Source organism: Desulfogranum marinum (assembly GCF_016918565.1).
Lineage (GTDB): Bacteria > Desulfobacterota > Desulfobulbia > Desulfobulbales > Desulfobulbaceae > Desulfogranum > Desulfogranum marinum.
The window spans coordinates 57672-115342 of sequence record NZ_JAFFQD010000011.1 but is presented as its reverse complement, the minus strand read 5'-3'; the positions used below and the strand labels follow the sequence as shown (position 1 = coordinate 115342).

The window sequence follows — 57671 nt, the reverse complement described above, 5'->3', positions numbered from 1 at the left end:
TAGAACCCGGTCGGCGGGAGCTGCCCTGGTCCCGGTTATTATGCTCGGGATGCTCTTTTTCGACCAAAATCCGTACCGGTTTATCACAACCGACCGGGACGATGTCCTCGTTTCCTACCAAGAAGGAATTACGGCAACCGTTTCGGTAATTCAGGATTCCGATAAAAACGTTCACCTGAAGGTGAATAACCAATTCCAAATGGGTGGCACATCATCGGTATACTCCGACCTCCGTCAGGCCCAGTTACCCCTGCTGTTGCACGAAAGACCGGAGTCCGCACTCTTTCTGGGGCTGGGGACCGGGGTAACCTTCTCCGGCGCCGCAGATTATCCGGGCCTGCAGGCCGAAGCAGTCGAGTTGATCCCCGAAGTTATCAAGGCGACGAAACATTTTCAAAAAGCCTCCGGTGACCTTGATCAGTCGAAGAACCTGAGAATAGTGAGTGGGGACGCCAGGCACTATGTAACGGCAACCGAGAAAAAATATGACGTCGTTATCGCCGATCTTTTCCATCCGGCTCGGGACGGCGCAGGAGCACTTTATAGCCTAGAGCATTTCCGCTCGATCAGAAATGTCCTTACTGAAGACGGCCTGTTTTGCCAATGGCTGCCACTCTACCAGATGAATCTCGCGACCCTGAAAGTGATTATTCGAACCTTTATGGAAGTATTCCCGGAAGGGCAGGCATACCTTGCTCATTACAGTATTACCAACCCGATTATCGGGCTTGTGGGAAGCACTTCCGCACTAAGATACCCTGAGAAGTGGTTCAGGGAGAAGATGCGGGATCCGGCTATAAGAAAAAAGGTGCTTCCACTTAAGTATGATAGCTTCTACAGTTTGTTCGGAACCTTTCTTGCCGGAAATGCATCGCTAAAAGAATACAGTGGTGGTGCATCGATAAACAGCGACGACCATCCTGTGGTTATCTACCAGGCCCCCAGATTTCTCTACTCCGAACAGGAGCCTCCCTATACACGGCTCATCAGCCTGGTCAATGAGCTGGGGCCGGCCTCTCCTGAAGATATTTTGGCCGATTATATTACCGAGGAAGATTACCTGGCAAAGGAGCGATTACAGGCCTACTGGAAAGCAAGAAATTCCTTCCTTTTGGCGGGAACGAAAATTGAGAAAACGAGGGATGTACAAAAGCTTTATGAATCGGCAAGGGAACCGCTTCTGGCAGTAATACGACAAAGCCTCGATTTTTCTGCTGCATATTATCCACTGCTTTCAATTGCCTACGAAATTTACCCATATAACAGGGACGCTTCATACCAGCTGTTAAATGACTTGATTCGGGTAAACCCCATGAAGCGTGAAGCTGCATTACTCCAACAAAAGATATTTGCTGAATAGCCAAACAGACCCATCTTTTATGTGCAGGATTTGAAGGGTAGCCTGATGAATTAAGAAAACTTTCTGAAACACGGAGAGAACAGTTCTGTAAGATAATTGATTACAACAATAAAAAACTTAGGAATGAGGACATTCCTGCTTACCATAAGATGCTTGAAATCATACAAAATAATATGTGGCTGGCTGAAAAGAGCACGTTAAAACATTTTCCAAAGCTAATTGAATTCGTTGACTTATGGGATCGGTTTTTAAAAGATACTCTGCCGGGTGAAGTTGTGCAGGCACTAGGCCATTCAGAAAAGTCGCTTCATCCATTGTATGAGGACTTGCAGCAGCGGCATGACGAACTTAGAGCAAAACTATCTGAAGGAAAGATATAATAGTATAAGTATTAACCCGTTGCTGGTAAGGACGCGCAAAACGACCGCGCGCCTCACAGCAATACGCTAACATTGCCACATCGAAGGTCTCATTATCCTAACAGTATCTCTACTAGACTTTCTTCCTGTAAGGTCCTGGCCTGTCAGACTGGAGAGTTGCTCCATTTTCAGCATGTGCCTCCACGGTGCCAACACTACAAAATTAAATCGCCGGCTTTTTACGGCGAAAAATGCCGTAAATTGATATCTGCTTAAACCAGAGTGGAAGGGGTGATTCCACTACCCAAAGTTTTTCACCCAGAAGTGGCAGATATAGTTTGGAAAAATAGACGGACCGGGGATTTTTTGCTTACTGAAACTATTTGGAGTCGATAAGCTTGTAACGTATTCGCAAGACGCCATCGTTAAAATCATGGGAGGATAGCAGGAAGGTACCGATTTCTGATGTCCGCTTAACATGTTCGCCAATACAGGGGCAAGCGTCAAAATCGCCTACATGAACAATCCGAATTTCCTTTGCACCATCCGGAAGACGCGTGAGATTGTAGAGTTTTGCGGCCTCGGCCAAAGATATCATTTCTGCACCCACCACCAGATCGGCTAAGATAGCCTCATTTACCGCCGCCTCAATTTGCTGGGCCTCGACATCTGTCAATTCACGACCAAAATGGTAATCACATTTGGACTTTTTCTTGTTCACATGAGCACTGAAGCAGCGCCCGCACTCAAATTTTCTGACCATGACCTGATTGAGAATGTGTTCTGCCGAGTGCATGCGTGGAACGTACAATTTTGACATATTGATAATGTATATTTTTTTAAGGTGGGAAAAGAAAGTCGTGATCACATGGGCAGTGCGAATCACGGCTTCCTGAAAGATCATTACGGCGAGATGTATAGGGGATCAAGCATCCTTCGTAAAAGGAAACACCAATCAACACCGAAAGCAAATAAATTCGTTTATCCCATTTTATAAATCAAACCTTTCCGGCTGCAAAAAAAGAAATGTAAACATTCACCCAATTCCAGCTGAAGCAAAACACTAGCATATGGTTTGAGTCAATTGCTGGAGACCTCTGCTCAGATTACGTTAAAGGCTCTGTGGAGACGTGCGCTTTGCTGCAACAGATACGGCAATAGTGGCAGGGAGCGCCTATTTTGTGTCCTCCGTTAATTTTGTTTGCATCACTTGATATGTAGAGACTTCGACAAGAGTCTCTAACCGGACAACTCGTTTATCACCCTCAACGACATGAGATTGCAACTTGTCTATATCCTTATTTAAACCTCTTGTTTCGTCGGTGAGTTTCATGACGTCAATTAGCAACTCTTTCCATCCCGCCATTAGCGCATACACAATACTATACATAACAGGTTGTTTCTGTTTTTCTGACTTTATTTTGTCTTCATTTTGTTTTAAAAGCCATCTTCGCAAGCTTTATATCATTATTTGCTATGGTGCAGGCAGGATTGAATTTTTTTGTATACCTGCTCCTTGAGGGATTCGTAAGTGTGTTTTTCCGGGTAAATCGGCTGTTGAAAGTTGACGGAAATCTTGCTGAACGGTTTGGGCATAATAGAGCCACTTGGCAGGGCCGCAAAGGCACCGTTAATGGTCACCGGTACCACTGGTACATTGAGTTCTTTGCTTAAAATGGCAAAGGTTTTTTTAAAATCGCCAAGCCCGCCGTCCTTCGTCCTGGTACCTTCCGGAAAGATCATGATGTTTTTACCGCTTTTTAAAAGTGCTGCAGTCTTTTGAATAGAAGCTTTGACATCAGATTGAATATCCATAACAATTACATTGTGCCGGTCGGCAAATTTTCGAACCCAATTATTACGCAGGTGCTTTTCCTTGGCATAAAAGTATGTCTTTTTCATCAGGGTGTTGGAAAGTGATGAAGCAACAAAGAGACCGTCAAAAAAGCTTTGATGGTTAGGCGCTATGATGCAAGGGGTGTCGGGAAGGTGCTCACGCCCCTCTGTGCGTATGGAAAAGTAGAGTGAGAGGAGTGCCTTGGACAGATTTTTCAGCAGTACGGTTGTTGCCCAGGTACGAGGCAGAGGGAGGTCGACTTTTTCTTTGATGATTTGTTCCCAGTTGAACACTTCCACGCTGATTCTTTCCTTGTTTTCCTTCACATAGGCACTGAGTCCTGCAGGCGTCTGGTGCTGCATCAGTTCGGATTCGGCAATCTCCAGACCAAAGGTGTTTTTGATGAACACCAGCAGACTGATTTTATCCAGTGAGTCCAGGGCAAGATCAATTTCCAGATGGTCATCCGGGTGAATGGGATGTGCGGTCAGTGATTCGATGTATTGCTTGAGAATGGTGTATTCTTTGTCTTTGGGCTGCTTGGTAGATTTTTTCTTTTGGCTCTTTTGCTGTGCCATTTGAGGCAGAAGAAAGCGCTTGAGCTTGGAGAGCCGTGTTCTTGGCAACTCGTCATCAACCAGCGTAAACTGCATAATTTTATACGCAGGTGAGACGCTTTGGTTAAATTGGTCAAGCACTTGGTTGCGGAAGTAACCTTCTATGTCGGTAATCCCCTTTTCTCTTATCATCGCCAGGTTGGGGCGAATGATGGCTTGAAGAATATCGTTTTTAAGAAAAATTCCCACCTCTGTAATTGCCTGGCTCATGGTCTCAAGTTTATCTTCGAGAAGGACGGGATTGATGTTTTTGCCGCTGGATAGCACCAGGATTTCTTTTTTTCTGCCGGTGATGAACAGGCGTCCCTGGTCGTCGAGGTGACCTACATCTCCAGTGTGAAGCCAACCGTCTTCGAGTACTTCGGCCGTTGCCTCCGGGTTTTTCCAGTACCCCTGCATGATATTTTTACCCTTGGCAAGAATCTCTCCGTCACGGATAGCAATTTCTGTTCCTGGGAGATTTGTCCCTGCTGAGCCTATCTTCAGCTTGCCGGGACGGGTAAAGGTTATCATCGGAGCCGCTTCTGTCATGCCATACCCCTCCAAGACTTCAAAACCTAGAGTGGTAAACTGCTGACCGATTGCTGGGTCCAACGCCGCTCCACCGCAGACCAGGAACTTGAGATGGCCGCCGAATTTTTTATGCACAGACCCAAAGAGCAGCTTAGACAGCGATTGGCTCTGTACCTTATCAGCAAGCTTGTACATCAGGGCGGCGATTTTGTTACTCTGTATTCGACCCATTATAGCGGTGCTGATCAACTTGTAGAGCCGAGGCACGCCGATCAAGACCGTGATCCTGTTTTTTTGCAGGGTCTGGACAATGTCTTCGGACTGGAGGGTGGGGCAGAGGGCAATGGTAGCGCCAATATACAGCGGCGCTACCATTGTGCCGAGAAGCGGAAAGATGTGATGCAGGGGGAGGAGCATTAAAACCCGTTCTTCCCTGTTGTAAATGGGAATGCCTTTGGTCACCGCATCTATATTGACCAGAATGTTGGTAAACGAGAGCATTACTCCCTTGGGCGCTCCAGTGGTGCCGGAGGTGTATATAAGCAAAGCTGTGTGGTCAGGGTCAGGGACTTCTATGGTCTCCGGTGGGGCTGGGAGGTGTTGGTCCAATTCTTCGAAAATGAGCAACTGAGGAGAGTCATCAAGTTGCGCAAGGACTTGATTTACAGTGTCCTTGCATTTTGCAGAACAAAAAATAACTTCAGGTTGACAGTCGCGGGCAATATATTCCAATTCATCCTGGGTGGATAGATAGTCAACCGGGACAACAGTACAACGTTTCATCCATGCAGCATAAAATGCGGCAATCCACTCCAAGCGGTTCTCTGAAAAGATCAGTACCCTTCCAGGGTTGCCGGTAATGGCATCAGCAAGGCCGGCAATAGCGGTCAGAAGCTGGGCGTAGCTTATCGTTTGGTCAGGGAGAATGACAGCAGCTTTATGATGGTCTGTGAGCAGCATGGCGTAATCGATTGTCAAGGGTTATGAGGCTCTATGAGGGAGAAGAATAGATAGTAATAGACTATTATACTACCCTAACTGGATCTTGTGGGCAATAATGGGATTGCCCTACTGTGTCGGTAATCAACATAAAATAGAGAAACAAAATAGTCCCAAGGGAAGCCGCTGATTCGCGAGTGTGTAGTTCTTGCCAAAGATAGAATTGGTACTTTTCTGTCTTGTTGTCTTATACATGGTATTGTACGTTGAAAAGCACGACCCCGGATAGTTCATGAACATTGCGTCACTTTGTTTCATCGCACACAATTTTTTTATGCTGAATAACATCGCATGGAGTGACAAATTTGGGCAATGCCCATCAATGGTCAATTTATTGGCATTGTTTGTACATGCTTTTCTAATGATTACTATTTATCATAGGAAGATCGCTTACCCGGAGTCTATGCTTGTCTATGCATAAGCAAAAACTTTGCATCTGATACTGCCGAAGCTGGTGAAAAAAGCAGAGCGGAGTACTCTTAGAAAAGAGGTGACTGTGTGGAGAATGGTATGATACGGAACAAATCTTTTCAGAGCGAACTGGACCGTCTTCAGGAAGCTGTACAGAGCTGTGAGGCATTTCCTGCTGACTGGATTGTTGCCGGGGATGGCTATAGTGTCAATCCTTCTCTTGAGTTACTGGAACTGCAGGGAATCGGTCTGGCAGATATTGCCCTGGGCAAAGAACGCGAGCCTGAGCCGGGTGAGGAGATGGTGCTGGTCTGGAAGCACCCACGCTCCCATGCTGTTTACTGTCGGCCTGCTTTAGCCAATGATCTGTTGGTACTCAAGCTTGTCCATGAAACAATCGATTTGACGCAAGCTGCCCGTGAGGGAGACGTCACAGTGGGTGCTCTTGAAGCAGTTCTTTTTCAGGCAGTGGAAGATGGTCTTATCATCAGAGCCCCTTCACTTCTTTGCCGTGATCAGGATACGTACCCCACAACATTTTCGGATGAGGAATATCGCTCAACACCGGTTTTTACCCTTCAGTGGCATGTCACCCAGGCTTGTGATCTGCACTGTAAGCACTGCTACGACAGGAGCGACCGGGTGTCGCTCCCTTTTGACAAGGCGTTGGCTGTGCTTGATGACATGCACCGCTTTTGCCACCAGAACAATATACTCGGCCAAATCACCTTTACCGGCGGCAATCCGCTGATGTACCCACGATTCAAAGACCTCTATCAGGCCGCTGCAGACCGGGGGTTTATGTTGGCAATTTTGGGCAATCCAACGTCTGCATCCATTATGGATGAAATTATTGCTGTCCAGCATCCAGAATTTTATCAGGTAAGCCTGGAAGGGCTGGAAGCGCATAATGATGCTATCCGAGGGGAGGGGCATTATCAACGGATTATGGCTTTCTTGGACATATTGCGGCAACGGCAGATCTATTCCATGGTTATGCTGACCCTGACCCAGGCCAACTACGAGCAGGTTATTCCCCTGGCCGAGCAATTGCGGGACAAGACGGATCTGTTTGTCTTTAACAGGTTGACCTTGTTTGGTGAAGGCGCGGCGCTTAAGCCGATTGAACCTGCAGTGTATGAGGATTTTCTCAAGCGCTACCAGGAGGCAGCAAAAGATAACCCGGTTATGGCCTTTAAGGATAACCTGTTTAATCGCATGAATCATTGTGCACAGAATTCGCTGTTTGGCGGTTGCGCAGGTTTTGGCTGTGGAGCTGCTTTCAATTTTGTTTCGCTGCTTCCTGATGGAGAGGTACACGCCTGTCGAAAATTTCCTTCTCTTATGGGCAATATTTTCAAGACATCGTTGCAGGAAATTTATCAGTCGGAAAAGGCGAAACAATATCGCGGGGGCAGTGCAGCCTGTGCTGATTGCACCATAAAGATTGCCTGCCGAGGGTGCATGGCAGTAGTTGCCGGGCACGGCCTCGATCCCTTTGTTGATCTTGATCCCTATTGCCCGGGCATTGTGTCGTCGGATAAGGACAACTGATTGGTAGTTATTTTTGAAATTTTGTTCATTTTTCAGGCGCCACGATTCGTCATTGTTTTGTCGGTGGATCAAATATTTGTGTTCCCCTGTGCTGAGAGGCTTCAAAAATTCTATATTTTTCTGGCTGGAATATAGTTCTACCTAAATCCTGCAATTGCCAAGTTTGCCGAAAGTGTGAGGCTGCGTACACGCAGACGTACTGTAGTACTTCAAGTGTTCGCAAACAAAGCAGATTCGGCGAAATCGACATGCAAGATTTAGGTTCTAAGTTTTCGTCTCTCTTAGCAACTCAGGGCCGTGAAGAGTCTGCGGCCTGAACCAGCAAGTTTTTTCATCCGTTCCTCGTTCATCCTATTTTTAATAGATTCTGGAAAAGTGATTGTTTTCTAGTCCGAATAAAGCTCCTGTTGTGTTTCCCTTGCGAGGTGGGTATAAACACTCCAAAGAAAAATAGAGAGGTGGGAGTACCACCCAAAAGAGATGTCGCGTTGAACATAAATACGCCGGAAACCATTGAAAGGATACCTGTAAGATGAGCACAAATGAGCCAAACAAGATCATCTATTCGATGATCAAAGTCAGTAAAAAATATAAAGAAAAACAAATATTAAAAAATATATCTCTTTCCTATTTCTACGGAGCTAAGATAGGTGTACTTGGCCTGAACGGTTCCGGGAAAAGTACCCTGTTGCGGATTTTAGCAGGTATTGACCAGGAATTTGACGGCAAAACGGTGATGTCGGATGGCTTTACCATCGATTACCTGCCCCAGGAACCTGTTTTTGATGCGGATAAGACTGTGCGCGAGGTGGTGGAAGAGGGAGCTCAGACAACACTGGATTTGATGGCCGAGTTTAACGCTATCAACGAGCAATTTGCCGAACCCATGGATGATGATGCCATGCAGGCGCTGTTGGATCGGCAGGCCGAGGTGCAGGATAAACTGGATGTTCTTGATGCCTGGAACCTGGACAGTAAACTTGATATGGCCATGGATGCCTTACGGTGTCCGCCCGGTGATATGAAAATGGATGTCTTGTCCGGCGGTGAGCAGCGTCGGGTTGCGCTTTGCCGGATTTTACTCAAGCAGCCGGATATTTTGCTTCTTGATGAACCGACCAACCATCTGGATGCAGAGTCTGTCTCGTGGTTGGAACAGCACCTGCAGAAGTATGCGGGAACCGTTATTGCGGTGACCCATGATCGTTATTTTCTCGATAATGTAGCCGGATGGATTTTGGAGCTTGACCGTGGTCAGGGGATCCCCTGGAAAGGCAATTATTCTTCGTGGTTGGAACAGAAGGAAAAAAGGTTGTCCCAGGAAGAAAAGAAAGAGAGTAAGCGGCAGCAAACTCTGCAGCGCGAGCTTGAGTGGATTCGGATGAGCCCCAAGGGCAAAAGGTCCAAATCCAAGGCGCGTATTACTGCTTACGAGAAGTTACTGAATCAGGAAACCGACAAGCTCGATAGCGATTTGGAACTGTATCTCCCACCCGGTCCTCGTTTAGGGAAAGTCGTTATTGAAGCAGAAGGACTGTCCAAGGCTTTTAACGACCGGGTGCTTATTGATAACTTAAACTTTTCGCTGCCACCCGGTGGTATTGTCGGCATTGTGGGGCCCAATGGTGCGGGAAAATCGACCCTCTTTAAGATGATTACCGGTCAGGAGCAGCCGGATAAAGGGACGATCCGCATAGGAGAGACGGTAAAACTGGCCTATGTGGATCAGAGTCGTGACAGTTTAGATCCGAATCAGAATATCTGGGAAGCCATATCAGAAGGACAAGATACCATCTGGCTCGGTACCCACGAATATAATTCGCGCGCTTATGTGGCTAAGTTTAATTTTACCGGCAGCGAGCAGCAGAACAAGGTCAGTGAAATCTCCGGTGGTCAGCGTAATCGTGTGCATCTAGCCTGTACCCTCAAAGAGGGTGGCAATGTACTGCTTTTGGATGAACCGACCAATGACCTGGATGTCAATACCATGCGGGCGTTGGAAGAAGCGTTGGAAAACTTTGCCGGTTGCGCGGTGGTTATCAGCCATGATCGTTGGTTTCTAGATAGGATTGCCACCCATATTATGGCTTTTGAAGGAAATTCCGAGGTAGTTTGGTTTGAAGGAAACTATTCCGACTATGAGCAGGACTATAAGCGGCGGAAAGGTGCTGATGCCGATCAACCCCATCGTATACGGTATCGGCAGTTGACCCGCTAAGATGTAAAAGATGTTTTTCACGTATGAACCTATAATCCATAATAGAGCTTGAAACAAAAGGAGGGACGTGATGAATAAAATGTTTGCAGTAGGTGCAGCCTTACTTGTGTCCGGTATGTTTACACCTGATGTCAGTACGGCTACTGAGCCAGGTGTGACCATAACCGGAGACGGCAGGGCGCGGGTTATCTACAAGGATAAATATGATTTCGGCAACTCAGACAAGGATGCTGCCAGCTATGCAGATAGTCGCGCTCGTTTTGTTGTGACCGGTACAGCCGCAGGCGGTGCTTATGCAAAAGGCCGATTGCGTTTGGGCGATACCAAAATGGACGGGGCGGCAGATCCGGCTAATGATAATAATATATGGGTTGATTATGCCTATATAGGCGTTCCCATCGGCCCTACTGTGGTTGAGGCCGGTAAGATAAAGTCTAATATCACCAAGTTTCTTCAGTGGGATCAAAGTGTTGCTCGAGTGAGTGTTGATTGGGGAATTGACAAATATCACTTCATCGGCTTGGTCGATACCTTGAGTGAAGGGCAGGTGTCTGATGTTGAGATTGATCAAATAGAAGACAACGACTGGATGATGTACGGTTTGGTTGCCAAGGGAGAATTCAGCGAGAACTGTTTTGCACAGCTGAATGTGGCCTATTTTGATGATCAGCGAGATGAATTTGCTACGGGGAAGTATGTAGAGGATAGAAGCGGAGTGGTAGCCTCTGTGTATATGCGCGGTCTGTTAATGGACTTTAATTTGGAAACCGAGCTTGCCTTTAAGGAGGCCGGCTTTATTAATTCAAGCATGGAGGCGGACGGAGATTCTGCTGCTGATCCAGTTAACACCGATCCTGACGATGGCTGGGGATGGTATGGTCAGGTAGAGTATCCCATGGGTAACTTTACTCCAGCATTGAACATCGGCCTGTCCACAAATGATTTTGCCGTCGATAATGATTTTGGTTGGATTATGACCGGTAACGGTAATAATGAACCTATTGCTGTGTTTGATCAATTGGGCGCTGAAGGGGACTGGTTCTGGATTGCGCCATCTGTTACCTATGACGTCAGCGAACAGCTGCGCCTGGTTGGTAATTTTGTGTGGGTGAATATTGATGGTAATGATAATGTGGCCGTGGACGATAAAAGATTGGCTAAGTTGATGGAAATATCAGGTTCTTTAACCTATGTGATTTCTAAAGGCGCTGATTTTACCTGGAAGGCAGGGTATCTCCTACCTGATTTTGACGGTCGGCTTGATGGGGCTGGGGTGGAAGATGATGGTGCCTTTGGCACCTATGCCAGGCTGGAAATAAAGTTTTAACATCAATATTTATCAGTTGGTGTGAAAGCGGGTCCTTTATGGACCCGCTTTTTTTTAGTAGCAACCGGCTGGACTTGTGGTTACTCGTAGCTACTGTTTAACTACGCTGAACGAATTTTTTCGGATGCATTTGTGTCACTTTGTGGTATGAAGCATGCCGGTGCTGAGCACCGCTCTATGGTAGAGGTGGTGTCTATTTGTTGTTGCTTGAATTTTGTGTTTTTCGAAACGTAACTTCAGCGAAGGTCAAAAACTCTCAATCTACCCTGAACTGGAACTTGTATTGTTTGACTAAATAAGGCCATGGTCACGTCAACGGATAATAATAAAAGAAAGACACTGGTGGAACGGCAATACTACACTTTTGCCCATCCGCCCGACGAGATGGTATTGGACTGTGGCGAAAAATTGGGACCGATTACCCTTGCCTATGAGACCTGGGGAACCCTTAATGCACAAAAAAATAATGCCATTCTTATCCACCATGCTTTTTCCGGGGATTCGCACGTTGCAGGCTATTTGAAAGAGGAAGATGAGCGACCGGGATGGTGGGACAATATGGTCGGGCCTGACAAACCCATTGACACCAATAAATATTTTGTCATCTGTTCCAATATTTTAGGCAGTTGTGTCGGCTCAACAGGGCCCTCCTCTCCTCATCCCGTCACAGGAAAACCCTATGGGCTCAGTTTTCCCATGGTGACTATAAAGGATATGGTGCGGGCACAAAAGGAGCTTATTGATCATCTGGGTATAAAAAAATTGCTCTCGGTTATCGGCGGCTCCGTAGGAGGAATGCAGGTACTGCGATGGTGTGTGGAGTATCCGGAGATGGTTCATTCGGCGATTCCTTTGGCGACAACTCTTCGTCACTCCGCCCAGGCCATTGCCTTTAATGAAGTGGCCAGGCAGGCAATCATGGCAGATCCGGATTGGAATCAGGGTGACTATTATAACGGATCGGGACCAACCCACGGGCTTGCAGTTGCAAGGATGATTGGCCATGTGACCTATCTTTCTGATGATGCCATGCGTGAAAAGTTTGGGCGTAGGCTCTACCGGGATACACTTTCTTTTGGTTTTGATAGCGATTTTCAGGTTGAGAGTTACCTGCATCATCAGGGGAAAAAATTTGTCGATCGTTTTGATGCCAATTCTCTATTGTATATAACCAAGGCAGCAGATTATTTCGACCTTGCCCGGGGTGACGGGAGTATGCTGGTAAACGAGGGGCTTGCCAATGTGACGTTTCTTGTCGTTTCCTTTAGTTCTGATTGGCTCTATCCAACCTATCAGTCAAAAGCGTTGGTCTCGGTGCTCAAGAAAAACGGGAGCGATGTCAGCTTTTGTGAAGTTGAGGCTCAGGGGGGGCACGATGCCTTTTTGCTGCCGAATGAACGGCTCAATGGGTTAATCAATGGTTTTTTAGATAGAGTGTATGATGAACAATGCTGATACGTCGTGTGCGACTATGCGCTTTGATCTCCAGGTTATTGCTTCATGGATTGCTCCAGGTTCACGGGTGCTTGATTTGGGTTGTGCCAATGGTGATCTGCTGGCCTATCTTAAAGAGCATCGCAAGGTGAAAGGAACAGGGATCGATTTTTCCGAGGAAAAAGTTGCCCATTGCATTGAGCGCGGCTTGACGGTATTACAAGGCGATTTTCGGGAGGAGGTGGGAGACTACCCTAAGAACAGATTTGATGTGGTTGTCCTGAGCCAGACCCTGCAACAAATAAGAGATCCCAGGGAATTATTGCTCGATTTGCTTCGCATCGGCAAACGGGTAATAGTCAGTTTTCCTAATTTTGCCCATTGGTCCTGCAGGTTGCAGGTTCTTTTTTTTGGGACGGCACCGGTAACGGATCAGCTACCGTATGATTGGTACAATACACCCAATATCCGAGTTATTTCCATAAGAGATTTCCATCGGTTTTTGCACATGATTGGGGTAAGGGTGGTTAAAGAGGTGGCAATAAACACCCATCACCATGATTGTAAAGGCAATACAGTCCGTTATTTTAAAAATTTTAGGGCTACCTACGGTATAATGATGTTGGAGCGAGTATAATGGTGACTACTATTAAGGGTGATCTTCCCTGCGGGCAGCAGGAGATAGTCACCAGTACCTGCAGTACTGACTGCAGCACTGATGCTGCTGGAGCAGCGGAGATTGTTAATCCGATTCCGGCAGTTGTGGAGGAACTGGCTGAAGAGTTTAAAAGCGGCCGTTTTACCAGCCATATTGAACCGGTTCCCATTCCTTCTAAAGAAGAGGTGATCAAACTGGTCGAACAGGTGCAGCGGATTCTGTTTCCCGGATATTTTACCTCTATGATCCTGCGGCCTGAAAATCTTGAATACTATTTGGGGCAGCAACTCAGCTTGTTGTATGAAAATCTGGCAAGGCAGATCAGTTCGGCAATTCGCCACGATTGTTTCCGTCATAACCAGGAGTGTACCCGCTGTGGTGAACGCAGTTATGAACTCGCAGCAGGGCTGGTGAAGTCGTTGCCGGAAATACGTAAACTGCTCGAATCCGACATCGAAGCAACTCTTGAAGGTGATCCGGCAGCCGCCAACCGGGACCAGGTTATTTTTAGCTACCCGGGACTGTTTGCTACCATGGTCTATCGTTTAGCCCATAAATTGCATCGATTGAAGGTGCCGCTCCTGCCGCGGATAATGAGCGAGCATGCCTTTCACCGGACAGCCATCGATATTAATCCGGCCGCAAGTATCGGTGGTAAATTTTTTATTGATCATGGTGCAGGCGTTGTCATTGGAGCCACTACTAAAATTGGCTGCCAGGTTCGCATATATCAGGGGGTAACGCTAGGTGCGTTGTCACTGCCAAGAGATGCCGGTGAAAAACTGCGCAATGTCAAGCGTCATCCAACCATTGAGGATAATGTGATTATCTATGCCAATGCGACCATACTAGGCGGAGAAACAGTGGTCGGCGCTCGCTCGGTGATTGGAGGTAACGTGTGGGTGACAGAGTCTATAAGCCCTGATACCAAGGTTCTGTTAAAACAGCCGCAGCTTGTATATCTGGGGCAGGGAGAGGAAATATGAGCACTCATTTTTGCAAAAATATAGCTGATGCTGTTGGTGCAACACCGTTGGTGAAGTTGAAAAATACCTCGGAGAGGTTGGGCATTGAGCTGTTTGCCAAGCTGGAGTCCATGAATCCTCTCGGCAGCGTTAAGGATCGGGTAGCGCTGGCCATGATCATTGATGCCGAGGAGTCCGGGCTACTCACCTCCGATTCCGTTATTATTGAGCCGACCAGCGGCAACACTGGTATTGGTTTAGCTTTTTTGAGCGCCAGTCGTGGCTATAGGTTGATTTTGACCATGCCGGAGAGCATGAGCATTGAACGGCGAAAGCTTTTGAAGCACCTTGGCGCTGAGTTGATCCTGACTCCGGCTACACAAGGTATGAAAGGAGCCGTCGGCAAAGCTGAGGAACTACAGCGCAACACCCCAAACGCCTGGATGCCCAACCAGTTTGCAAACCCTGCCAATCCGGCTATGCATAGAAAAACAACCGGTCCGGAAATATGGGAACAGACCGAGGGGCAACTTGATATTTTTGTTGCCGGTGTGGGTACGGGCGGCACCATCACCGGTGTCGGCAGTTACCTGAAGGAAAAGGATCGGCAGATCAAGGTAGTTGCAGTGGAGCCTGCAGCCTCGCCTGTTCTTTCCGGTGGTAAGCCGGGTCCCCATAAGATTCAGGGTATAGGAGCCGGTTTTGTCCCGGATATCCTGGATCGTACGGTTATCGATGAAATTATCCAGGTCGAAAATGAAGAAGCCGTGCTCCAAGCGCAAGAGATTGCCCGCTGTGAAGGAATATTGGCGGGGATTTCTTGTGGTGCCGCAATGGCAGGTGTTTGTAAGATTGCGGCAAAACCGGAGTCTGCCGGAAAACGTGTTGTCGTTGTGCTGCCTGATACTGGGGAACGTTACTTAAGCACCGATCTGATGAAAGAAGCAGGAGAGTAGTATTGTGGGAAAAATAATTTCGTTGAATGTGAGCAAGGAAAAAGGTGTCAACAAAGAGCCGGTTGAAAGCATTACATTGAAGGTCGATCACGGGATTGAGGGAGATGCCCATGCCGGTAACTGGCATAGACAGGTAAGTCTTCTGGCTGAAGAATCCATAGACGTTATGCGCAACAAAGGACTGGAACTTGATCCTGGGGCTTTTGCCGAAAACATAACCACCAGTGGCATTGAACTGGCTACTCTCCCCGTCGGGAGCCTGCTGGAAAGCAATGGTGTCGTACTGGAAATCACCCAGATAGGGAAAAAGTGTCACCATGGATGTGCAATTTTTCAGCAGGTTGGTGACTGTATCATGCCACGGGAAGGTATTTTTGCCAAAGTGATTACACCCGGAGTGCTTCGACGTGGGGATGAACTCCAGGTAAAGGGTAAAGAGGAAGGGGCGAAATAGGCATGGTCAAAAAAACAAGCTGTGATCGTTGTGGAGCCTGCTGCCTGCAAGGGGGGGCTGCGCTGCATACTCAGGATCTGCATTTGATCCAGGAAAAGAAATTGAAGTATGAAGACCTGGTGACCGTTCGCCAGGGTGAGCTGGCCTTTCAGCCCATGGCTTCCGAAGCAGGACCGGTAGCTCATGAATTTTTAAAGCTGCAAGGGAAACCAGGGAGCTGGAGCTGCAAGTTTTACGATGAGGATTTCTTGCGGTGCAGTATTTACCAAGATCGTCCGCTTGCGTGCAGAGTATTGGAGTGTACAGCTCCTGAAGCACTTTTGACCATTACCGGAAAAAATCTGATTACCCGGTTTGATTGTATTGACGATGCCGACCCATTGTTGCCTCTGATCAGGGAACACGACACGAGTTGCCCATGTCCTGATTTAAGTGCTGTCAGTAGTCAGCTCGACGAGAATGGTGCAGATAAGGCGCTGCTGCAATCGTTGGAGGCCACGGTCAACTTAGACCTGCGGTATCGAACCCTTGCCAACAGAAAATTTCAATTGCCTGTGGCCAGTGAACTTTTTTATTTTGGCAGACCACTGTTTCAGTTACTTGCCCCTTTAGGAATTGCAGCTACCCAACAGGAAGAGGAGCTGGTTCTCTCTTTCAAACATAGAGGCAGCCGGTAGCGTAAGCGGCCCCTTTTGCTGTGATGGTGCAATTGAAGTGAAGTGGCTGGTGAATACTATTATGGATACTGTTTGTCAAATATTGCCAATGCACCTTTGGGGCTTTCTGCCGTAATAATCTCTTTTTCCTCGTAGCCTTGAGAGTAGAGTGTTGCCTCCCACCAGTCATTGCCCTTGAGACCAAAGATAATACTGACGGCGATAGAAAGAATGTTGATGACCCCGTCTCCTCTCGGGCCCATTTCGGCTTGGCCGATTACGGCACCAAGGAGCAGCGAAGCCAAGAACAGCGCCGTTCCTGTAAGCCACATTTTTTTGGCGATGGCCCAAAAACAGCTGAAGAAAAAGGCGGGCCAGGACCAGCCCTGCTTTACAGCTTCGGTGGCTCCGTCGTCCGGGTGTCTAAAAATTTTATAGCGCTGCATACAATGTAACTTGTGCCTACTCGTTAAGTATTATTAATGATGGGCCTGGTGCACGAGATCGTTGATGAAAATGTCATAACCATGGCTGCCAATCCCCTTGGTCCGGCTTAAAGTAATAAGGATTGGCGAAAAAGCAATCCCAGGTAGACAAAGGGATATAAAATATATTCATCATGCTGGTTGGGAAAGAATCTAACCCAAATTTTTCATGAACTTTTTGATTTCAAACTCAATTTTTTGATATTATTAACTAAAACACAATCTGTACTATTAACAGCGTGTTTTTTTTTAAAAATCAAAAAGTTCCCCCTTTGGGGCAATAGATTTTTCCGCAGGATCTACGTTACAAGCCACTTGCGGTAGTTTACTATCGGATTCTACGCTTACCTGCTGCGCGGCTTGTGCCTTGCCCTGCAAAAAACTTTATTGATGAGAAATCCGGGCTAAAGAGAGTAGGCTGTTCGCAGTGATCCTATTATTCCTTGAGAACTATCTTTAGATTACCTTCGATTACCTCAAGGGATTCAACGCCTTCTGCAAATCCTTGCCAAAAACCTGCTTCTGTGCCGAATTCTTCGATGAGATCAATGTTCTTCATGCCGCCAAGCCACGCTTTTGGGAGGGGCACACCCATCAGTGAAATACCGCGCAAGATAATGACCGGCCGATTTTGGCGATAGGCAAGCTCGGCGCCGGCTCGTATTTTCAAGGTTTTTCCCCCTAGTATGGGAAAGTCAGGATTCACAGGGATCAGCATCTTGATGCTCACCAGGTCTTGGGCCAAATCTATGGCAACCTGTCTGGCCAAATCGGTATTGTTTGCCAGCAGGCTGTTGAGCTCTTTTTCGTTGAAGATCACAGTCCGACTGGCAGGGTCCTCGGTGTACGCTTCTGGTGTGATTTCAGGTCGCTCATTTTTTCCCACTGGCATATTGTTTCTGTTATCTTTTGGCCTTTCTGTTACAGGGCCATCCAGTTGCTGGAGCTTTTCTTGCAGCTTTTCCTGTTCTTGAGGGGTGAGGGTGACCGGGGTAAAGGGCTGTGGATAGAGAAAACTCTGGATGATGAACAACGTGATAATGATGGTGGCTGCTATTGCTGCAAAGACGATAAAAGCTACTTGTTTGCCTGAAAATTTTTTGCTTTGTTGTTGCTGCTCCATGTATTTCCTCCATAATGTGTACCTGCTTGAGAATAATTTTTATACCATTGAGCATAGGCCGGGGAAATAGAGAATATGGCCAATTACGACTGTTTTTTCTTTTTCTGCGCCCAAGGGCACCTTGAAGAGTAGGAATTTTCGTTCAAGGTGGAAGGAAAAGGCAAGTATGCAAGATGGTCTTCATTATTTTATTGCGCTGGTTACCTATCACCGGTACATCAGCTTGTTACCTGTTATTGAATATTTTCCCTATGAGCTTGAGCGTTATGAATGGTTATTTGATATTTATCGTCGGTGTTATTGTAGTGCATTACCTGTTGGATGTGACCGTATCGGCGCTGAACCTGCGATCTCTGGACCCTGATCTTCCCGAAGAGTTTGCAGGCGTCTATGATGATACCAAGTATAGAAAGTCGCAAGAATACATACGGGTCACCACCAGATTCTCCTTGGTGCAGACAACTATCATTACTTTTTTTACTGTTGTGTTTATTGTTTGCGGCGGTTTTAACCTTCTTGATACGCTGGCAAGGTTTTTTGCCTTTTCTCCGCTTTTCACCGGTTTGTTGTTTATCGGCATTTTAGCGCTGCTTTCTTCGGCGGTGAACCTGCCCTTTTCTCTTTATTCAACCTTTGTCATTGAGCAGCGTTTCGGTTTCAATACAACCACTCCAATGACCTATCTGCTTGATATGATCAAAGCACTTTTGCTTTCTGTATTGCTGGGAGCACCGCTTTTGGGTTTTATCCTTTGGTTTTTTGAGACAAGCGGCCAGTGGGCATGGCTCTATTGTTGGGTGGCTGTTGTGGCTTTTATTGTTATTGTGCAGTTTTTAGCACCAGTGGTCATTATGCCGCTATTTAACAAGTTCATTCCTCTTGAAGAGGGGGAACTGAAAGAGGCGGTTACCGATTATGCAAGGAGGCAGAAGTTTGCACTGCAGGGGATCTATACCATGGACGGTTCAAAACGTTCCACACGGTTGAATGCCTTTTTTACCGGGTTTGGTAAGTATCGTCGTATTGTTTTTTTTGATACGTTGCTTGAGAAGGTCACCACCAGTGAACTGGTAGCTATTTTAGCCCATGAAATGGGGCATTTTAAGAAAAAACATATCATGATAATGATGGCAGCTTCCATCCTGCAGACCGGTATTATGTTTTATATCCTGTCTTTTTTTATTGAAAATGAGCACCTTTTTGCCGCCTTTCAGATGGAACATCTGTCCATCTATGCAAGCCTGGTCTTTTTTGGTTTTCTCTATTCACCTCTATCAACAATTCTTTCCATCTTTTTCCATGTCGCATCCAGGCGTCATGAATATGAGGCTGACGCCTTTGCCGTGACCACGACCAGTGACAAGGAAAGTTTGATCAGCGGGTTAAAGAAGCTCAGCGTCAGTAATTTGTCCAACCTGACCCCCCATCCGCTCCATGTGTTTTTGCACTACAGCCATCCACCTATTTTGCGTCGAATCCAAGCCTTGCGAGAACTTCAGGTTCCCAATGTGCAAAGGAAAGTGAGTTATGCCGGAGAGTGATTATGCATACGCAGAGTAAGCTGGAAAAAGAGAAAATGAAAAATATTGCTATGCAGATGGAGAGTGCGTGGTTGTCTCAGCTCGCAGCCGAATTTGACAACATCTGCTATCAATACACGGTGCAATTACGGCCTCCTATTCTGCAGATTTCACACTCAACAAGGGTGTTAGGGAGTTGGACAGCTCATTCGCGGACGTTGAGTATCAGCAGCTATCTCATCTTGCAGCATCCGTGGCGAATAACACTGCAGGTACTCAAACATGAAATAGCCCATCAAATATGCAGCGAGATCTATGGTGACCAAAAAAACGGTCATGGGGAAGGGTTTAAAAAAGCCTGTAGCCTGATTGGCGTGGATCACTCCTTTCAGCGGGCTGCGGCAGACACAGTAGAGGCACTTTCAACCTGGCAAAAGGAGGATGGCAAAGCACCGCAACAGCATATTCTGGACAAGGTGAAAAAATTATTTGCCCTGGGCCAGTCTGGAAACGAGCATGAAGCAGCTTTGGCCTTGCAAAAAGCAGGCAATTTACTTCGGCAGCATAACCTGTCTATGGCCCATCTTGTGCAAAGCAATGATCTTGCACACACAACCATTGACACCAAAAAACAGAGAATAGCTGTGCATTTGAAGGTGATCTCTTCCATTTTGGATGGCTACTTCGGTGTGCGTGTGATTCATGCCAGCCAGTATGATCCGTATCGGAATAAAATCCATAAGACCATAGAACTGATGGGTACTAGGGAAAATGTGGCCATCGCCGAGCATTGCTATTATTTTCTTGAAGAGCGGTTGCATACACTTTGGAAATCTCATCAGGGAAAGATTCTAGGCGACCGCAGGATAGCGAAAAAGAGCTATAGCCTCGGGCTTCTGGCTGGATTTAAGGAAAAATTAGCCAGTGAAAAAAAAGTTTCTGCAACACAGTCCGAGTCTGGAGACGCCTCCACAGAAAAGGCTTTGTTGAAAACAGAGGGGATGCTGGATGTTTTTGTGGCTCAGCGCTTCCCACGGTTGCGGACAACCAAAACCAAAAAGATGCATATCAACCATGATGTTTATCGTAAAGGCTGCGCGAGAGGGAAAAAACTCCATCTCCGACAGCCGATGGATAGTGGTCAGGAGCAACTTTTGCTCCCACAACGGGATTAATACTCATCCGTTTTTGTTTCTCTGCTTATTATGGGTTCTCAGAAACCTGATGCAATCGGGCAACGGCATGGGCGGTGAGAAAAAATACCCCTGAATTTCAAAGCACCCCAGATTCTGCAGGCACTGTAATTGTTGGCTATGTTCAACTCCCTCAGCGACTAGGCCTAATTTTAATTTCTTTGCCATGAGGATAATGGTTTCAACAATGGTGAAGTTCTCTCTGTCGGTAAGGATGTCGTCTATAAAGGATTTGTCTATCTTCAGCACGGAGATTGGTAGTTTTTTTAAATAGGCCATGGAAGAGTAGCCGGTTCCAAAGTCATCGATTGCCAGCATGATTTTCTGCTGTTCAAACCAATTGAGTAGTTTACGATTTGTGTCATCTGACTCCATGAGCAGTGATTCCGTAATTTCCAACTCCAAAACTGCAGGAGAATACCCGGTCTGCTTGAGTGCTGTTTCTACCATTTCCTGGAAACCTGGATCAGCAAATTGTTTGGCCGAAACATTGACCGATAATCGCAGACTGCATCCTGTTGCCTTACTCATTTCCTGTATGCCTTCAATGGCTTTGTAAAGAATCTGCCTGCCGAGAGTGATGATCAACCCGGATTCTTCCGCCAAAGGGATAAACATATTGGGCGGAACAACCGTACCGTTTGGCTTAATCCATCTGGTCAGAGCCTCAAAGCAGACAGTTGTATTCGTGCGACTGTCGATGCGTGGCTGAAAGTAAACCTGAAACTCATCATTATTTACTGCCTCACGCAGTTCATGTTCCAGTTGCACCTTTCGGTGGAGCTGTTTTTCTATTTCCGGATCAAAAAGGTGGTACATGTTCTTGCCATGATGTTTGGCTTGATACATAGCCAGGTCGGCATTTTTCAACAGGTCGTCCGGAGTTGCGCCATCGTCGGGGTAGATTGTCAGCCCGATGCTGCACGTAATATGAAAATGGTGTTCCGCCAGGTTAAAAGGTTTGGCAAAAGCAGTTTGCACCCGTCGGAGTACATGATCAATTTCTTGTTGGTTTGTAATGTCTGGGATCATGATGATAAATTCGTCACCGCCCAGCCTGGCAACGGTGTCACCTGTCCGCACCGAGCTCAGCAACCGTTGGCCGGCCTGTTTGAGTAAAATGTCGCCAACGGCGTGACCAACGGTGTCATTAACTTTTTTAAAGTTGTCCAGGTCAATGAACAGCAAGAGGATACGCTGATTTTTTCTTGCGGCCGTAGCAATCGCCTGGTTTAGCCTGTCTGCAAGCAAGACGCGGTTGGGAAGATCGGTGAGGGCGTCGTGATAGGCAAGGTGAGTAATCTGTTTTTCTTTTTCTTTAAGTTCCGAGATGTCGTGGGATACAACCACGTAATAGATGGTGCCGGTTGTTTCATTGTGGATATTATTGACGGTCAGCAACTCTGGAAATATGTCACCATTTTGACGCTCGTTCCATATCTCACCGGACCATGTCCCCTCCAGGGCAAGACTTTCCCACATTATATCGTAAAAATTTTCGTTATATTGATCGGTTTTATAGTCGCGTAGTTGTTTTCCCTGAGTCTCTGCAACAGGATAACCGCTTATTATCTCAAATGCAGGGTTGGTGACCTGGATGATGCCTTGATTGTCAATAATGCAGATACCTTCTACAATGTTATTGAAAACTTCTTCATATAAAAAGAGCTGTTTCTCTTTTTCCTGACGATAGATGATTTCCTCCTGAAGCTGCTTGTTTGCAGCCTTCAGTCTGTCCATGAACAAATTGAAGCTGGTTGCCAGGCGACCTATTTCGTCTTGCCGCCCGCTGTCCATTCTCACCGTCCAGTCTTCTTTACCTTGTTCAAGGCGATGGATGAATTGGACCAGCGGTTTAAGAATGGTGGAACTGACAAGTAATGTGATAATGGCGGTGATGCACAGGGTCGTCAACAGGATAAGGGCAAAAAGCTTTTTGATATGGGCAAGAGGCTGCAGTACCTCCTCGGCATAAACCGAGGATGCGACGATCCAGTTAAAGGAGGGCAGAAAATTATAGGCAACAATTTTTTTACGGGCAATTTGATCAGAAGGGTTTTTCCAGGAATAGTATAAACTTCCTGTGCGGGTATTGATCATATTTTTGATAAACGGCTGCCCATTGTTGTCAACAACGTCATAATGGTTGCCGCTTATTTCTGGGTGGACAATGATATCCCCCTTGGTATTGATCACAAACGGGTAACCACTTTTGCCAAAAGAAACTTCGAGAATTTTATCGCGAAAATCGTCGATATTGATGAGGTCGAAAAATTCGTTTTTGTAGGAAGTGACAGAGATTATCCAGTCCCAAGGTTCGAAGTAGGCCATATAGAGAGCTTTTGGCCGTTCCTGTGGTTCGTCAGGGTTTTTCCAGAAATATTCGAGATAACCATTTTTACGTTGAATCTGCTGCTGAATGAATTTCCGATGGGAAAAATCTTTCCCTTGCACGCCTACTCTTGGGTGTACCTGCGCTATTCCCCTACTATCAATACAAAAAACGTATCCGGTTTTGCCGACACTCTGATTGTATAAGATGTTCATGGCCCACTGCCTGGCCTCTAGCTCAGAAAGCATTCCCTGGAGGTATTTGTCGTATATACTCTCTATAACTGCAAGGTTACTTTCGGCGATGGCCCGGAGATGGTTTTTTATGGACACGCTGGTGGTTGTTTCCACCATGTCACGTATAATTTTATTGGTTTTATGGAGTTCTTGTTCAATATTATCGGTGATGCTGGTTTTAAATTGGTGATAAAGGAGGGAAAAACTCACTAAGAAAATGAGGACAAAGATGAGTCCATAGGCCCAGAAAAGCCGACTTCGAATAGAGATGTTATTTAGAAAATGCATATAGCCCAAAGAGGTGAAGTTGCCGATGTGGCATTTTTGCTTATTGGAAAAAGAGGTATCCCTTCTTAGATTAATTATGCATTAGTTCCTTGCCGGAGGCAAGGAACTGATCAACTTTTAGAAAAAAAGAGTTGTCTTTGTAAGAGATTGGGAGAAATGTTTATTTGGTGGCTGTTTGTGCCAATGCCATTTGGGTGTAGAGTCGGTGTAGCTTCCGGGTAAGTTTTCCAGGCGTTCCTGTACTAATGGGATGGTTGTTGATTTCAACAATGGGGACAACAAATGCTGCAGATCCTGTCATAAAAGCCTCTTTGGCATGCTGTGCCTCGTCAACACTAAAGGGCCGTTCTTCAAAAATGATATCGTTTTCCCGAGCCAGGGCAAGTATGGATCGTCTGGTAATGCCGGAGAGAATCGCTTTGCTGAGGTGGCGGGTGATCAGTTTATTGTCATTTGTTATTATATAGGCATTGCTGGCTGTAGCTTCTGTTATGAGGCCGTTTGGGTCAACAAGCCATGCATCATCCTTTCCCGCATGGATGGCTTCCATTTTAGCCATGCTGGATGCCAGTAGACCAACGGTTTTAATATCAGGTCGTCCCCAGCGAATATCAGGGGTAGTGATGATGCGGATACCTTTTTCAGTCGCAGGGGCGTTCAGTAGTGATTTTATCTGCGTGAAGGCCACCAGGCTTGGTACAACCTGTTCTGGAAAGGCAAAATCTCGGTCTGCGGCACCTCGTGTAATCTGGAGGTAGACAATCCCTTCTTCAAGACAGTTACGCCTGATGAGTTCTTGCTGCACCTCAATAATTTTTGAATCGTCAATCGGTGCTGGAATGCTAAGCGCAGAGAGCGATCTATGCAGTCTTTTCAGGTGCTGGTTGTTGTCTATCATTTTTCCCTGCAGCACCCCGGTTACTTCGTATACACCATCGGCAAAGAGGAAACCACGATCAAAGATGGAGATTTTGGCATCATTTTCCGGTGAAAAAGTACCATTAACATAGACAATACGTTGCATTTTTACTGGCCTTTATACGTGTTGTATATCTGCAGATAACATTTAAGGGGAAGGTGTTTATCCGGTTCAAGGTTAAATATGGGAAATAACCATGCCGAGAAATTCTTTGAGACGTTCATTCTTTGGGTTGGTAAAGAACTGGTCAGGCGGACCCTGTTCCTGGATTTTCCCTTGGTCAATAAAAATAACCCGGTCTGCCACCTCTCGAGCAAAACCCATTTCATGGGTTACCACCACCATGGTCATGCCCTCATGGGCCAGTTGCTTCATGACCTCCAACACTTCACCGACAAGTTCCGGGTCAAGTGCTGATGTCGGCTCGTCAAAGAGAATGACTTTTGGCTGCAGGGCAAGGGAGCGGGCAATAGCCACTCGTTGTTTTTGACCACCGGATAACTGTTCCGGGAAAGCATCTGCCTTTTCAATAAGCCCAACTTTATCCAGCAGAGAAAGGCCAAAGGTTTGTGACTCTTTTTTAGCCATGGAGCGGACTTTGATAGGGCCCAGAGTAACATTTTCCAGCACAGTCATGTGTGGGAAAAGGTTAAACTGTTGAAAAACCATCCCTGCCTCAGCCCGCACCGTATTAATGTTAGTGGCTTTGGCCATGATATCGTGTCCGTCGACGATAATTCGACCGGAAGTCGGTTTTTCAAGGCGGTTTATGCATCGTAGCACTGTTGATTTGCCGGAACCTGAAGGCCCGATGATGCACACTACCTCGCCTGTTTTTACATGGAGATCCACTCCTTTGATAACTTCCAGAGAGCCAAAACTCTTATGAAGATTCTCGATCTGTATCATGTTTTATCCCTTATTGGTGCTGAGCCGTTTTTCAACATATAACATGGCCCTGGAAATCGAGATGGTCAATACCAGATAGACTAGCGCGACGGCCATGTACACTTCAAAAGCACGAAAATTCACTGCTGTTATTTCCTGGCCGGTTCGCATCAGTTCTCCTACTCCGATAACCATCAACAAAGAAGTGTCCTTGAGGCTGATAATAAACTGGTTGCCCAAGGGCGGAATCATTCTTTTTAATGCCTGGGGCCAGATGATGTGCAGCATGGTCTGCGTGTGGGTAAGGCCGATGGAGCGACCCGCCTCCATCTGGCCAGGATTGATGGATTGCACTGCCCCGCGAACAATTTCCGCAATATAGGCTCCTGAATTAACGGCAATAATGATGATCCCTGCCGTTATTGGTGGAATACGGATGCCAACGGCCATGGGAACGCCATAATAAAGAAACATAGCCTGAACGAGCATAGGCGTTCCACGAATGGATTCTATGTAGATACCTGCAATCTTGCGGATAAAAAAGTTGCGCGAGATTTTTAACAGACCTGCTCCCGAACCAAGAAGAAAGCCGAAGAAGATGCCGCCAACAGTTATCTGTAAGGTAAGTTTGAGCCCACGCATGAGCATGGGAATGGTTTCAATAACAACAGTAGGTTCAAATTGAAAAGCCATAAATGTCCGGAAGATGAATTTTAATAAACAGGGTTTCTGGCAGAGGAACGAAAAAGGCCGTTAGGTACACATAGCAGGTGGAGGCTATGCGGTAACGGCCGGTTTTGTGGTATTACGTTATAGGTTGAGAAGTGTATTATTTAGGCTCTGTTCCAAACCATTTCACATACAGTTCTTTGTAGGCACCACTGGCACGTAATGCTTCCAAAGCTTTGTTGACCTTGGCAACTAATTCGCTACCCTTGGGAAATCCAATGCCATAGGACTGTCCTTGATAGATAGGGCCGACAATTTTCACCTTCCCATGGCCGGCTTTGCGTACGAAATCACTTACAACCGGCGAGTCAAAAATTACTGCATCCGCACCACCGCTCATTAATTCCATAAACATGGCATCGTTGTTTGGGAAAAGCTTAACTTCTTTTGCTTTGGCATTGGCTTTGACAAAGTCCACAGAGGTGGTTCCAAGTTTAGTGGAGACGACCTTACCATCCAGTCCCGTAATATCATGTATCTGCTGGTTATCTTTGTTCACCAGGATAATCAGGCCTGCATTGTAATAACCATCTGAAAAGTCAACGACTTTTGCTCGTTCGGGTTTGATGGTGATGCCTGCGATACCAACGTCGAGTTGCCCGGATTGGAGACCTGGGATGATACCGTTGAAATCCATTGGTTGGAGTTCGTATTCCACACCGATGTGCTTGGCAATCGCATCCCAGAGTTCAACGTCGAATCCGGTATGTTTACCGGTTTTAGGATCCTTGAATTCAAACGGGGGGAAGTTGGTGTCGCAGGCAACGGTCAGTTTCTTGGCCATTGCAGTTGCATTGGCACCAATAACGATGGCAATTGCTGCCATAAGGGTAATGACTTTTTTCATACATCCTCCTTAAGTTTTTTGCAGATTTACTTCAGTGGAACTGCGGCGCTTGTTTTTAATACAATTTTCGCTATGGCGAGGGTGATTATCACAAACACAACCATCCGTGAGCATGACAGATTACGGGTGAGAGTTCAACTGTTAAATCGTTCTCTTGACGCTCCGTCTCTTTGTTTGATATGGGGGGAAAGACTGTGGTTTTTAGAGACATATCTGCTTGGATGGATAAAATCTATATTCATGGAGAGGTGGCCTGCATGGTCATTTTTTGTAAGCCTATGAAGGCGTCTTTGGCCATCGACGAGAAACAGTGATTATAACTTGTCATGGGGGGCGTAAGTCGTGCTTTTGTTGATAACATCTGCCATGCTTATCACTGCATAGTATTTTCAACCTGACCTTTTCCGATGCAGTGCTGGGTAAAACATAATGGCTCACCGAATTAGATCGTGATATGATTTGTATCATACTCTAACTGAGGTGCTGCTAGAAATAATGAATAACAACGGGAAGGGGTACGATCCGCAAATACTCAAGGTGCTGTCGAGTGCGAGCAAAAGTTGGATGAAATTTGGCTGGATTGTGCAAGAAGACAGGGGGAAGGGGGATCGTAATTTAGGTTCTTGGTTTATAAGAAATACTGATGAGTATGTTTAGAGAAATTTCACATATTTCCCTTGCTGTTCACGGCTAAATACACTAAAAAACGCACAGACATTTTGTAAATTTAATGCCATTGTTTTGTCTGGAGAGACTGTATGCTCACAGTCAAGACTGACATTCTGAAACGGAGGAGTAATTAATGAAACAAAACATCATGCGCGGCCCACTGCTTAAAGCCGGGGTTGTACTGCTTATCTTTACCCTGCTTGTATACTTTACCAGCACCTCTGCAGAGGGGAGTGTGTGGAGTAGTATTGCAATGATTTTTATTGGTGCCATTAATCTGATCAAATGGGCTTTTGGCATGATTATCGGGTTGTCATTGTGCCTGGCTGTACTTATCGGTATTTTTCTTGGTGCCGTTGCCATGGTCAACAAGGAAAGTGCTGCTGGTATGTATGCGAGTTTAAAGTTGACCTTAGGCTCTTGGCTTGCAGATGGCCTGGCTGTTGTCGCCAATGTGAAGGCATCGGCGCAGCAGGAATCAGCATCTCCAAAAGTGGAAAAGGCTTTGCTAAATGATACCACCAAGGTTGATGAAATTCACAGTATGCTTGAAAGTAAGCTCAACGAGTTAACCAATAAAATCCATGCTCTTGAGTCAAAGATGGATGCTTTTGCCTCCACTGACAAGCTGGATCAGGTTGCCGGCGAGGTCAATGCGTCTGGGGATGCCTTGCAAAAACTCAGTGAAGTCCTCACCGGATTAGAGACAAAAGTTGAGGCCGCTCACGGTAAATTGCAGGATATTTCTTCGGAAAAGCTGCTTGGTGATTTACCAGGTCGGGTTAAGACTATTGAGGCAAAGGATATTGCCAGTAAGGATGACATCAAACCCATTGTGGATTTGGTGGAGAGATTGCAAACAGAGATTCAGGAAGGTATTGCCGCTACTGCACAGAGCACCGAAGAAGAAGCAGCCGCCAGTGGTGATGGAAGCGAGCAGGATATGCACCGCTTGTTTAGTTATTTTGAAGATGTTGCAGACCAGGAAAGGATTCAGTCACTGGTTGAGGAAACATTGAAAAAGGACATGACCTATGCTCAGGTGATGAATCACCTTGTCAAGGAAATGGGTGATGAAAAAGGACAGATTATTTCAGACCACCCGTCGTTGGCTAAAGATTATATTCGCCAAATCAGACGCGCTTAAACTACATAGCTGTTTGTAGGAACATTAAACCCTGTCTTCTGCTTTGCAGAGGACAGGGTTTTTTTTTATGTCATTTTTTTGAAGCGTAGGTAGGGGCGAGCAGCATATTTTAACGGGGCAGAAGCTCTTTGAAGTATTCAATGGAGGGGAAACTGCATGAATACTGCACTCGCTGCCTACTGCTGGGTCTGGCTACAAAAAGTAAATGGCCCATGCCGTATTGCTGTGCTGAAGACAGAACTTTTTCCGTATCGTCAATGAGCAGCGTCCGTTGCTTATCATAGTTAAGAAGTTTTTCCAGCTTATTCCAGAAGAGCGGCTCTTCTTTGGCTAAGCCGATTTCTTCGGCACAGATAATTTGGTCAAACCACGGGTCAAGAGCTGTTTTTTCAAGTTTTATGGAGAGTGTGCTCGAATGAGCGTTGGTCACAAGATAGAGCTTTTTGCGCATCTTGATGCAGTGTTCAAGGAATTCTATCACATAAGGATGCACGCCGATGAGATGGTTGATACGCAACTTAAGCTCCGGGATATCCAGTCCCAGTTCACGGGACCAGAAACTGGTGTCAGCCCAGTTGAGGGTATCCTCAACTGCAGCATACCTGGCAAGCAATTCTTTTTTAGCTGCCTCCACCGAAATATCATAGGCAAGGCTATAGTGCTCGGGTAGGTATTGCTCCCAAAAATAGTCATCAAAATGTTTGTCCAGCAGCGTGCCGTCCATATCCAGCAAGATAGTATCAATGGCGTCCCATGAAAACTCGTGTATTGTTTTGTCACAGTAATTTTGCATAATTGTTAATTATCCTCAAGGGTGTTGAGCACCGTGTTAATTTGTTGATGAAGGCTTTTGTCTCCGACAAAAGGTACCAGCAATCGATGATCAGGTGTCAACCGCGGAGTGTTTTTGGATTTACCTTTGTGGTTTTGGATCAGAACAATGAGCCGTTGCGGATCAAGAGGGCTGTTTTCCACGAAGTGAAAGACAAGGGTTGTTGGCGATTGTTCCAGCTTGTTGATATAAAGCGGGCGCAGTCTCTGTTTGAGTTCTATGATTTTTATCAAGTTTTGTGCTTCTTCCGGCAAGGGCCCGTAGCGGTCGGTGAGTTCTTCACAGAGATCCTGCAGTTCCTCATATGTTGCATTGCCCATGGCAGAGATGCGCCGATACGCCTGATAACGCTGGGGCGTGTCTGTGATGTAGTCGTCAGGGAGAAAGGCGGTTAATTGAAGTTTGACTTCTGGGTCAATATCAATAACGGTCGACTGACCGTTCTCACGAGCGAGAGCCTGCTTTTTCAGGTCTGCAACCGTTGCCTGGAGGAGTTCGAGATAGAGGTCGTAGCCGACCGCAGCAATATGGCCGGACTGAGAAACGCCTAGCAGATTGCCTCCGCCGCGGATCTGCAGATCATTCATGGCTAGTTTAAATCCACTGCCTAATTCTGAGTTGTCCATCAGGGCACGGAGTCGTTTTTTGGCATCACTGGTTAAGCTGTCCAGGGAGGGGACAAACAAGTAGGCGTAAGCCTGTCGCGAAGAGCGGCCGACGCGACCGCGGAGCTGATAGATATCAGCAAGCCCGAGATGGTCTGCCCGGTTGATGATGATCGTATTCGCGTTTGGGATGTCAAGGCCGGACTCAATGATTGTGGTGCACACCAAAATATCGACTTTATGATTGATGAACTGTACCATCACGTTTTCGAGCTGCTGACCTGACATCTGCCCATGAGCAATTCCGATCCGCGCCTGAGGAACCAGATCAGCTATGGTTTCTGCAACCCTATGGATTGTTCGGACCCGGTTGTGTACAAAAAAGAGCTGACCACCACGCTGCATCTCTTTCATTACCGCTTCTCTGATAACCAGCTGGTCATGACGGGCGAGAAAGGTTTTGACTGCCCTTCGTTGCTGGGGGGGAGTAGAAATAACAGAGAGGTCTCGGATGCCGAGTAGCGACATTTGCAGAGTCCTTGGGATGGGCGTTGCGGTCAGAGTCAGAACGTCAACCGAAGCCTTGAGACGTTTGATTTTTTCTTTATGGCTGACACCGAACCGATGTTCTTCATCTATGATCAGCAGCCCCAGGCGATTGAATTGAATATCTTTGGAGAGCAACCTGTGCGTGCCGACCACAAGATCAATTGAACCGGCAGCCACACCAGCGCTGATTTCTTTTTGCTGTTTGGTGGTACGGAAGCGGTTCAAACAGCGTATTTCAACCGGAAAAGAGGTGAAACGATCACGAAAGGTGGCAGCGTGCTGCTCTGCAAGTACGGTTGTCGGGACAAGAATAGCGACCTGAAATCCATCCTCTATGGCTTTAAAAGCGGCCCTTGCCGCAACCTCGGTCTTGCCGTAGCCTACATCGCCGCAGACAAGTCTGTCCATGGGCTGTTCGCTGGTAAGATCTGCAAGGGTATCGTCTATAGCTTTTGCCTGGCCCGGTGTCTCTTCAAAGGGAAAGGATTCTTCGAGTTCGCGGTAAAGCTCACCTGGAGGACTGAATTGATGTCCTTTGCGGATCGCTCTTTGAGCATAGATCTCGAGCAACTCTTGGGCAACCTTCCATACCGCATCTGTTACCTTTTGCTTGGTCGCTTGCCAGCGCTGACTGCCCAGGCTGTCGAGTTTGGGTTGTTGATCTGTCAGCCCCTGGTATTTACTTACCCAGTGTAGCTTGTCAACCGGGACATACAGTTTATCATCGTTGCGGTAGTCGATGAGCAGGAAATCGCCTCGATTTCCTGAGATTTGCATATTAACCAACCCCCTGAAAATACCAACACCGTGCTCCCTGTGGACAACTGCATCACCATCGCTGAGCTGATCAAGTGGGAGAGGTTGGCTGTCTGCTTGTCCTCCCTTGTGCTTGCGTCGCCCCTTTTGGAGCCTTTTGTCACCAAAAAGTTCCGTAGCCGAGAGAATGTGATGTTTTTCGTCAGCAAGGTCAAACCCTTTGGACAAGGGGTGATCCACGAGCAGAATTTCATCTGTGGGATGAGGTGTACTCAGATTGATCGGGGCTGTTATCAGGCGGGACCGTAGGTGGTAGTTTTCAAACAGTTCGGAAAAGTGCCTTGCCTGACGCTCTGATTTACAGGCAAGCAAGGTGGTGGCACCTTTTTCCTGCCAGGGTATGATTCGGTCTGTCAGAGGGGCAAGCAGACCACGTTTTTTACGCTGGAGTTCAATTTCCTGGCGGAGCAGACTATGATCACCGGCATTAACACTCAAGGGAGGTTCGGGATTATCCGGATCGGGAAGTTGGACAAACCGTGCCTTAAGCCGCGCCTGGTAGAGGGTATCTGTTTCCTCTTTGGTTAAAAACAGTTCATTTGGGGGGAGTGCTGCTACATCCCCGGCCAAGGCCTCATTGTAATTAGCGTCTATCCGTTCGCGGACGATATCCAAAGACTGCCGCACCCCAAAGGGATCATAGACAAAGAGTGCGCATTCTTGGGGAAGATAGTCAAAAAAACAATGAAGCTTATCCGTGCCGCCATAGAGTAGCGGCAGCATAAACTCGATTCCTGGAAAACGGTATTCCTGGCTGAAATAGTCCCTGATCTGGATGTGAGAGTCAGAGCGCCACTGATATTGGTCGGCACTTTTTGTCAGTGCCTCCTCCCATAGCCCTTTTCCTTGCTTTTGAGGAAAAAGCATATCTGAAGCCGGCAGCAGGACCGCTTCTTCCAGCTGGTCAAAGGATCGTTGACTGACAGGGTCGAAAATACGTATGGTTTCCAGGGTATCTCCGAAAAAATCCAACCGAAGGGGACCTGTGCCATTATCAGGATCATGGGCTGGTGGAAAAATATCAACAATACCGCCCCGAATTGCCAGGTCACCCTGCTGCTGCACGAGTTCACAGGTTTGGTATCCTGCACGGATCAACGTCTGGATAAGCGCATCACGGTCAATCTCTTCACCTTGAATGAGCAACTCGCAGTGATCGTTAAAAGCACTTTTAGGCAGGATCTTTCTCAGGATTGCTTCTGCGGAAGTGAGGATAATGCAAGGTTCTGTAAGCTCCTGGAGTAAGTACAGAGCGGAGAGCCTCGCCCCAACCGTAGCCGGATCGGGAGACAGGGGGGTATATGGGGGGATTTCGAAACTGGGGTAAACCAGTACCTTTGCACTGGTAAAAAGTGCTATATCCTGGGCAAAGGTTTCAAGTTGTTCGTCAGAGGGAATAATACAGCAAAGCGAAGTCCCAAGCGCTTCCAGGGTGCGGCTTAAAAATAATGCAGTGGAAGCGCTGTTCAGGCCCGTTATGTCAGGTGGTTGTGAACTGCCTTCGCACAGCCGTTTAAGGAGCGACTGCATGAATGTACTCTTTTAAATTGAGGGTAAGGAACGCTTAAAACGTACCGCCCATGCTGAAGTCCCAGTTGGAACTGTCTTCGTCTTCCTGCCTGTCCAGGTTGAATCCCCATGCCAGTCTGAGCGGGCCTAAAGGAGAAAGCCAGAGGATACCGACACCAGCGGTTTTTTTGAACTCATTGAAGTCCCAGCTTTCATCGACTCCGTATACATTACCAAAGTCGGTGAAAACTTCGCCCTGCATACCCATATCTTTGAGCAGTGGGAAAATAACGGATACGGTTCCATACCACATCTTGTCACCACCGATTTTTTCACCGGTCTCTTCATCAAGCGGACTGATCGAATAGGACTCAAAACCACGGATAGAGTTCATACCACCCAGGTAAAAATGTTCGTACACTGGGAGTTTGTCGTCCTCATTGGCAAAAGCCTGGCCGGCAGCACCTTTGACATGGAAAACCGTATCCCAGATCATGGGGAACCACCAGGAGGAAGCACCTTCTATCTTCGTATACTGGGCATCTCCGCCAAGAGGGCCGCCTGCATATTTAATACTTGCCGAGTTGCGTGAACCAGTGCTGGGAGAGAAGGTACGGTTTCTGGTGTCACGCACCAGAGACAAACGGACGGAACTGTTCAGGTTGATCTCGGCAGAGCGTTTGATTACCTCGGAGGCGTCGTCGTCGATGTCACTCAGGTCGGTATTTTCAATGGTGTAGCCATAGTAGGCATACCACTTTTCGATGAGCGGATGACCGATGCGTACCCCCGCACCTGTGGACTCTTTGGTGTAATCATCATATTCTGTTTCCCAGTTATAGAGATCAACTCCACCGGAAACATTGGAGTCAAACAGTCTGGGATTGGTAAAGGCAAGTTTATATTTGGCCGATTTGCTGCTGAGATAGCCTGTCAGCGATAACCGGTTCCCTGTTCCCAGGAAATTGTCTTCGCTGATTTCCCCCATGAACATCACATTTTCAGAGGAGGAATACCCTGCACCAATACTAAACTGCCCGGTGGCTTTTTCCTTGATATCGACCACCACGTCCATTTTATCTTCGTTGAGCGTCGGTTTAGGAGTAACGGTAACCTCCTCAAAATAACCCAGGCGCTGTAATTTAAGGGTTGAGGTGCGAATGGCTTTAGAGTCAAACAGGCCACCTTCTTTAACCTGAAGATCCCTGCGGATGACATTGTCCCTGGTGCGGGTATTGCCTTGGATTTCCACCCGGTTAAAATACACCAGTGAGCCTTTTTCTATGTGGAGCATGATATCGACACGCTTGCCCACGTCGGTTTTGTTTACTCTGGGAGTGACTTCCGCAAAAGCGTAACCATTCTCAGCATACACATCGGTGAGGCGGGTGGTATCTTCGCGCAGTATCTGACGGTTGAGAAACGGTTCCTGGCGGATTTGCAGCTTACTAATCAGCAGCTCTTTATCTTTAATAAGGTCGCCTTCCACGTCAACAATACCGACCCTGTAACGGGGGCCTTCTTCAATTGGAAAGGTGATGTACAGGCCATCATCTTTTTGATCGACCACAGGGGTGCCGACTTTGGATTCGATAAAACCATGGTTTTGATAAAAAGCGCCAAGCCGAGCCGCATCTTGCTTGAGGATATCCATCTTTAACACACCGGCATCGGTCAGCCAGGAGAGCCACCAGCTGTAGGTGCCGGTCTGGATAATATCGAGCAGGTCGCTGTCTTCAAAGGTGGTGTTACCTTGAAAGGTAATCTCTTCGACGCTTATTTTGTCTCCTTCCTGGATAACTAAACGTACTTCTGCGTTATCTTTAGAGGGATAGCTGATAGTTGCCTCTACCTCAGTATTGTAATAGCCTTTTGACTTGTAGAGCTCTTTTACCCTGGTAACAGCATCATTGACCTTGGTTGGATTAAGAATGGTGTTGGTTGCAATGTTAGCAGCATCACGGACATTTTCTTCTTTGATGTTATCTGTGCCGGTAATGACCACACTACCGATGAGTGGCTTTTCCTGGACTCTAAAAAGAATTTTTTTTCCGTTGTCGGTATCAGTTGCCTCTATTTCCACATTGTCAAAATAGCCCATGGAAAAGACGGTTTTTAAATCCTCTCTAAGGCTTGTAGGGTCATAGATGTCCCCTGGTTTGGTTGTAATTTTGCGAAGGATAGCCCCTGCGTCGATACGTTTATTGCCGGCTGGGGCAATGGAAGCGACGGTGAAGCTGCGGTTGGCGAAACTGACAGCCTCGGCAACGACTTCACTGATAACGCGGGATAAATCTTCAAGGGAATCTGTTTCACGAAAATAGGAGTAAGGCGAGCTCGGTTGCAAGGCATCAAATACGGAGAAATCGAGGCTGTACTTGTCTCCCAGTTGGGTGAGACTGCCTATGGCCACATAGTCATAACCCGTTTTTTCAGAGATTTGGTTGATGATCTTTGCAGGCGGAGGCCAGGTCCCTTTATAATCTACAAGAGACGTCGCCTTGTTTCTGGAAATGGATGTATAATTTTTTTCAGCTACGCTCTTTTCTAAGGCCCTATCAACTGGAACAAGTAAGGTTTCCGGGTTGGGAGCATTGATTTTTAAGGGAATAAATGCAGTGTTTTGCTCTATTGCCAGGGCCGATGGTATACAATAGAGCAAGACAATTGCTAAGAGCGTAGAAAAGCTATACAGAAATGAGGGTGTAATTCGAATAGACGACTGCATTGAACGATTCCTGTGAAAGAAAGCTTTGTCAGGGAAGTTATGTTAACTGATTGTATGTGGCAGGAGACAATCTACGTTGTGTTGAAATTCTACTACCAAGAATAACGCTGGCATTATGACACGTTCCTTTATTTTTGCAAAGAATTATAATCTTACTATGCTGTTGGCTTCTTTCGCCACCTTTCCGGAACGAAGGCGAAATTTATTGTTCGACAGGTGTTGTAGGTGCCTCATCGACCTTGTGCTTGTTGTCCAACAATTTCTGGACAGCATTATGGAGTGACAAAGCAAGGGCTTGTTTGTCCCTTGATTTGTAATGGTTGGTTGGCATGGGGGTACCTATACGAATGGTAATTTTACCGTTGTCAGCCAATAGCTTTTTCTTGGGGAGTATCGAATAAGAGCCATTAAAGCCGATGGGAACTACCTGGACCCCGGACTTTATGGCCAGGAGAATAGCGCCTGTCTTAAATTCCTGAAGCTTACCATCGGAACTGCGAGTCCCTTCGGGGAAAATTAACACCGAATTGCCCGCGGCAATCTGCTCGGCAGCCTTGTCCAGACTTTTCATTGCTTGTCGCCCTTTGGAACGGTCAATAGCGATGTAGCCCACCTTTTTCATGGTTTGGCCGAAAATAGGAATATTAAAAAGTTCTTTTTTGGCGATCCATCTGAATGTATAAGGGAAATAGCCTTGAAAACTAAAGATGTCGAATTGGCTGGCATGATTGCCGACAAATATGTAGGTCTGGTCAGGCTGTATATTTTCCAGGCCTTCAACTTCTACCTCTGCGCCAACAAGCTTACAAAGTATTCTGCCCCAGAGACGGGGGTAAAAAAGAGCTTTGTCTTTGTCTTTACGAAACCAGGTGAGATCGAGCCAGGCAAGCGTCGAAATGATAATGGTCAGGGGAGGGGCAAGGATCAGTGTAACTGCTGCACGGACATATTGAAAGGGAGACATCGTGATTGTGATAGTTAAGGTGGATGTAGTTGGTTGTGCCTGTGATCTTTATATTGATTCCATGTAACAAGGAAAGATAGCAACAGAAAGCCGGTCTATTCATCCTTTTCTGCAAAGTCGAAATATACATGGACAGATAAAATCTGCAAGGTTATGTCACCGTCTCCCTTGGCTACAATGATAGAAAGAGTGCCCAGGCAGCTTGGCGGGTTGTTATAAACAGGTGCTTTTTCTTCGATTGGTATACCAGATTTAAATGGGGAGTATGGATGGTGCATACATATATTAAGGCCTTGCACGACCTCCTGTTTCCTCCGCAGTGCCTTTGCTGTGAACAACGGCTGGACACATCCAGGCCTCCGCTTATCTGTCCTTCCTGTCGCGACAACCTTCGATTTATTTCCTCCCCCCTTTGCATCACCTGCGGTATGCCTTTTCCGGGTGGTGAAGATCATCTCTGTGGATCATGCCTTCGCAATCATTATCTTTTTGATTACGCTCGCTCTGCCTTGTTTTATCAGTCCCCTGTAAGCAACCTCCTATTGGCACTTAAATTCTCCAATGCCACCTCAGCAGTACCTACCTTGAAAAAAATAGCCGAACAATCAGGTATGTTAGCACATTTTGCTGTGCCTGATATCATTATTCCGGTGCCGCTGCATATAGGGCGATTACGGGAACGGGGGTTCAACCAGGCTCTGGTGCTTGCTCGTCATTGTTTTCCCCAGTGGAGAACATTAACACATGCAAGCTTGTTAGTACGGACCAAAGCCACCAGTCCGCAATCCTCACTGAGTGGTCAACAGCGGCGACAAAATCTTAAAGGGTGTTTTCAGCTGTCGAGATCGGGTTTGTTGACAGGGAAAAAAATACTCCTTGTGGATGATGTTTTTACCACTGGCAGTACCATAAACGAATGTTCTCGTGTTTTGCGCCGCGAAAAACCCAAACGGATAGAAGTTTTCACTGTCGCGAGGAGCTTGCAGTTATAGCGTTTTTTTAAACAGATGGATCCTCTGTCGGCGCTTTCGATCCCTATCTTTCTTGTTTTTTTTATTCCTTAACTCATTGACATAATGGAAAAAGATGGTAAGCAATCGTGCCACGCCTTGATGGGCGTTGTGGGTAAAAGTGTCATAAAAAAATGACATTTTTTTTGAGTCGAAACAGACGTGGAAACTACGCAATAGAGGGCAATTAAACCATAGGGGTGTTTCGTAAGCTGAAAATTGAGCATATTTTAGTTAAGGAGAGCTGTGTGGAGCATTGTAGAGTTATGCAGTTGTTAGTAACTTGTTAGTAACTTGTTCGGTTAGTTTTTAAGTAGTTGTTTGTTGGTGTCTTTATGAAGATGCTGAGGAAAGAAACGGTAGGTTGGGGAGATGCGTCCTGAGCTCGCTCTATACACTGAATCTTTCATTATCCTGGAATTTGTTAATATACTCTTGATTTGTACCTTGAAATCAGTCCATATCGATTTTGACCGGAAAAGGGATTTTAGGTACATCAATGGTCATAGCAAAAAACAGATGTCCACGTAGTACCTTCCTGTACATATTTACTAATAATATCAAGTAGTTTTAAGGAAAAGACCTTATGATATGGAATGCGATCAAATCATCGTTACTCTCTTCTTTGCCGGAAAGCGAATTCGGTTTGTGGATTAAACCGTTAGAATGCCGAGAGCAAAGCGAACAGAGTATTGAACTGGTTGGGCCGGATCGCTATTTTTGTGCATGGGTTGAAGACCGCTATATTGATCTCATGAAAGGTGCTGCCGGTAAGATGGGCATGACGCCTGAAATAAAAGTGCTGGCAGCTGAGGCACCAGTGGTTTCACGTACAAGTACTTCCAGAGAACAGTTGCGTCTTCCCGGCGTTTCCGTGAACCAGTCCAGATATCGTTCTCTGCATCCGGCATTTACCTTTGATCAATTTATGGTCGGGGAATCAAATGTGTTGGCACAGTCTGCCTGTTCTGCACTTGCCACTGGTGATAGAACATATGGCAACTGTCTGTTCATGAACAGCACCACCGGACTTGGTAAAAGTCATTTGACTCAGGCCGTGGTCCATGAGGTGCTCAACTCCGCACCTGCAACCCGGATGCAATATCTCACTGCCCAACAGTTTACTGCAGATATGGTAAAGAACCTCCGTTCCAACTCCATGGAGCAGTTTTCCAAGAAGTATATTAACAGTTGCGATCTCCTGTTGGTCGAAGACGTTCATACGCTTGTCGGTAAAAATAAGACCCAGGAAGAGCTGAATACGATTCTTGATTACCTGATTAAATCAGGCCGTCGGGTAATTTTGACATCTGCAGTTGCGCCTAACAAACTCAAGGGCTTGGACGAAGACTTCCGCAGTCGGATGACTTCCGGTCTGGTGACCGATATTGTGTGCCCTGACTATGACACCAGAACTCGTATCATTCAACATAAGCTGCACGGCAGCAATCTGCAATTGGACGAAGAACTTGTCGATTACCTGGCCAGAAAACTGAAAGGAGACATACGGCGGGTGGAAAGCACCATTCTCGGGATCAAGGCCAAGTCGAGCCTTCGTCGTCAAGCTCCTGATATGGATATGCTCAAAGAAATTATGTCAGGATTTGTTTGCCAAACTGAAGAAATGTCTGCTGCCGGTATTCGAGATCTGGTCAGTGAGCAGTTTAAGGTCAGTACCGACGATTTGCGATCTCGGTCCAGAAAAAGAGCCATCACTTACCCGCGTCAGATCGCAATGTATTTGACCCGTAAATTTACCAAAGACTCACTGGCTGACATCGGTGGGATGTACAACCGTGACCATTCAACGGTTTTGTATGCAGTCAAGGTTATCACCCGTGACATGGCTCGCCAACAAGCCACCAAGGAGCAAGTGGATATGCTCTGCTCAAAGTTGGAGCACTGAGCATTTTTTACATCGATTTTTTTGCACAAAGAGCAGGTGGCGGGAGCTGCCTGCTCTTTTTTTTAGAAGTAAACTCCCTTCACCTCTGCACTATCTCCCTGTTCCTGTCTGGTTATAATCCTTTGCGCCATTTTCCGGCCTTCTTGGGTCATGTCATTTATACCGATACCCTTCCAGCCGAATCCGCAAATATGCAGATTGGGTTCGCCCTGCATTACCCTTTCCCGCCAGGCAAGAAGATCAGTATATCCGCTCTCCAGTTGAGGAATACCATAAGGGGAGCGTAAAACTTTGCTGAAACATGGGGCCTTGGGCAGGTCCATAATTTGACGAATATCCTGGTACACGTGATTGATCAGCTCATTGTCTGTAAGCTGGAGCCGTTTTGCATGTCGACGTCCGCCCACCAGCACTTCTATTATTTGATGCCCTTGAGGAGCGCGACCGGGAAACATATGGGAAGAAAACAGGGTGCCAAGGGAGAATCGTTCTTCTCTTTCAGGTGCCAGGTAGCCAAAACCAAAGGGGATCTGCGCTTCTTCTGTGAAGCCGAGGATTACAGAAATAATACGGGCCTCCGGGATACTTGCAAGCGGTGGATGCATGGGCTGTGCCTGTCTCAGCAGAGGAAGACCTGCATTCACAGGAAGTGCAACAACCAGATCGGCACAGTGGTAGGTCGTAGCACCTGTGGCTACCTGCCATTGGTCATCTGTTTTGGTCAGTGCGGTTGCCTCGGTGTTATAGAGTATAGTGGCTTTGTCGCCGATTTTCTCGCTAAGGCGTTGCGGGAGCCTGCCCATTCCTCCCTTGAAACTGGTCATTGCAGGCATGCCTTTACGTTTATGGTCCCCTTTGCGTTTGGCAAACATTTTTTTGATGACGCCACGAATAACAGAACCGTGTTGTTGCTCAAGGGCTCTGACACCGGGCATTACTGCATCAATTTTTAGTTTGTTGATGTCACCGGCATAGGTACCGGTAAAAACGGCATCTGCAAAAGGGAGCAGAGCTTTTCCAAACCTGTATTCAACCCACTGGGCCACAGAAGGGGAGGCCGGCATGGGCTTTTTCCAGAGATCTGCGAGTACGCGTAACTTTGCCGGAACAGAGATCAATGGTTGCCTGAGGATGCGCAGCGGCGTTTGGGGAATGCATTGGAGTCTGCCGTCCAGGCAGACATAGCGGACAAACTCGGCAAGTGGTGTTGTTTCCAATTCACCTTCAAGGGATGCGAAGCGAATAAGCTCTCTGCTGGCCTCACAGTTATCAAGAAATCCGTGGGGACCCCATTCGGCCAGGAATCCATCCTGGTGATAACTGCTGATGGCTCCACCGCTTTGCTCTGTTTTTTCCAGCATTAAAATGCGTAGATCCGGTTGCTGATCGAGGAGGAAGGCAGCCGTGGAAAGCCCTGATATGCCGGTACCGATGATGCAGACGTCGTAGAATTGATTGTCCATAGTGTGGTAACAAAAATAAAATTTACAAAAGGGAGCATGGTGTGCCGAGTCTTGACAGGCAGCTAATCGTGCTTACCATGTTCGCCGGATAAAAGAAAGGCCCATCTTGCTTGGGGTTTCTGGTGAAAAAGCGCGTTATTCAATGGGTATAGGCCGTTGTATATCGCGTATGGTTCATATGATGGAAGAGCTGTCATAGCCCGGATAAATTCGGGATAGAGGGTCGCCGTGGGGGATGCAACTGGATTGCAATCATGCGCCGGCATGAATGGTAGGCCCCGTTCTCATAAATAACACTAAAAAGTAGAAAAAGAGGATTTGTATCATGACTGAAGCACAGGTCGAAACCAAACAGTTTCAAGCAGAGACCAGGAAGGTTCTGGATATTGTCATTAACTCTCTGTACACGGAACGAGATATTTTTGTGAGAGAGTTGGTTTCCAATGCGGCTGATGCTCTGGAAAAATATCGACACCAAAGTTTGGTCGAGCAGGCTGAGTTTGATGCCCACGTACCGCTTGAGATCAACATTGACTGTGATGATAAAAAGAAGACCTTAACCATCACTGATACCGGCATTGGTATGACCAAAGAGGAGTTGGAAACCAACCTGGGGACTATTGCCCATTCCGGTTCCAGCCGTTTTTTTGAAGAGCTTGCCGAGGCCGTGAAAAAAGATGTCAGCCTCATCGGTCAGTTTGGTGTCGGCTTTTACTCGGTATTCATGGCTGCCAAAAAAGTGACGGTGCAAACCCGTTCATGGGACGGCAGCGAAGGACACGAATGGATCTCGGATGGTGGAGGAACCTATACCGTCAGCCCCTGTGAAGGGCTTCATCGAGGCACCAAAATTATCATCGACCTGAAGGAAGATGCCGAGACCTATGCCACCAAGTTTACGGTTGAGCATATTATTAAGCAGTACTCTACGTTTGTTCCCTTTCCGGTCAAGGTGGAAGGTACGACCGTGAATACGGTCCAGGCAATCTGGTCCCGCTCTAAAAGCGAGATCACTGAAGAGGAATATACTGAATTTTATAAATTTATTGGTAACGCCGCCGATGAACCGATGTACAGGCTTCATTTCTCAGCGGATGCACCGTTGGCAATTAATGCGTTGGTGTATGTGCCTAAGGATAACTTCGAAGTTGCGGGTATGGGCCGGATGCAGCCGGGGGTTAACCTCTATTGTCAGAAAGTTCTGATTGATCAGCACAGTGAAAATATCCTGCCGGAATGGCTACGTTTTCTCAAGGGTGTGGTCGACTCGGAAGATCTGCCGCTCAATATCTCCCGCCAGTCGCTGCAGGATAATGCGTTGGTGTATAAGTTACGCAAGGTACTGACAAAGCGTTTTATCAAGTTCCTTAATGAGCAGGCCAAAAAGGATGCAGAGGGCTATCAGCAGTTCTGGAAGACCTTCGGCATTTTTATCAAGGAAGGCGTAACCTCTGATTTTGAGTTCCGCGATGATCTGGGCAAGCTGCTCCGCTTCGAATCCTCTGGAAGCGAAGCCGGTGAGATGGTCTCCCTGGATGATTATATCGCCAGAATGAAAGATGGTCAGGATAAGATCTATTTTATCAATGGTCCGAGCAGGGCTGCTGTGGAAAATGGACCTTACGTGGAGATGTTCAAGAAACGCGGTATTGAAATTTTTTACACCCTTGAGCCAATTGATGATTTTGTCCTTAATCATCTGGGGGAATATGACGGTAAAAAACTGGTCTCAGCAGATACAGCTGATATCCGTTTGCCCGAATCAACCGAAGATACCAGCTCTACCGAAGACAAGGAGCAGGGTGAGGCTTTGCCCGCGGATCAGGTGGAGGCGCTGTGCAAGTGGATAAAAGAACGTCTTGGTGATCGTGTGCAGGATGTTAAAAGTTCAACCAGACTGGTTGATAGCCCTGCCATGATTGTGAATGTGGACGGATTCATGACCTCCTCCATGGAGCGGATCATGCAAGCTTCCGGGCAGGAGGGCGGCTTGGGAGCGATGCACTCCAAAAAGGATATGGAGATCAATGGTTCCAGTTCATTGATTAAGAAGTTGGCCTCTCTCAAGGATGCAGATCCCGATTTTGCAGGCATCATTGTCGACCAGGTGTATGACAATGCCCTGATTCAGGCAGGACTGGTTATCGATCCCATGGAAATGGTCAGCCGCAATTATCGTATTCTGGAGCGGGCAGCCGGTGAAGAGTCTTAACCGCATGAACAGACAGTGATTACCCGGGTGCTGGGCCGCATCTGCTCGGCTGTGATGACGGCACCTTGTGGTGTGATCCTACTCTTGGCTTGAAAAAAGGTTGTGTTCACGATATATGAACACAACCTTTTCTTTTTTTCTTATTATTAATGCGCTGAAATGACAAAGGTCGTTTTTTTAAGGTCTTGAATGGTTGCTCTGGTTACAGGAGTAGACAAGGAGGTACTTGTGCGACATTTTTTTATGATTGTGGCTGTATTGTTGTTGCTGTGCGGGTGCCACTCCAAGGAGGTACGGCATCTTGCATCAGATGCATCACTGATCAAGCCCGGAGTAACAACATTAAATGATGTGCAGCTCTATCTTGGAGAGCCTAACGGACAACGCAGAGTCTCACCGGTCGAGGTTGAGTACGTATACTATGAAGACCTTCCCGGTTTTATGGGGCATACGCCGATAGTAAGTTCCTGGGTGGATGGAGACGGATATGAAATGATAGTGATAACTTTGAAAAATGACGTGGTAACCCGTTGTGAATTTCGGACCTTCAGCGAGGCTGATCAGGATTGGGTGGATGATTTTACTTGGGAAGAAGTCAAGTGAATTCTCCCTCTACATTTGATATTTATCGTCTACGCATGGTGGAAGAGCAGTTGGTATCTCGGGGAATCCGGGATCAACGGGTACTGGATGCCATAGGCACGGTTCCCCGGCATCTGTTTGTCGAAGATGCCATGCAAGCAAGTGCGTACGGTGATTTTCCTTTACCCATAGGCAGTGGACAGACTATCTCCCAGCCGTATATTGTGGCACTGATGACCGAGGCTCTCCAGCTTAAGGGCGGGGAACGGGTGTTGGAGATCGGTACCGGATCGGGCTATCAGGCGGCTATACTTTCCAGACTCTGTGAGCGAGTGTATACGGTGGAGCGCATTGATAGCTTGCTGGGCAGAGCCCGAAAAGTTTTTGATAAACTGCGTTATCATAATATCGTTTCCCGTATTGATGACGGTACTGTAGGCTGGGCCGATCAGGCGCCTTTTGATGCGATTGTCGTTACTGCCGGTGGGCCGGTCGTACCGCAACCCTTAATAGATCAACTGGCAGATTATGGCCGATTAGTGATTCCGGTAGGCGATCATGACGTGCAGGAACTCCAACTGCTGACCAAAGAGGAAGGGGAAATTACAGTGCAGCTGATTGAGCATGTACGTTTTGTCGATTTAATTGGTGCTCATGGCTGGCAGGGGTTCAATGGGCGATCATAAATTATCCCTTCTGCAGAGGATTTATAACCGGTGCATGCAGTGGATCCAGACACCTGCCGGTGTGTGGGCTCTTTTTTTCATTGCTGTGGCCGAATCTTCGTTTTTTCCGATTCCCCCTGATATTTTTTTAATAGCACTTTGTGTCGGTGCTCCGCAGAAATCTTTTAAATTTGCAGCAATTTGTGCTGTTGGTTCTGTTATCGGTGGCGCTATTGGCTACGGCCTGGGGATGGGATTTATGGAAACCCTTGGCCGGCCTATTCTTGACATGTACGGACTCCAGGACAAATACGCCACAGTGCAGGATCTTTACCGCCAATACGATGCGTGGGCCGTGGGAGCTGCCGGGTTTACCCCGCTACCGTACAAGTTGTTTACCATCACTGCCGGTGCATTTAAGATTAACTTTCCGACCTTCATGTTTATGTCCATTCTGGCAAGGTCAGCCCGGTTTTTTCTTGTTGCCGGTCTCATTTACAAGTTTGGGGCTCCTGTTCAATATTTTATCAATCGATATTTTAATATTCTCACCATCGTTTTTCTTGTATTATTAATAGGTGGGTTTATCCTGATCAAGGTGCTGTTGTAGCTTGAGCTGGTTTCTGATGTTTTTCCAAGATCGGCCTGCGCAGGCTGTGTGTTGGTAGTCTATCCTGCATTTCCCTTTAGGACAAAGTATGAGCTTTTTAAATAGTGATAAATTACTGGATCTTCTTGTCGAAGATGGGCTGTTAAGCGCCGATAAGCGCCAGTTTGTCATTTTAGAAAAGGGAAAGCAGCGGCAGAAACTGCTTCGTCTGGCAGGAGGGAGGCGTAAGGAAGACCCGTATAAGATTGAAAAAGGATATCCTGACCTGGTTGCTGTGGTCGCGTCGCTGAATTTGGAAATTCCCGGGTCTAAAGGGGATTTGCTCAGCGAAGAGGTGATCATGCGTGCGGTTGGCCGTAAGCTGAAAATCCCTTTTAAAAAGCTCGACCCCCTGGAATTGGATATGGAAATTGTAACCAAAACCATTTCCAGATCCTTTGCTGTCAATCATCTAATTCTGCCCTTTGGCCTACGCAACGGTATCCTGGAGGTTGTAACCTACAACCCCGATAATCGCGGACCACTTGCCGATATCGAACGGGCAAACCAGGTGAAAATCAGGGCCTTTCTCTCCACCCGCACCGACATCAAAAAAATACTGGCTGAATTTTTCGGTTTTCAGCGTTCTATAACGGCTGCGGAAACTCAATTTAGCGGAACCGGAACAGACACCACGGTTGATATCGGCAATCTGGAACAATACGTGCGTCTCAGTTCCAGCAAGGAGCTGGCCTCGACCGATCAGCATATAAAAGCTGCTGTTAATCATCTCTTCAGCTATGCACTGGAGCAACGGGCTAGTGATATCCATATAGAGCCTAAACGGGATATCTGTATGATTCGCTTTCGGATAGACGGGGTACTGCATACTATCTATAAATTACCCAAAGCCGTGCATTCTGCCATTACCTCACGGATTAAGTCCCTGGCAAGGATGGATATCGCCGAAAAGCGCAGGCCTCAAGACGGCCGTATTAAAATCGGGCGTAGGGAGAAAGAGGGCGAGGCAGAGGTTCGGGTGTCCACGGTGCCGGTTGCCTTTGGCGAAAAAACCGTTATGCGGATCCTGGATGCAGATGTTATTTTTCAAAATCTGGACGGATTGGGATTTTCTCGGCGTGACCGGGTCGTGTACAATAATTTTATGTCGTCTCCCCACGGGATTGTGCTGGTGACTGGGCCCACCGGCAGCGGTAAGTCCACTACGCTTTATTCCACCCTTAAGCAGATTGCCGGCCCGGACATAAATATTGTCACCATTGAAGATCCGGTGGAGATGGTCCACGAGGAATTCAACCAGATTGCGGTGCAGGCACAAATTGATGTTACTTTTTCCAATATTTTGCGTAATATCCTGCGGCAGGATCCCGATATTATCATGATCGGAGAGATACGTGATTTGGACACGGCCACATATGCGGTGCAGGCGGCTTTAACCGGCCACCTGGTATTTTCCACTCTGCACACCAATGATGCAGTCTCCACTATTATCCGTTTGGAAGATTTGGGCCTGGAACCTTTTTTGATTGGTTCTACCATGCTCGGCGCGTTAGCGCAGCGGTTGGTGCGGCGTATTTGTCCCAACTGTACCGAAGCCTACGAGGTTGAGGCGGCGGAACTGCAAAAAATGGGTTTTCCTGTGGGGGAAAAGAGAGCGTTTGAGCTGCAGCGGGGAAAAGGGTGTCGTCATTGTCGGGGGACAGGCTATTATGGGCGTATTGGTATTTTTGAAATTTTCCCCATGTCGGAACAGCTGAAGGCGTTGGTTTCTTCCAGATCAACAGCAGACGATTTACGCCGGATCGCCATACGCGAGGGTATGTCTACCCTGCGGGAAGATGCCTGGCGCAAGGTGCAAAGCGGATTGACAACCATCGAAGAAGCGTTACGTGTAACCAGAGATGTGTAAGAGACAGGTTGTTTTTTGTTAACTATGAGGTGGGCACAATAAGGGCATGGGAATTAACGTAGTCTGTAAAAATAAAAAAGCGTTTCACGATTATCATATCGATCAAACCTTTGAGGCGGGCATTGTGCTCAAAGGCCCGGAAGTGAAATCGTTACGGGCAGGTAAGGGAAACCTGCGTGATGGGTATGCCCAGATGAAGAATGGGGAACTCTTTTTGTACAATGTGCATATTTCACCTTACTCATTTGCCACCGATATGGTACAGGACCCTCTCCGGGTTAGAAAATTGCTGCTCCACAAAAGGGAGCTGCGCAAATTAATTGGAAAATTGCACGAAAAGGGGATTGCGCTTATCCCACTTAAGATATATTTTATAGGGAATGGGAAAGCCAAAGTTGAATTGGGACTGGCCCGAGGTAAAAAACTCTATGATAAACGAGCGTCGCTCAAAGAAAAACAGTCAAAACGCGATATAGATCGCGATATGCGACGTGGCGACTAAACAATTGCTCTAATTATATTAACACAAATTCTATATATGGGGACGAAACGGATTCGACGGGGATATTGAAGCTTATTGTTGCATGTCGAGTTGCTGTCAGCTCGTAAAATTGACGGATTTTAAATATAATCGCAGACGATTATAACTACGCACTGGCAGCTTAGTCTGCTGTGCCGCTCCACCAGTCTTTGTCTACGGGACTGGATTAGGAGCGTCGACTCTGTAGGCTGGTCAACCGCGTACGTCTGAGACACGGTTGGCGAGAACTTTTCAGGCTGGTATCCGGTTATCCCTGTTTCGGGGGAGCGCAGGATACGAGATTAAATCCCGAAACTAAGCATGTAGATACGTAAGGGGAGAGTTTCCGGACCCGGGTTCAACTCCCGGCGTCTCCACCATTTATTAGTAACGATTACGGCAAGCTGGAGGTTTTCAGCTTGCCGTTTTTGTTTGCGACTTGAAATGGCTTGATTTCAACGGGGTAAAAGCATGAATTTTGATTATATATATTCATATGTCCATAGCTTTTTAATGGCTAACCAATGGGTTGCAGTCATACTCATTATTGCTCTAGTCCTTTTTGCATGGAGAATGACTTGGTTGTTCCTGAAGTGCGTTTTTGCAGTATTTGTTTTAGCGGCAGTGGTGTATGTGTTTTCTTATCTTACTGACTCGGCAACAGTAGGATCCATGAAGAAGCATGAGATTACAATGGAAAGAGAGAGTAGGTTGGATCAGTAGTAATATTATATTACTATCTGTATGTTATAGATTTTCTATCTTTTTTTTGTTTCCTTCCTCTAGACGCTGCATAGATAGACAAAGCGTCATCTGTTTGAACCTGTAAATACCGATCAAAAGCCTTGTTGGTGCTGTGCATCGTACCTGCCTTGATTTGTTCTCAATAATAGATCTGTTCCCATTTTTGAGACAGGGTAACAGATTGATAGCAATCAGTGAAAATGTCATGAAATACCCGCCATATGAAATAATTGTACAAGAATTTTTTTTTATCGGAAAAGTCGTATGGCTAGGTCACGAGGTAACGTGAATCCATTGGCGTGACAGTGTTTAATCAATAAAGGAGTAATTACCGCCATCCACGCTGTAGCATTTGCTAAGCGTAAGGGCAAACTACCTAGTAATATTAGGAAGTTTGCCCTTTTTTTTTATTTATTTTCAGGCCTATAATGGGACTTGTGTGTTTACTAAATAATTGGGATTTGGCTAGTGAGATGAGAAGAAGAACAAAAAAAGAGTCAGGTGTTTTCGTATGGAGACACTAAATACCAAAATTTAGAAATATAGACACACGACCCTTCAATACTAGGCAAAGTAATTCAGCAGACAGAAGACGCAGTTACAGAAATAACAAAAATCCTATATGGCCCTTCTTTATATGCCTTGCAGTTTGTTTCCTTGTAATCGATGGCTCAATTTACGCCTATTTTAAATTGATAAAAAAGCAGCCAGTTATAGATGAGTTGCAAGAGTGGAGGCTATCAATAAAGGATTATTTGAATAGTGATCCTGTGTATGTGCTGGAGCGAGATCCGATGAGTAAAAGGGCGATGCTTTACTTCAACCCAGATTATTATAAACAAAAAAACGTGCCGCAAACACCAAGGGCTAAGCCAACATGACGACTACCTGCTTCCTATGGAGTAAGAAAAAATCAAGATAGCTTACAGTCTGAATTTGAATTTGCACGAAAGTATTTACCTAAAGGTGATTTGATGTACTGCTGGGAGGACAGTAACGGAGTAGTACATTTTTCAAACGTAAGTTTTCCATTATCGGGGAAGTATAAAAAGAAATGGGTAAGGGGATATTGATAAAAGATGTTTAAGAAGATACTAACTATTTGTTTTTTAATTGGTTTCGCGAATCAAAATGCAATCGCGAAAAAGGCCACAATTGCCAATGTAAAAGAAAATTATAACAGATACATAGCTTGGTCGGTGCCCTTTGAAGGAAGAATATCAATAGGAAAATATTATTACAATGATGCACTACGACAAAAATTTACATGCTTTAAAATACATGACGGAACTGGGACAGCATACGCTTACCTGAAAAAGTACAAAGCAAAATTATTGGAAAAAAACTTGAGAGAACACGGAGGGAGTAGAAAAGGTTCCTTCCATACCAGAATACCAAGAAAATATTGTAGTGATAAATATAGCCATCTTTGTACTGAGCTAGAGGGATGGAATTTTCGAACAGTCACAAAAATTACCTCGAGACAGAGAAATTAATAATGAAAGGGCAGATAATTCCACCGAGCGTTAAGACTACTATTGAGTCAACGCGAACCAACAAGCAAATATTTAGGCCAAATGGCCCGATTGGCGGGGCTCCTGCGAAAACCGTGTTGGTAACTAAAACACCTTTTACTTTATCATTAGTAATAATTATGTTTTGTGCCCTCATTGGGGTAGGTATCTCTGTAGATTTTTTCAAAACAAGCCCGGTGCCAGTGCTTGAATATTTCCAGCAAGCTGTTGAACAAGCTAAAAGCATAATGCCAATAGATCGCGGTGAAAAATCTGATTATGAACTGATTGCCAATATTCCTGAAGATGTTGCACAGAAATATAAAGAGGAACCTATTTATTGTTGGGCAGATGAAAGAGGAAGAATCCACTATTCAAATATTGGGTTTCCGTTAACTGGCAAATATGAAAAGAAATGGGTGAGAGAGAAATAGGGATTGAAGATGTGGCTCTTTGTCGTAGTTGCAGATCAGGAGGTCCCGCTTCTCTCCTAATTTTCGTCAAAACTGGGGAGGTTGAATGAAGAAAGATAAAAGTAAGCAAATTCAAAAGTCGGGAAAAAGAGACATCGATTGTCCGCTCATCGGCGGCTGAGTATCTGACATTTGTAGCAGCCACCGGCAAAGGCAGCGTTGAGGCGGTATATGCCGATGAAAACATTTGGCTGACCCAGAAAATGATGGCAACGCTCTATGACGTGGACGTACGTACCATCAACTATCATTTGAAAAAGATATTCAGTGACAGTGAGTTGCAGGAAGATTCAGTTATCCGAAATTTTCGGATAACTGCCGCTGATGGTAAAAACGACAATACAAAACACTATAATCTCTCGGCCATTATTGCGGTTGGTTACAAGGTCAACTCAGAGCATGCCGTCCAGTTCCGCAAATGGGCCACCACCATCATAAAGGAATACACCATCAAAGCCTATGTGATGGATGATGAACGCATAAAAAGCGGTGGCTCTATCCTGACGGAACAATATTTTGAAGAGCAACTGGAACATATCCGGGAAATTCGCCTTTTCGAGCGCAAGTTCTACCAGAAGATTACCGATATTTACGCCACGTCCATCGACTATGATGTCACAGCGCAGGCCACCAAAAGGTTTTTTGCAACCGTCCAGAATAAGCTGCACTGGGCCATTCATGGACTGACGGCTGCTGAGTTGATTGTCGACAGGGCTGACCACCAAAAACAGAATATGGGGCTGACGACCTTGGAAGGATGCCCCGAAGTGGAAAATTCAGAAGTTTGATGTCAGCATAGCTAAAAATTACCTGACCGAAAATGAAATGGCGCAATTGACCCGGCTGGTGAACGCCTACCTGGATGTGGCCGAGGACATGGCCTTGCGCAAGATCCCATTGATCATGCAGGATTGGGAGACCCGCTTGAACGAATTCATCGAAGCCACCGACCGGGAAATCCTTCAGGACGCTGGAAAAGTAACGGCGGAAATCGCCAAGGCCCATGCTGAAAGCGAATTTGAAAAATACCGCATTATTCAGGACCGGCTGTTTGAAAGTGACTTCGACCGTTTAATGAAACAGTTGGAACATAAGAATGATAAAAACAATGAGGATTAACTTTTCTGGATAAGGGATTTGGATGATGGGATTAGCAGTTTTGGCTTTGATTGTCGGTCTGGCACTTCTGGTTTGGAGCGCGGACCGTTTTGTGGAAGGTTCAGCTTCCACTGCAAGATATTTCGGCATGCCGCCACTTTTAATCGGCATGGTAATCGTTGGATTCGGGACGTCCGCTCCCGAAATGGTGGTTTCGGCCTTGGCTGCTTTTGAAGGTAGCCCGGGTATTGCGCTTGGTAACGCATACGGCTCAAACATCGCCAATATCGCCCTGATACTGGGCGTGACGGCCTTGATCAGTCCCATCATGGTACATTCGACTGTATTGCGCAAGGAACTGCCGATATTGACGCTGCTGAACGCCCTCAGTGTCGCTCTGATAGCAGACCTTGATTTGTCACGGCTCGATGCGTTTGTTCTGCTGCTGGTATTCGGCTGCCTGATGGCATGGACTATATATCAAGGGCTGAAACGAAAGGATGACTCACTGGCAAATGAGATTGAAACGGAAACCGCTGAAAAAGCAATGCCGCTTAAACGGGCAGTTTTCTGGCTCGTGGCCGGGCTATTGTTGCTCATTGCCAGCTCCCGAATCCTCGTATGGGGAGCTGTTGAAATCGCACAGATATTCGGTGTCAGCGACATGATCATCGGTTTGACGATTATAGCGGTGGGGACCTCCTTGCCGGAGCTGGCTTCGTCGGTCATTGCTGCCCGCAAAAGTGAGCATGATATCGCTCTGGGAAATGTGCTCGGATCAAACCTGTTCAACACGCTGGCCGTCGTTGGGATTGCTGGATCGATTCATCCTTTCGCAGTGGAGCCTGAAACGCTCTCCCGGGACATGGTTGTTATGGGAGCATTGACCATTTCACTTTTCCTGATCGGCTATGGATTCAGGGGACGTCAGGGACGCATCAATCGACTTGAAGGAGCAGCCCTTCTGCTGGTTTATGTGGGCTATACCGCATGGCTGATTGCCACGGTAATGGTGGTTAAGACATGAGTTGTAAAACACACCGTCGGGTATTCAAACGGGAATCGAACCCTCGTCCGTTCTCTGTTTCGGGAAAATGTAGAGAATTAAATTTCTCTCGGGGTCCGACAGTTTAAAGGGGTTTGATGTATGGTAACGTTTTGAATAAAATAGATATAAGATATTATTTGGTTTGGAGAACGAATTGGGGTAAGGCTCCGTTTCCTCCACCAAGATATATTTCAAGATATTCTTGGAAAGGTCTAAAACCCGAGCTCAATCAATGAGTTCGGGTTTTTTGTTGTCTTGTGTGTTCTTGTAAGATCTATCGGTCGTCAATTGTGACCATACTTGTGGTGGCCGACAATAATAGACCTGTCCCCATTTTCAATAATCAACACCTCAGGAAGTTAATCGTAGCACTGCCATCAATAATGGTATCTAAACTAATTTTATCATAAATATTTAGAGATATAATAGCTTTTGTATATATAAAAGCGTAAAAAAGAGGGGCAAGAATCTATCGGGGACAAATGAACTTGGGAGAAGGCAGGTCTTTACTTGACTCTTTTAGAATAACGGGGCAGAACAAGATAAACAATGAAGGTTTGGTGGCAAGCCTGGTGGCGGTTTTACTCAGCTCTATGTACTTTTAGGGTAGATTCTGCAAAGGGCACCTTGCGAAACCTGCACTATAGTGGGCTAAAAACGCAGCGATCCTGCCTCTAGAGCAGGAGGCCGTAGGTTAGTATTCTACCGTCCCGACCGTGCTTTTTAGTGGTATTAGCCACTTACCTCTTCGGTAGGTGGCTTTTTTCGTACCTCCCCCTGAAATTCATTCCCTGAAACCTGAAAATATCTTTCAAAAGTCCCGTTGATGAGATTCATGGAAGAATGTTTGCTAGATTACTATGAATTACGTTTTCGTTTGCGTGGTTACGTACTTTTTATTGAAAATTGTCTTTTTTTATGGCGGAGCTGCGATTTATTAGTGGCTAATCAGCATCTTATACTTTTTTTTCTGCTTAGGTACATACCTTGCTTTATGGTACCTTCAGGTAAGCTACTTAAATGTTCCGGTGCAGTTTGAAACAGTTTTTCGTAGAGCTCAACTTAAGTGCGAGATATGCTATTTGCTGAAATTAAGAAGATGTTCAAAAGGCCGCCACCTCCAGCTAAAAAGAAAAGGTGTATTCAGTGCCATAACACCATGGAAGATGAAAAAGTACTGTGTAAACGCTGCCAGGAAAAGCTTCTTGACTAATTATATAATAAGGGACGAACCATGGTAAATCTTAAGTTAGATTGGTAGTAGCAAATACCGTTACCCTCATATAGGTCGTTTGCCACCTCAAGCGGTGGAATTCAAGGGGGCGAATCCTATCGCCTTGAACATTTATCAATAAAGAAGCTGACCAGAGTTAATTTTTTTTTGGCTTTTTTCTAGTCTTCTCTGCATTTTATGTTTTTATTCCGGTTTGTTACGCGTCGAAAGCGAAAGGCTAAGATAGGGCTGTGGGTATCAGGCTTATTTAGTCTTCAAACGACAACGCTTCAATATATTGTGTACTTATCCCGAGAAAGGTGTGTGCCAGGTGCACTCTTTTCTGGGACCATTTATTATCCACTTTTTTGATTTCAGTGACGGATGCATCAAAGAGCGGGATAAATTTGTCTTGGGATTTTTTCTTAAATAAGCCGTAGAATTTACCTTTAATATCATAAAACGAATTTGCTATGAGCGGTGTGATAATTGTCACAGGTTTCATTTTTTCTTGTGCCTTATTACGCATTACTACAGCACGTGCTTTTTCTTGTTTATCCCCGATTGTTTCGTAATTGTCGAAAAAAAATATAATTTCTGAGGATTTTAGCTGGATTTTGTTGAATTTCTTGTAAATTGCTTTCTCTTCCAAGGCGAGCTTGGCATCATGAATTAATATCGCGTTATCAAAACACTTTTCATTGGGATCATTCCAAAAGATTGAATTGCTATTAAGCAAGTCTGTGGTTCGTATGGATTCTGTGGGGACGTCAATGTCGCCGTAGTAGGTTTTACCAAAGGTCGTTGTAACTACTATAGGCCGTCGAAAAGTTTCCATATTCATCCTTTTGTTAAGTGTTATTGTTCGTCAATTATATGGTAAAGAGGAGAGGCAATTCAAGGTGAGATGCAATAAATAATTGCAAAATATGCCTAGCCACAATTATTATTCTAGGCTTTGAAGCCTTGGTGCAAACAAGCGACAGGCCATTTGTAAAAGGGTTAAAAAAAAAGTAATAATCAATCAAGGAAAAGCCTCAATGGTCAGAGTACCCATGAAGTGTTCTGAGAAGAGGCAAGTACTGTATACCCAGTTTGCAATATTGCAAGTATTATAGGTAAGCCAAAGGAGTCTCTTTTATGAGTGAACAAAGTCGAAATAGGATAAGAGTTCATTACTCAGCTAACGCATTGATTAAATCAGGGAAACGCGGAACGATTCATGGGATAGTCAGAGATATAAGTATCGATGCAATGTACCTGTCTTGTGAGCCCGTTTTTTCTATTGATGAGAAAATCAATGTAGAAATAGTACTACTCGGCAAAAATAGTGAATTAATCATCAAGATAGCAGGGACGGTCACAAGAATCGACGAAGACGGTATAGCCTTAAGTTTTTTCAATCCACTTGAATGGTGGCCAATTTTCTCCCATTTCCCACTACACCGATTGGACGACAAAAGTCTGACAAAATCATGAGAACTGTTGCCCCCTTTTTCCAGCAACAGTGGTGTCGAAATTAAGGGATAATTTGATTAGGCCGTTTTTCGGGCCTTTCGTTTAATTCTAGCTGCTGTTGAGTGTTGGGGGGTATATCTAACTGACGGATCTTACACGTGAGTGGATTTTAGAGTAAGTGCTTGGTCGAGTTTTCATGTCGGCAGCAAGGTGATCGTTTGCCACCCTTTTCTTAAACGCAGAAATACTGGTTGGGGGCAAGGGTTCAACTCCCTCCGCCTCCACCAAAACATATTCCAAGGCAATCTTGGAAAGGTTGAAAATCCAACCTCGATCAATGAGTTCGGTTTTTTTCTTCGTCGTTATTGTCATGTGCGTTATGTAGTACCCAACGATAAATGCATACTCGTTCTGACTGCATTAAACACTTTTACGAATACAATCATCAGTAATACTTTGCCTCTACGGTTGCTATTGATCCCGCTTCCTTTCTCACTCCTTTAGCTCGCTTCCTCACTTCCCAATCCACAATTCTTGATATAGGCTGTGGTTCAGGCCGAGATCTGCTTTGGCTTGCAGAAAGGGGATTTAAGGTTACCAGGTTTGAGCAGTCTGCCGGTCTGGCGAACCTGGCTCGAAAGCATGCAGGGTGTCCGGTTATAGAGGGCGATTTCTGTGATTTCGATTTCAGCAGCTTGGTATTTGATGCTCTGGTTTTGGTGGGGACGCTGGTTCATCAGCCCCGATCGGCCATGCATGCGGTTCTTGTATCTCTTACCACGGCTTTGCAACCTGGCGGTTATATGCTCATAACTATGAAGCAAGGGACCGGCAGTTACTCCTTGCCCGATGGCAGGCAGTTCACTCTGTGGGGTAAGGAAGAAGTAGGAGAGGTTTACCGGTCTTGCGGGTTGAGGATTGTCGATTCTTCCAGATAGGTTTCCCGGTTGCGTCCGGAGGACATCTGGCTCGGGCATGTGTTGCAGCGGGTTAGCGAAACCGTTCCCGGCGATGCCATTTGAAATTGTCCAGATCAGGCCAAAACTTACTTTCCTGTGGTTTAAAGATCGGTCGTTCTGACAAGGTCAGCATGTGGCCGGGAAGATTTGGGTCTTGTTTTACCGATGGCGAAATCAGGACGCGGTATTGACGGTCAACAGACATCAGCCCCTCATCAAATGACCAGTGGCAGAGTTTACACAGGGCCATCCCATTGGTAGGGTGGTCGTCATGGCTTTCGCTCCATGGTCTAATATGGGCAGCGTCTATTGCAGTGTGCCCTTCTGCGGTGAGCATTTTAATGCCGCACAATGCACAACGATGCGTATAGAGGCGGACAATCGCTTTGCGAAAGCCTTGTCCTCTGATTTTTTCTTTGTTTTTCGGCTTAATCATTTCAGGAAAGAAAATTGATGAAGGTTCAGCCGTATTGAGCAAACTTTGTGAGTATTGGGCGGAAGCGCAGTTGAGGAAGGATTGTTCCCGGATTTTTTCTTGTATCTCCCGAGCAAAGTACTTTTCAATAAGGACCGACCGAAACTGTTCCCTTGTCTGGCTCATCTGCATGAGCATGAACAGATCCTCGGGAATTTTTGCACCCAGATAAAGTTGCCGCAGTTTTTTCATCGAGCGTATGGCAAGCCCTTTACGGTGCTTTATTCCCTTTTGCGGCACTAGTTCCCAAAAAAGGGAGCTTTCAAGATGGTAGAAGGGGTAGGCCATACTGGCCTGTCGGACTGTGTATGGCAGTATTGCAATATACCCAAGGAAAGTTTCTGTCAGTTCAAAAGAAGGGGTGATGAAATTCGTTGTGATCTGGCCCGATGCAATGTGATCGAGAATAGAAAGGAGGAGGACTGGTTTATAGGGGGAACAGTGATGGGTAAGGGGGGACCAGGATTTTCTGTTTTTATCGACTCGAAGTCCAGTAAAGGATATCAGGTAAGTCTCCAGTCTTCCGCACATGTGACCCTGGTTTTGGAGAGAAATTGAAAAAGTATATAATACTTACGTATTATGATCTGTTACCATACTCTGCTTTCTGCTGCCACTGATATGTCCTGCAGTCGCAACTCCCGGGTATGCAGGGGGCATACCTGCTGCGTCTCTGTGAAGAAATATTTAACAAGTGTATTGGTAGAGCCCTCTCCATTGCCCTTTCCATGGTTTGCCAGTGGGAACTTGGAGAGTGGGACGGAATTATTTATTGGTATCTTTTGAAATTTGTAGATATTTTCCATTAGATAAAAGAAGCGATATGTTTGCGTTGGCAATATTGGGTTGCGGGTGTTAAGCCCTCGTTAGTTGTGAACAGTTTCGGGAATTGGAATCATGAGCGAATACCAGTACTACGAGTTTCTCTCCATCGACCGGCCGTTAACAGCGGATGAGATGGCTGAACTGCGGGCGCTTTCAACGCGGGCCGTTATCACGCCGGTCAGCTTCACCAATGAGTACAATTGGGGCGATTTCAAGGGTGACCCCAACAAGCTGATGCAATACTATTTCGATGCCCATGTCTATGTCGCCAACTGGATGACGGCTATATT

At 46.2% G+C, this 57671-nt stretch carries 43 protein-coding genes, 1 other RNA gene and 1 pseudogene (2 of these 45 cut by a window edge); 29 read left to right on the top strand and 16 right to left on the bottom strand.

Annotated features, from left to right (window positions below; translation table 11 throughout):
- Together JWH17_RS08415 and JWH17_RS08410 are read left to right on the top strand one after the other, a co-directional pair.
- On the top strand, positions 1-1360 hold the 3' portion of the coding sequence (locus JWH17_RS08415; RefSeq protein WP_205222149.1) for a fused MFS/spermidine synthase. Its footprint begins 1223 nt before the window's first position; the window shows 1360 of its 2583 coding nt (coding positions 1224-2583); its start codon lies off the left edge, out of view; its stop codon occupies positions 1358-1360.
- Positions 1361-1509: 149 nt separating this feature from the next.
- Positions 1510-1740 (top strand): hypothetical protein, encoded by a 231-nt coding sequence (locus tag JWH17_RS08410; RefSeq protein WP_205222148.1) that lies wholly within the window; start codon positions 1510-1512, stop codon positions 1738-1740.
- 358 nt (positions 1741-2098) lie between these two features.
- On the opposite strand, the gene JWH17_RS08405 is transcribed toward JWH17_RS08410, so the two are convergent.
- Entirely contained in the window at positions 2099-2539 is a 441-nt protein-coding gene (locus tag JWH17_RS08405; protein WP_205222157.1) for an alanyl-tRNA editing protein, read from the bottom strand.
- 647 nt (positions 2540-3186) lie between these two features.
- The gene (locus tag JWH17_RS08400; RefSeq protein WP_232370985.1) at positions 3187-5664 is read right to left on the bottom strand and encodes an AMP-binding protein; all 2478 of its coding nucleotides are present in this window, start codon (positions 5662-5664) and stop codon (positions 3187-3189) included.
- Positions 5665-6195: 531 nt separating this feature from the next.
- Here JWH17_RS08400 and sbtM point away from each other — a divergent pair.
- The 9 genes from sbtM (at position 6196) to JWH17_RS08355 (ending at position 16339) form a co-directional block, all read left to right on the top strand.
- Entirely contained in the window at positions 6196-7650 is a 1455-nt protein-coding gene (gene sbtM, locus JWH17_RS08395) for a thio(seleno)oxazole modification radical SAM maturase SbtM (protein WP_205222147.1), read from the top strand.
- Positions 7651-8182: 532 nt separating this feature from the next.
- A complete protein-coding gene (gene ettA, locus JWH17_RS08390; protein WP_205222146.1) occupies positions 8183-9868 on the top strand; it encodes an energy-dependent translational throttle protein EttA in 1686 nt (561 codons plus the stop codon).
- Positions 9869-9938: 70 nt separating this feature from the next.
- Positions 9939-11195 carry a porin gene (locus tag JWH17_RS08385; RefSeq protein WP_205222145.1) on the top strand — a complete coding sequence of 419 codons (1257 nt, stop codon included), beginning with the start codon at positions 9939-9941 and terminating at the stop codon, positions 11193-11195.
- A 303-nt stretch (positions 11196-11498) separates the two neighbouring features.
- Complete coding sequence (gene metX / locus JWH17_RS08380) at positions 11499-12650, top strand: homoserine O-acetyltransferase MetX (protein WP_205222144.1); 1152 nt, start codon at positions 11499-11501, stop codon at positions 12648-12650.
- Entirely contained in the window at positions 12637-13266 is a 630-nt protein-coding gene (gene metW / locus JWH17_RS08375) for a methionine biosynthesis protein MetW (protein ID WP_394713442.1), read from the top strand. The genes metX and metW overlap by 14 nt, the downstream gene beginning before the upstream one ends.
- The gene (locus JWH17_RS08370; RefSeq protein ID WP_205222143.1) at positions 13266-14273 is read left to right on the top strand and encodes a serine O-acetyltransferase; all 1008 of its coding nucleotides are present in this window, start codon (positions 13266-13268) and stop codon (positions 14271-14273) included. Before metW ends, JWH17_RS08370 begins: the two co-directional genes overlap by 1 nt.
- On the top strand, positions 14270-15208 hold the full coding sequence (gene cysK / locus JWH17_RS08365) for a cysteine synthase A (RefSeq protein WP_205222142.1): 939 nt from the start codon (positions 14270-14272) through the stop codon (positions 15206-15208). Before JWH17_RS08370 ends, cysK begins: the two co-directional genes overlap by 4 nt.
- Positions 15209-15212: 4 nt before the next feature.
- Complete coding sequence (locus tag JWH17_RS08360) at positions 15213-15662, top strand: MOSC domain-containing protein (protein WP_205222141.1); 450 nt, start codon at positions 15213-15215, stop codon at positions 15660-15662.
- Between the two features lie 2 nt (positions 15663-15664).
- Complete coding sequence (locus JWH17_RS08355; RefSeq protein ID WP_205222140.1) at positions 15665-16339, top strand: YkgJ family cysteine cluster protein; 675 nt, start codon at positions 15665-15667, stop codon at positions 16337-16339.
- 59 nt (positions 16340-16398) lie between these two features.
- Here JWH17_RS08355 and JWH17_RS08350 read toward each other — a convergent pair whose 3' ends face one another.
- Both JWH17_RS08350 and JWH17_RS08345 read right to left on the bottom strand, forming a co-directional pair.
- Entirely contained in the window at positions 16399-16764 is a 366-nt protein-coding gene (locus tag JWH17_RS08350; RefSeq protein WP_205222139.1) for a DUF2628 domain-containing protein, read from the bottom strand.
- 475 nt (positions 16765-17239) lie between these two features.
- Complete coding sequence (locus tag JWH17_RS08345) at positions 17240-17926, bottom strand: arginine N-succinyltransferase (RefSeq protein WP_205222138.1); 687 nt, start codon at positions 17924-17926, stop codon at positions 17240-17242.
- A gap of 266 nt (positions 17927-18192) precedes the next feature.
- On the opposite strand from JWH17_RS08345, the gene JWH17_RS08340 reads away from it, so the two are divergent.
- Together JWH17_RS08340 and JWH17_RS08335 are read left to right on the top strand one after the other, a co-directional pair.
- Positions 18193-19467 (top strand): M48 family metallopeptidase, encoded by a 1275-nt coding sequence (locus JWH17_RS08340; RefSeq protein ID WP_205222137.1) that lies wholly within the window; start codon positions 18193-18195, stop codon positions 19465-19467.
- Positions 19468-19469: 2 nt separating this feature from the next.
- Complete coding sequence (locus JWH17_RS08335) at positions 19470-20621, top strand: DUF2786 domain-containing protein (RefSeq protein WP_205222136.1); 1152 nt, start codon at positions 19470-19472, stop codon at positions 20619-20621.
- A gap of 3 nt (positions 20622-20624) precedes the next feature.
- On the opposite strand, the gene JWH17_RS08330 is transcribed toward JWH17_RS08335, so the two are convergent.
- The 5 genes from JWH17_RS08330 to glnH form a co-directional block, all read right to left on the bottom strand.
- Complete coding sequence (locus JWH17_RS08330) at positions 20625-23495, bottom strand: bifunctional diguanylate cyclase/phosphodiesterase (protein ID WP_205222135.1); 2871 nt, start codon at positions 23493-23495, stop codon at positions 20625-20627.
- Between the two features lie 160 nt (positions 23496-23655).
- Entirely contained in the window at positions 23656-24519 is an 864-nt protein-coding gene (locus JWH17_RS08325; protein WP_205222134.1) for a D-amino-acid transaminase, read from the bottom strand.
- 72 nt (positions 24520-24591) lie between these two features.
- The gene (locus tag JWH17_RS08320) at positions 24592-25323 is read right to left on the bottom strand and encodes an amino acid ABC transporter ATP-binding protein (protein WP_205222133.1); all 732 of its coding nucleotides are present in this window, start codon (positions 25321-25323) and stop codon (positions 24592-24594) included.
- Positions 25324-25326: 3 nt separating this feature from the next.
- Positions 25327-25995 carry an amino acid ABC transporter permease gene (locus JWH17_RS08315; RefSeq protein ID WP_205222132.1) on the bottom strand — a complete coding sequence of 223 codons (669 nt, stop codon included), beginning with the start codon at positions 25993-25995 and terminating at the stop codon, positions 25327-25329.
- A 136-nt stretch (positions 25996-26131) separates the two neighbouring features.
- Positions 26132-26878 carry a glutamine ABC transporter substrate-binding protein GlnH gene (glnH, locus tag JWH17_RS08310; protein WP_205222131.1) on the bottom strand — a complete coding sequence of 249 codons (747 nt, stop codon included), beginning with the start codon at positions 26876-26878 and terminating at the stop codon, positions 26132-26134.
- An 802-nt stretch (positions 26879-27680) separates the two neighbouring features.
- Between glnH and JWH17_RS08305 the strand changes: the two genes are divergently transcribed.
- Positions 27681-28694, top strand: coding sequence for a hypothetical protein (locus JWH17_RS08305; protein ID WP_205222130.1), 1014 nt, complete (start codon positions 27681-27683; stop codon positions 28692-28694).
- A 109-nt stretch (positions 28695-28803) separates the two neighbouring features.
- Here JWH17_RS08305 and JWH17_RS08300 read toward each other — a convergent pair whose 3' ends face one another.
- The 4 genes from JWH17_RS08300 to JWH17_RS08285 form a co-directional block, all read right to left on the bottom strand.
- Positions 28804-29487 (bottom strand): HAD-IA family hydrolase, encoded by a 684-nt coding sequence (locus JWH17_RS08300; RefSeq protein WP_205222129.1) that lies wholly within the window; start codon positions 29485-29487, stop codon positions 28804-28806.
- A 5-nt stretch (positions 29488-29492) separates the two neighbouring features.
- Positions 29493-33026: a transcription-repair coupling factor gene (mfd, locus tag JWH17_RS08295; RefSeq protein ID WP_205222128.1), complete on the bottom strand. Its 3534-nt coding sequence runs from the start codon at positions 33024-33026 to the stop codon at positions 29493-29495.
- A 34-nt stretch (positions 33027-33060) separates the two neighbouring features.
- Positions 33061-35733 carry an outer membrane protein assembly factor BamA gene (bamA, locus tag JWH17_RS08290; protein WP_205222127.1) on the bottom strand — a complete coding sequence of 891 codons (2673 nt, stop codon included), beginning with the start codon at positions 35731-35733 and terminating at the stop codon, positions 33061-33063.
- Between the two features lie 202 nt (positions 35734-35935).
- Complete coding sequence (locus tag JWH17_RS08285; RefSeq protein ID WP_205222126.1) at positions 35936-36697, bottom strand: lysophospholipid acyltransferase family protein; 762 nt, start codon at positions 36695-36697, stop codon at positions 35936-35938.
- A gap of 269 nt (positions 36698-36966) precedes the next feature.
- Here JWH17_RS08285 and JWH17_RS08280 point away from each other — a divergent pair, with 269 nt between their 5' ends.
- Together JWH17_RS08280 and dnaA are read left to right on the top strand one after the other, a co-directional pair.
- Positions 36967-37689 (top strand): ComF family protein, encoded by a 723-nt coding sequence (locus tag JWH17_RS08280; RefSeq protein ID WP_205222125.1) that lies wholly within the window; start codon positions 36967-36969, stop codon positions 37687-37689.
- A 604-nt stretch (positions 37690-38293) separates the two neighbouring features.
- Positions 38294-39613 carry a chromosomal replication initiator protein DnaA gene (dnaA, locus tag JWH17_RS08275; RefSeq protein WP_205222124.1) on the top strand — a complete coding sequence of 440 codons (1320 nt, stop codon included), beginning with the start codon at positions 38294-38296 and terminating at the stop codon, positions 39611-39613.
- A gap of 62 nt (positions 39614-39675) precedes the next feature.
- Here the strand turns inward: dnaA and hemG are convergent, their stop codons facing one another.
- A complete protein-coding gene (gene hemG / locus JWH17_RS08270) occupies positions 39676-41076 on the bottom strand; it encodes a protoporphyrinogen oxidase (protein ID WP_205222123.1) in 1401 nt (466 codons plus the stop codon).
- 325 nt (positions 41077-41401) lie between these two features.
- On the opposite strand from hemG, the gene htpG reads away from it, so the two are divergent.
- The 10 genes and pseudogenes from htpG to JWH17_RS08220 all read left to right on the top strand — a co-directional run bounded on the left by htpG (position 41402) and on the right by JWH17_RS08220 (position 52430).
- Entirely contained in the window at positions 41402-43288 is a 1887-nt protein-coding gene (htpG, locus tag JWH17_RS08265) for a molecular chaperone HtpG (RefSeq protein ID WP_205222122.1), read from the top strand.
- 228 nt (positions 43289-43516) lie between these two features.
- Positions 43517-43891, top strand: coding sequence for a putative periplasmic lipoprotein (locus JWH17_RS08260; RefSeq protein WP_205222121.1), 375 nt, complete (start codon positions 43517-43519; stop codon positions 43889-43891).
- Positions 43892-43926: 35 nt separating this feature from the next.
- Complete coding sequence (locus JWH17_RS08255; protein ID WP_205222154.1) at positions 43927-44556, top strand: protein-L-isoaspartate(D-aspartate) O-methyltransferase; 630 nt, start codon at positions 43927-43929, stop codon at positions 44554-44556.
- Between the two features lie 34 nt (positions 44557-44590).
- Positions 44591-45145, top strand: coding sequence for a YqaA family protein (locus JWH17_RS08250; RefSeq protein ID WP_232370983.1), 555 nt, complete (start codon positions 44591-44593; stop codon positions 45143-45145).
- 88 nt (positions 45146-45233) lie between these two features.
- On the top strand, positions 45234-47054 hold the full coding sequence (locus JWH17_RS08245) for a GspE/PulE family protein (RefSeq protein ID WP_205222119.1): 1821 nt from the start codon (positions 45234-45236) through the stop codon (positions 47052-47054).
- A 46-nt stretch (positions 47055-47100) separates the two neighbouring features.
- A complete protein-coding gene (gene smpB, locus JWH17_RS08240; protein WP_205222118.1) occupies positions 47101-47556 on the top strand; it encodes an SsrA-binding protein SmpB in 456 nt (151 codons plus the stop codon).
- A gap of 38 nt (positions 47557-47594) precedes the next feature.
- Positions 47595-47954: a transfer-messenger RNA gene (gene ssrA / locus JWH17_RS08235) on the top strand.
- Positions 47955-49816: 1862 nt separating this feature from the next.
- Positions 49817-50266: a hypothetical protein gene (locus JWH17_RS08230; RefSeq protein WP_205222117.1), complete on the top strand. Its 450-nt coding sequence runs from the start codon at positions 49817-49819 to the stop codon at positions 50264-50266.
- A 242-nt stretch (positions 50267-50508) separates the two neighbouring features.
- A pseudogene (locus tag JWH17_RS24585) lies at positions 50509-51424 on the top strand (virulence RhuM family protein).
- A 25-nt stretch (positions 51425-51449) separates the two neighbouring features.
- On the top strand, positions 51450-52430 hold the full coding sequence (locus JWH17_RS08220) for a calcium/sodium antiporter (protein WP_369125049.1): 981 nt from the start codon (positions 51450-51452) through the stop codon (positions 52428-52430).
- Between the two features lie 1502 nt (positions 52431-53932).
- Here the strand turns inward: JWH17_RS08220 and JWH17_RS08215 are convergent.
- Positions 53933-54502: a hypothetical protein gene (locus JWH17_RS08215; RefSeq protein WP_205222115.1), complete on the bottom strand. Its 570-nt coding sequence runs from the start codon at positions 54500-54502 to the stop codon at positions 53933-53935.
- 302 nt (positions 54503-54804) lie between these two features.
- Here JWH17_RS08215 and JWH17_RS08210 point away from each other — a divergent pair, with 302 nt between their 5' ends.
- Together JWH17_RS08210 and JWH17_RS24580 are read left to right on the top strand one after the other, a co-directional pair.
- The gene (locus JWH17_RS08210; protein ID WP_205222114.1) at positions 54805-55143 is read left to right on the top strand and encodes a PilZ domain-containing protein; all 339 of its coding nucleotides are present in this window, start codon (positions 54805-54807) and stop codon (positions 55141-55143) included.
- A gap of 452 nt (positions 55144-55595) precedes the next feature.
- The gene (locus JWH17_RS24580; protein ID WP_205222153.1) at positions 55596-56060 is read left to right on the top strand and encodes a class I SAM-dependent methyltransferase; all 465 of its coding nucleotides are present in this window, start codon (positions 55596-55598) and stop codon (positions 56058-56060) included.
- Between the two features lie 52 nt (positions 56061-56112).
- On the opposite strand, the gene JWH17_RS08200 is transcribed toward JWH17_RS24580, so the two are convergent.
- Positions 56113-57087 (bottom strand): HNH endonuclease, encoded by a 975-nt coding sequence (locus tag JWH17_RS08200; protein ID WP_205222113.1) that lies wholly within the window; start codon positions 57085-57087, stop codon positions 56113-56115.
- A gap of 366 nt (positions 57088-57453) precedes the next feature.
- Between JWH17_RS08200 and JWH17_RS08195 the strand changes: the two genes are divergently transcribed.
- A protein-coding gene (locus tag JWH17_RS08195) for a hypothetical protein (RefSeq protein ID WP_205222112.1) crosses the window boundary here: on the top strand, positions 57454-57671 show its 5' end (the start). Its footprint extends 937 nt past the window's final position; the window shows 218 of its 1155 coding nt (coding positions 1-218); its start codon is at positions 57454-57456; its stop codon lies off the right edge, out of view.

Coding starts and splice junctions, on each gene's coding strand:
- JWH17_RS08410 (WP_205222148.1), top strand. CDS start 1,510: ATGCTTGAAATCATACAAAATAATATGTGGCTGGCTGAAAAGAGCACG.
- JWH17_RS08405 (WP_205222157.1), bottom strand. CDS start 2,539: ATGTCAAAATTGTACGTTCCACGCATGCACTCGGCAGAACACATTCTC.
- sbtM (WP_205222147.1), top strand. CDS start 6,196: ATGATACGGAACAAATCTTTTCAGAGCGAACTGGACCGTCTTCAGGAA.
- ettA (WP_205222146.1), top strand. CDS start 8,183: ATGAGCACAAATGAGCCAAACAAGATCATCTATTCGATGATCAAAGTC.
- JWH17_RS08385 (WP_205222145.1), top strand. CDS start 9,939: ATGAATAAAATGTTTGCAGTAGGTGCAGCCTTACTTGTGTCCGGTATG.
- metX (WP_205222144.1), top strand. CDS start 11,499: ATGGTCACGTCAACGGATAATAATAAAAGAAAGACACTGGTGGAACGG.
- metW (WP_394713442.1), top strand. CDS start 12,637: ATGAACAATGCTGATACGTCGTGTGCGACTATGCGCTTTGATCTCCAG.
- JWH17_RS08370 (WP_205222143.1), top strand. CDS start 13,266: ATGGTGACTACTATTAAGGGTGATCTTCCCTGCGGGCAGCAGGAGATA.
- cysK (WP_205222142.1), top strand. CDS start 14,270: ATGAGCACTCATTTTTGCAAAAATATAGCTGATGCTGTTGGTGCAACA.
- JWH17_RS08355 (WP_205222140.1), top strand. CDS start 15,665: ATGGTCAAAAAAACAAGCTGTGATCGTTGTGGAGCCTGCTGCCTGCAA.
- JWH17_RS08350 (WP_205222139.1), bottom strand. CDS start 16,764: ATGCAGCGCTATAAAATTTTTAGACACCCGGACGACGGAGCCACCGAA.
- JWH17_RS08345 (WP_205222138.1), bottom strand. CDS start 17,926: ATGGAGCAGCAACAACAAAGCAAAAAATTTTCAGGCAAACAAGTAGCT.
- JWH17_RS08340 (WP_205222137.1), top strand. CDS start 18,193: ATGAATGGTTATTTGATATTTATCGTCGGTGTTATTGTAGTGCATTAC.
- JWH17_RS08335 (WP_205222136.1), top strand. CDS start 19,470: ATGCATACGCAGAGTAAGCTGGAAAAAGAGAAAATGAAAAATATTGCT.
- JWH17_RS08330 (WP_205222135.1), bottom strand. CDS start 23,495: ATGCATTTTCTAAATAACATCTCTATTCGAAGTCGGCTTTTCTGGGCC.
- JWH17_RS08325 (WP_205222134.1), bottom strand. CDS start 24,519: ATGCAACGTATTGTCTATGTTAATGGTACTTTTTCACCGGAAAATGAT.
- JWH17_RS08320 (WP_205222133.1), bottom strand. CDS start 25,323: ATGATACAGATCGAGAATCTTCATAAGAGTTTTGGCTCTCTGGAAGTT.
- JWH17_RS08315 (WP_205222132.1), bottom strand. CDS start 25,995: ATGGCTTTTCAATTTGAACCTACTGTTGTTATTGAAACCATTCCCATG.
- glnH (WP_205222131.1), bottom strand. CDS start 26,878: ATGAAAAAAGTCATTACCCTTATGGCAGCAATTGCCATCGTTATTGGT.
- JWH17_RS08305 (WP_205222130.1), top strand. CDS start 27,681: ATGAAACAAAACATCATGCGCGGCCCACTGCTTAAAGCCGGGGTTGTA.
- JWH17_RS08300 (WP_205222129.1), bottom strand. CDS start 29,487: ATGCAAAATTACTGTGACAAAACAATACACGAGTTTTCATGGGACGCC.
- mfd (WP_205222128.1), bottom strand. CDS start 33,026: ATGCAGTCGCTCCTTAAACGGCTGTGCGAAGGCAGTTCACAACCACCT.
- bamA (WP_205222127.1), bottom strand. CDS start 35,733: ATGCAGTCGTCTATTCGAATTACACCCTCATTTCTGTATAGCTTTTCT.
- JWH17_RS08285 (WP_205222126.1), bottom strand. CDS start 36,697: ATGTCTCCCTTTCAATATGTCCGTGCAGCAGTTACACTGATCCTTGCC.
- JWH17_RS08280 (WP_205222125.1), top strand. CDS start 36,967: ATGGTGCATACATATATTAAGGCCTTGCACGACCTCCTGTTTCCTCCG.
- dnaA (WP_205222124.1), top strand. CDS start 38,294: ATGATATGGAATGCGATCAAATCATCGTTACTCTCTTCTTTGCCGGAA.
- hemG (WP_205222123.1), bottom strand. CDS start 41,076: ATGGACAATCAATTCTACGACGTCTGCATCATCGGTACCGGCATATCA.
- htpG (WP_205222122.1), top strand. CDS start 41,402: ATGACTGAAGCACAGGTCGAAACCAAACAGTTTCAAGCAGAGACCAGG.
- JWH17_RS08255 (WP_205222154.1), top strand. CDS start 43,927: ATGGTGGAAGAGCAGTTGGTATCTCGGGGAATCCGGGATCAACGGGTA.
- JWH17_RS08250 (WP_232370983.1), top strand. CDS start 44,591: ATGCAGTGGATCCAGACACCTGCCGGTGTGTGGGCTCTTTTTTTCATT.
- JWH17_RS08245 (WP_205222119.1), top strand. CDS start 45,234: ATGAGCTTTTTAAATAGTGATAAATTACTGGATCTTCTTGTCGAAGAT.
- smpB (WP_205222118.1), top strand. CDS start 47,101: ATGGGAATTAACGTAGTCTGTAAAAATAAAAAAGCGTTTCACGATTAT.
- JWH17_RS08230 (WP_205222117.1), top strand. CDS start 49,817: ATGAAAGGGCAGATAATTCCACCGAGCGTTAAGACTACTATTGAGTCA.
- JWH17_RS08220 (WP_369125049.1), top strand. CDS start 51,450: ATGGGATTAGCAGTTTTGGCTTTGATTGTCGGTCTGGCACTTCTGGTT.
- JWH17_RS08215 (WP_205222115.1), bottom strand. CDS start 54,502: ATGGAAACTTTTCGACGGCCTATAGTAGTTACAACGACCTTTGGTAAA.
- JWH17_RS08210 (WP_205222114.1), top strand. CDS start 54,805: ATGAGTGAACAAAGTCGAAATAGGATAAGAGTTCATTACTCAGCTAAC.
- JWH17_RS08200 (WP_205222113.1), bottom strand. CDS start 57,087: ATGTGCGGAAGACTGGAGACTTACCTGATATCCTTTACTGGACTTCGA.